We start from the raw sequence: 57,671 nt of genomic DNA, 5'->3' as shown, positions 1-57,671 counted from the left end.
GTTGTCCCCCGATATGCTGAAAGCTCCTGATCTCTTTTTCTACCACCTGAACCTGGCTTAACGTTAAAAACTGCTCCAGCCTGGAGTTAGAGATAATAGATTTTCCATTGGTAAAAATGGTGAGCTGACTGGTCCAGTTCTCTATAAGCTCTGCCATATCTATCGCCATATCACCATTCATCAGGATTCCCGTAGGCTGACTTTTATATTCATAACCATGGCAGTAAGGACAGTGAATGACAGAGATTCCCCAGCAGGCAGCAAAACCCTCAATAGCTGGCATAATATCTTTCACACCTGTGGCGAATAATAGCTTTTTGGCATGTATGGTCAGTCCGGCGCTGGTGCTAACGCTAAAATTGGAATTTTCTCCAGTCACCGCAACAGCGGTATCGTTTAAAAACTGAACAGTGGGATACTGCATTACCTGTTCTTTTGCTTTGGCAGCTATCGCAGCCGGCGCTTCCCCATCCTGAGTGATGAAATTATGTGAATGCGGTGTTTGCGCGTTGCAAGGTTTACCACTGTCTATCACCAGCACATTTCTGAGGGCACGACCCAAGGCCATTGCAGCGGATAAGCCTGCATAACTACCGCCAATAATGACTACGTCGAATGTTGTATTTTCTTTATTCATGTTTATGCTCCTATTCCTTTACTAAATGAAAACCAGGCGAATTTTTTGATACTGGCACTGGCGACAGTACCGGATGTTAAAGCATCGATTGTTGAACGTATGATACCTGTAAAAAGGGAGGTCATCCATTCCACGGTCAATTGTCGACTCACTAAACCTTCCTCCTGCAAGCCGGATATGACAGTAGTAATCAGTCCAAATGAATGATCATATTTTACACACTCCTCATTTTCATGATCGTGTATATGCCCCTGCTGGTTGTGCAGTTTATTCAAAAAAGAATACTTGGAACCACAGTCTATACAGGCATAGAGCATCTGTTCCAGCTTTACGAGTAGATCGGGAGAGCTTTCAAAAGCGGTTAACATTCCCGCCCTGCAGGTTTTCTGCATTTCGAGCTGACAGGCCAAAAGTAAATCTTTGCGTTCGCCAAAGTAACGGTGTAACGTGCGGCGGGTAACTTCTGCCCTATCTGCTACCTTCTCTATTGGTGCGGAGAAATCATCATTAAAAATGATAATGGCGCTGTCTATAATCTTCTGCTGCGTGTCTTGTAACATATTCACAAAACTATGAACAATTTCTCATATTTGAGACATTTAAATATAGAAGATTGCTCACAGCGGTTTTACGAAGGGGATACTGAATCTTTGTATAGATATAAAAACATATTGATACCTTTAATTAAAGATACCTGTATCACTATAAATCTATGCCTGCTGATGGGTTAAGCGATAGGCAGAAACGCTCATTCCCCAATATCTTTTAAAGCTTTTATTAAAATGACTGGCATCAGTAAAACCAAATCCGGCTACCAGTTCTGCAATCGTCACATCGCTGCTAAGGAGTTTTCTTCCAATAATAGTTTGCCTGCACTGGTTTACATATGCCTGAAGATTCATTCCGATCTTATTCTTAAAATATAAACCTATATAGTTTACAGAGCATCCGTGATGGGCGGCGATTTTAGCGGCGGTCAGCATCTCCGGTCGGGATATATGCCTGTGGATATAAGCCAGTAATGATTCAGATTTTTCACGTACGGTCGGTGGTTGCAGTTGTGTAACGGTATCATTTCCATAAGAAAGATTTCTTTCGATCAGGGATACCAGGGCAATCAACTGCAAATAAATAATGGCCTCATTACTGAGAATATCATTTTTAAGCGTGCTGAGCAGATTGAAAATAGCTGCGGCCACCTGCACATCTTTTTCAGAGAAACTGACTTTAATGTTCAACTGCGACCTTCCCTTTTTCAAGCTGGAGAACTCACCTTTCCATTTCTTCTGCAATGCTTTTATTCTCCCCTTCGCATATTCATTAAACCTGATGCTGATGAGGGTAGCGGGCTCATCTATTTCTAAAGAATGTCTGTCACGCGGACTAATAAAAAACAGGTTGCCGGCAGTAAACGTAGTCAGCTCATCGTTTAAATAATGATTGCCTGCGCCCGATTTAATAAATATAAATTCATAGTAATTGTGCAGGTGAATGATTTTCTCGAGCTTTTCTACACGATGTTCTACAACTACAAGGGATTCAAACTGTTTATCCTGCCGCATAATTAAATTATACTCAAAAATAGTGAAAATATACCTGTTTCATACCTGTCTGATTGTGAACCTTTGCAATTATTAAATAACAATACAAATGGAAGAGACAAATAATAAACCAGCAGTAATCCGAGGGAGATTCAGTGTAAAACGAAAAGAATATTTAACACCGCACTATATCAGGGTAGTGCTGGAAGGGGAAGCATTGCAGGAGTTTGCACATGTTACGATAGGGATGAACAACAAAATTTTTATTCCCGGGCAAGATCCTGATGCACCGATGATCAGAAGAACCTATACGCTCAGGGCGCTGGATCTGGATGCGGGTGAAATGTGGGTTGATTTTGTTGCGCATGGCGATGAAGGACCAGCTTCTGCCTGGGCCATCAATGCCGTAAAAGGAGATGTGATTGAAATTGGGATGAAAGATAAAAGCGCAGCATTATATCCTGCAGTGGATTGGTATCTTTTAGCGGGCGATCATACGGCCTTACCTGTAATCAGTGTCATACTGGAAACACTTCCTGCGACAGCAGAGGGCACAGCAATCATACAGGTGACCGGGGAAGAAGATATTTTACCGTTGCAAACACCTTCTAAAGTTCAAATCAAGTGGATCTATGGTGAAGGACATACAGACCGGATGCTGGAAGCTGTAGCGAATGTGATTTTGCCGGCAACTAAAAGCAGGTATGTGTTCACGGCAGCAGAAGCCAGCGTAATTAAAAATTTAAGAACCTATTTTACTGAAACGGGTATTCAACGAGAAGAACTTGCTGCTTATGCCTATTGGAAAAAAGGAACAGCGGAAGGTAATTAAAGATAGCCGGATTGAATTCAGGCTATCTTTAAATCATATCTTTTTGATACCGATCCCGGGCAAGTCATTCAGGGTGACTTTGCCCTTCACAATCTGCATCCCTTTGTACACGTCATTTTTAATCAGCAAGGCACCATCCAGATCCGCCCAGTCGGTCATAGGCGCCAGCTGTGCGGCAGCAGAAATGGCACATGAAGTCTCTGTCATACAGCCAATCATCACTTTCATATCCAGCGCTCTGGCAAGGGTCAGCATTTTATGTGCCTCACGCATACCTGTAGACTTCATCAGTTTAATATTAATACCATTATAGACCTTATAAGCTTTCAATACATCACCCAGGCGCTGTACAGCTTCATCACCTATGGTAGGCAGCGGACTATGTTCCGTTAACCATGCATTGTCATCCACCTGCTCTTTGGGCATCGGCTGTTCTAAAAAGATCACACCTTTCTCTTTTAGCCAGAAGGCCATATCGAGCGCAAACTGTTTGTCTTTCCAGCCCTGGTTAATATCCACGCAGATCGGTTTATCAGTTACCTGTCTGATGGTATTGATCATCATCTTATCCGTATCCCTTCCTAATTTCACCTTTAACAATAAATAGGGATCTGCTTCTTTCACTTTCTGACGGATCATCTCCTCGGTATCAATACCTATGGTGAAAGAAGTATCCGGCGTTTTAGTGGGATCGTAACCCCATATTTTATACCATGGCTGTTTCATGATCTTGCCTACCAGATCATGCAGGGCAATGTCTACCGAGGCTTTCGCCGCGCGATTATCCGGAGCTATTGAGTCTATATAATTCAGGATATTTTCCATGTCGAAAGGATCATCAAACTTTGACAGGTCTACTTTCGACAAAAACCGCTGCACTGTTTCGTGAGATTCTCCCAAATAAGGTGGCATGGATGCCTCTCCGTATCCAGTTATGCCCTCATATTCTATTTCAGTTAATACTACCGGTGTAGTGGTCCTTGAGCTAGTAGATAAAGTAAAGGCGTGTTTAAGATCAAGTGTATAGGGTTTATAACGCAATACCAGTCGCCCTTTGCCGGATAACTTACTCCTCTCCGCAGCAAATAAGTTCTCTCCTCCTATCAGGGCAGCGCCCGCTATTAAACCAGTTGTCTTTATAAAATCTCTTCTGTTATTCATTAGAACCTAATTAAATAAATGCTTATTGATATCCCTGTTATTCTTTTGCTACCAGCTCATCGCTGATTTCCTCCAGCGTGCGCCCTTTAGTTTCCGGGAAGTATTTCCATACCACAATGGCCTGAACGATCATCATCACGGCAAAAAAAGTAAATGCATATCCGCCGCCTATTGGTGAATCTCCAACTACAACCGGAAACAGGAAAGTGATGATTGTTGCAAAAAACCAGTGTGTGAAACTCCCCAGCGATTGCCCCTGTCCCCTGACGCTGTTCGGGAAAACCTCAGAGATGAGTACCCAGATCACAGCACCTGTAGAAAAAGCAAAGAACATAATATAACCCATCAGAAAGATCAGTAATCCATATCCTTCAAAATCCTGCATATAAAAGGAACGGGCGACCAGTCCTAGGCAAACCGTCATGCCAACAGAGCCGGCAATGAGCAGTTTTTTTCTCCCTACCTTATCGATAATCACCAGCCCGACCATGGTAAAAATACCATTCGTAATTCCGATCAGTATGGGCTGAAGATAGGCATCGGCAGCAGAAACACCAGAAAGTTCAAATATTCGTGGCGCATAATAGAGTATGGCATTGATACCAGAGAACTGGTTGAACATCGCAACGAGGAACGCAATCGAAATTGGCTTGATAAAACGCATAGAGAAAAGGTTCTCTTTTTTTTGCTGCATACTGCGTTCTATTTCCTCAATTTCCTTGTCCACAAAGGGTACACCAGACCTTTCCAGCACATTTTTAGCTTCAGCTGTTTTACCGGATTTGATTAAAAATCTCGGACTTTCGGGTACCAGGAAAAGCAGGAAGAAGAAAACCACGGAAGGCACACTTCCTACGCCGAGCATATACCTCCAGGAATCCTCTCCGGCTATGTCACGCAGGAAGTAGTTCGATACATAGGCGAGTAAAATACCGGTGATGACATTAAACTGAAAAAGAGCAGTCATTCTGCCCCTTACACTGGCCGGCGAAATTTCAGAGATATACATGGGTGCAATGACAGATGAAGCGCCGATGGCCAGACCTCCGATAAAACGAAAGATAATAAACAGCGGCAGGTTGGTAACCAGTGCACTCGCTATCGCAGAAAGTCCGAATAGTGCTCCTGTAAGGAATAACATTGGCTTCCTACCATATTTATCTGCCGGGCTACCAGAGAATAAGGCCCCGATTACCGTTCCAATTAAGGCAGAAGAGATGGTGAACCCTTGCCAGAAGGGCGACAATTGGAAGAGTTGCTGAATGGTTTTCTCTACCCCCGATATGACGGCAGTATCAAAACCGAATAGCAGTCCCCCGAGGGCGACAATAATAGACCATAAAAATACCGTTGAATATTGCTTCTGCATACCATAAAAATTACGTTTTAACAATATACAAACAATCTGCCACGATATTGACCTGATGAGGTACACAGGTAAAGGAATTCTTGTAAATTTGCTGCAATCAGAGAGGTAAAAGCGCTTAAACGGATAAAAATCATGAATCAGTTGTTAATAAAAAGGGAAAGAATTGTGGTGGCTTTATTGATGCTGACGCTGTTATATTCGGGATGTACTACAAATGCGGTAAAGAACGAAAAGTCAGATATTACAGCGGTGGTTCCCAAAGAAAAACCTGCTGCTGCTTTTATCAATGACGAGGAGGATTTTACTGCTTTTTTTGAGCATTTCAAACAACAGGTAAAGAACAATCAGGCTGCGCAGCTGCCAGGCCTGTTAAACTTTCCTTTTTACACCGGTAATGAAGAGACGGAGACCAGCATGGGCAAACCCTCGGGTGAAATTGAGCAGTCAGCATTCGGTCAATACCGCAGCGCGGTATTTAATGCCGATGTATTACGCCTGATTCCTGGATTTCCTGCAGACAGCCTCGTAGAGATCAACAAACATCCGGATGAGTTATATTATCAGACCCTACAGAAGGTAACTGATCCCGGCAGCACATTGTATGAAGCTTATTTACAATATCAGGAAACTGGTACCCAGGCAGAAAGTTTTTTTGGCTTTGTGTTTGGACGCGTAAACGGAAATTATAAGGCAATTGCTTATTATGGAAAGTGGCCGGTAAAATAATCAGTCGATAACTAATAATAACTAGAAATATTAAGGTATCTCTATAACATTTATTATTTCATATCAGTCTAAAGATTTCCGAAAAAATCATATATTGTCTTAATCAAAATACTGCTGTTATGAAACTGTCTCACCTCTTATTTCTCTTATTTTTATTGCCATTAGCAAGCTTTGCACAGGATGATGCAGCTACCTTAACTAAAATCGGTGATCAGGTTCCACAGTTTTCATTTGAGACTGAAAAAGGGAAAACTGTAAATATCAGCGACTACAAAGGAAAACTCATATTGATCAACTTGTTTGCTACCTGGTGCCCTCCTTGTAACATTGAACTTCCGGTGATGCAGAAACAGATCTGGGACAAACACAAGAACAACCCTGACTTTGCCCTCTTTGTATTTGGAAGAGAAGAAGGCTGGGATAAATTAACTCCATTTAAAGCTAAAAAAGGATTCACTTTTCCTATATTGCCAGACCTGAACCGTGGTATTTTCAGCAAGTTTGCCACCCAGTCTATCCCCAGAAACGTATTGATTGACCAAAACGGTAAAATCATCTATCAATCAATAGGTTACAGCGAAAAGGAATTTGCCGCACTTACGGAGCTGATTGATACAAAACTCAAAGCAGCACGTAAAGCAAAATAGATTCGGCGTTTAAAGCAGCCTTAGCCGTGAATGGCTTCTTTGTTTCCAAAACTCTGAATCAGTTCACCTTCAAACTCCAGCCATTCTTTCCATCGTTTATCTACATCGATATCGATCGTATATTTACGTGCAAAGTTTAGAAAGGTAGTGTAATGGCCAGCTTCAGAAACCATCAGGTCATGATAAAATTTAGCCAGTTCCTCATCTTTGATGTTCTGCGATAATACGCGGAAACGTTCACAGCTTCTGGCCTCGATCATTGCAGCGAATAAAAGACGGTCTATAAAAGCAGAGTTCCTGCTGCCGTCTCTACGGCTGAACTTAACCAGACGTCCCACATAATCATCTTTACGCTCACGCCCTAAAGTATAACCACGTTGTTTGATAATTTCTACCACCATTTGAAAATGCTGCATTTCCTCAATGGCAATAGCAGTTAACTCTTCCACCAGGTCCATGTGCTCGGAATTATTGGTGATCAGCGTAATGGCGTTTGTTGCTGCTTTTTGCTCACACCAGGCATGGTCGGTTAAGATCTCTTCTAAATTTGATTCAGCAATATTTGCCCAACGCGGGTCTGTCAGTAATTTTAATCCAAGCATGTGATGATGTAATTCTTATCGCCAAATTTAAGCATAATCAGCTTGTTAACCAGCAATAATCATCGCGATTGGAGATTCTGACTTAAAAACCTCTATTTTGCGTAAATTTAAGGAGCATGGACAAAGGAAAAGTATTGATTATCGGATTAGTGTGGCCGGAGCCATTGTCATCGGCAGCGGGCACAAGAGTTATCCAGCTGATCAATTTGTTCCTTAGTGCAGGATATGAGGTTTGTTTTGCTTCTGCTGCCGCGAAAGGCGAATACAGTTATAACCTGCAGCGCTTAGGAGTAACAGCACAACAAATCAGGCTAAACGATAGCAGCTTCAACCTATTTTTACAAGAAATCAATCCTCAAATAGTCATGTTTGACCGCTATATGGTGGAAGAACAGTACGGATGGAGGGTACAGCAGGAATGCCCGGATGCACTACGTATTTTGGATACGGAGGACCTCCATTGTTTACGTCATGCAAGACAAATAGCCATCAAGTCGGGCGACACGTTAAAAGCTGCTGATCTTTTTACTGATATGGCAAAGAGGGAAATCGCCTCCATATTAAGATGTGATTTATCATTGATTATTTCGGAAATAGAAATGGAAATCCTGCAAAATCAGTTCCGCGTAGATACATCGCTAATCTATTACCTTCCCTTCCTGGAAAACGAAATCACAGAAGAAAATAGACTGAATTGGAGAAGTTTTGATGAGCGTGAAGGTTTCGTATTTATTGGTAACTTTTTGCATGAACCGAACTGGGATACCGTCAAAAGATTAAAAGCAGAAATATGGCCTGTATTAAGAAAGCGGCTACCTGATGTTCAACTTTATATTTACGGTGCATATACCACACAAAAGGTAACGCAATTACACAATAGTAAAGAGGGGTTTCTTGTGCTTGGACGTGCTGAAGATGCAAAGGAAAAAATTGCAAAGCATAGAATATTACTTGCACCTATCAGATTTGGCGCAGGTGTAAAAGGGAAGTTTATAGATGCGATGCAAACAGGCACCCCTGCAGTTACTACAGCTATAGGTGCAGAAGCCATGCACGGGCAGCTGAACTGGAACGGTGCAATTGAGGATGACACAGCATCTTTTATCGCTCAGGCGGTGAAACTGTACAAGGACAAGGATTTATGGTTGAAAGCGCAGGAAAATGGTATAAAAATCAATAATGAGCGCTATGGACAATCTGGATTTGGCCGTCAGTTTATTGAAAAACTGACAACTTTTTCGCTGAATTTAACTGCCCACCGGCAACACAACTTTTTCGGACAGATTTTGCAGCACCATACGGCGAATAGTACAAAATATATGTCGCTCTGGATTGAAGAGAAGAAAAAAGGAAACGCCCCTTCACCTTTATAAAGACGTGTTTTTTCTTCCTGGAAAATTTATTTTACGCTTCTCGTAACAACTGAGAATAGCGACGCTCCAATAGAAAACCAAAGAACATGCATAAACTACTATTATTCATACTCTTATGCGGATTATCTGCTAAAACTACCTTTGCGCAAGGTAATACCGACAAAACTTTCAATAAGGCAAAAATGGACAGTCTGTTTGATGTGCTGCAAGCCAACAACAAGGCGATGATGAGTATTGCCATTTCTAAAAATGGGCAGCTGATCTATAGTAAAGCGATTGGATACAGTGAAATAGGTGCAACACAAAAGACAGCTGCCAATCCTCAAACCCGCTACCGGGTGGGATCAATCACCAAGATATTTACAGGTGCTATGATCTTTCAGTTAATTGAAGAAGGAAAGTTAAAATTGACTACCTCACTGGCTGATTATTTCCCCACTGTACCTAATGCTGATAAAATTAATATCGGACAAATGCTGAACCACAGCAGTGGCATTTTCAATTTCACGAATGATACTACTTATACATCGAAACTGAGCAGGAAAACATCTCAGGCAGAGATGCTGGCTAGTTTTAAAGCTGCAAAACCGGTATTTGAACCAGGTGCTAAACATGAATACAGCAACACCAACTTCATTTTGTTAGGTTTTATTATCGAGAAGTTAGACAAGAAGCCTTATGCCGCGGCGCTGAAAAGCAGAATCACGGATAAAATAGGTTTGAAAGATACCTACTATGGTGGCAAAATAAATCCTTCAGCTAATGAGGCGATGTCATACAACTGGCAGGGAAGCTGGCAACCAGATACAGAAACGGATATGAGTATTCCGGGTGGTGCAGGTGCTGTTGTTTCCACCGCGGCCGACCTGACCAGCTTTATGAATGCCCTGTTTGCGGGTAAACTGGTAAAAGAAACCAGCCTGAATACAATGAAAACAATCAATGGTGGCTATGGAATGCCTTTATTCTCTTTCCCGTTTTATGAAAGAACTACCTATGGTCATAATGGAGGAATCGACGGCTTCAGATCACAAACGGCTTATTTCCCGGAAGACAAAGTAGCCTTCGCCTATTTAGCAAATGGCGTAAATACGAATCTTAACGACGTTGCAATAGGCTTTTTGAGTATTCTCTTCAACAAACCTTACGTGATCTCCACTAGTCCATTTACGTCCAGCTCCTTAACACTCAAAACAGAAGACCTGGATCCTTATCTGGGAACATATGCTACTGCTCAGCTGCCGGTTAAAATCACGATTACCAAAAAAGACGCTGTATTAATGGGACAGGCAACCGGTCAGCCTGCCTTTCCACTGGAAGCGGTTAAAGTGAATGAGTTTAAATTTGCAGCAGCTGGTGTAGTATTGATTTTTGATCCTGCAAAAAAAGAAATGACCTTACAGCAAGGTGGTGGTACTTTTGTAATGAAGAAAGAATAATATCCTATGGTTGATCAATGTAGCATTGCTGGTATAAGATCATATGCTATTGAAACAAACATAAACGATTTGCGTTACAATACCATGGTTTCACAGCCTTTTTCATCTCAGAACTTAACCCTATGAAGGATAATTTTTCAACACAGTCAGCCGCATATGCCCAGTTCAGACCTACCTATCCACAAGAATTATATGATTTCCTCCTGTCACTGGTCGCAGAAAAAAACACAGCCTGGGACTGCGCAACAGGAAACGGACAGGTAGCCCGGGAGCTGGCAAACCATTTCAAACAGGTTTTCGGAACTGACATCAGCGAAAATCAATTGAAACATGCAGTGCAACAGGATAATATTTCATACCTGGTAGAACCTTCAGAGCGAAGCTCTTTTGGCGATCATGTTTTCGATCTGATTACCGTTGCACAGGCCATCCATTGGTTCCAGTTTGATGCTTTTTACCTGGAAGTGAAAAGGACATTAAAACCGGGAGGAATTTTTGCCGCAATTGGTTACGGTATTATGCAGGTAGATGAGAAAGTAGATCAGGTAATCGATGTGCTTTATGAAGAGATTTTAGGGGAATACTGGGATAAAGAAAGGGTGTATATTGAAGAAGAATATGAGACCATCCCCTTCCCTTTTGAAGAAATAACTACGCCTGACTTCGCTATAAAAACGACCTGGAATTTTGATGAGCTGATTGGTTACCTGAATACATGGTCTTCTTTGCAGCATTATATCAAAGCGAATGGTAAAAATCCTTTGGAACTGGTTATGCCCGACTTAAAAACGGCCTGGGGAGCAGATGTTAAAAAAGAAATTACCTTCCCTGTTTTATTGAGAGTGGGAAAATAATAGAGAAAGCCGCTCCAGATCTGGAAACGGCTTTCTTAAGCATACATCAGCATATTTTATTAAAGAGCGCTGCGAACCTATCTTGCCTCTTCAATTTGGAGCACAACACTTGTCCTGCTTAGACTCAATTGCGGATTAAATCCGATTTTCATCAGGAAGTCGCCCGAGTACACAGCTCCCTCATCAATAGACGAACTTGTGCCAGGATAAACATTCACCTCCTTAAATTTGTATTTTTTTGAAGGATCAAGTCCCTTTAATTTTATAGGCAATTTGCTCCCCTCATCATATCGGCTGCTGACCAGGTAATTGAATAGTACACCCTTAGCTTTTTCCTTGTCCACATATAACATAGCAGCAACATTGCCCTCTTTAGGGTTGGCCAGTCGGTACTGATCTCCCTGATAGATGACAGGTTTCAGTTTGTTATAAGTTGATATGGCATCTTTACAAAATTGAAGCTCATGCTCTCCGAGTTTACTGACCACAATATCAAATCCTAATTTACCCATCATGGCCACATCCGTGCGGAATTTAATAGGCTGTTTACCCCAATCTGTTACGTGATTGGAACTGCTGATAGCTGGATAAAAATAAGAATACTCCCATTGTATAAAAATACGCTCCACAGGATCTGTATTATCACTTGGCCAGTATTCCGTAAAATACTGCAAAGCTGCATAATCTACCCTGCCACCGCCGCCCGAGCATAACATCATTGGGACAGTGGGATATTTTTTACGGATGCGTTCTAAGACCTTATAGAGACCGCGCATGTATTCGATATAGAAATGGGATTGATTTTTCAGCGTTGCAGAATGTGCATTGTAAATCACTGCATTGCAATCCCATTTGATATAAGCAAGATCAGGATTTTTAGTAAACAAACCATCCACTACACCATATACAAAGTCCTGCACTTTTGCATTACTCAAATCCAGCACCAGCTGGTTTCTGAAATAATACTCTTCTCTTTTATCTTCTTTAACTACCCAGTCAGGATGTTTTTCATACAGTTCACTTTTCGGACTCACCATTTCGGGTTCAATCCAGATACCGAATTTTACTTCATTGTTTTTTGCTTCTTTAACCAGTGAAGAAATCCCGTTTGGTAGTTTCTGTTTGTTTTCTGCCCAGTCGCCCAAGCCCTGTGTATCACCATTTCTTGGATATTTATTGGCGAACCAGCCATCATCCAGCAGGAATAAATCTACACCAAGCCTTTTGGTATCTTTCAACAGTTCTGCAAGCTTGCTCTCATTGAAGTCGAAGTAAGTCGCCTCCCAGTTATTCAGTAAGGTTAGCCTGTTTCCTTTACCATCCAGCAATTTGTAATCCCTTGCCCAGTTTTGCAATTTACGACTGGCCGCACCTTTTCCCTGATCGGAAAAAGTATATAAAAATGCAGGTGTGGTAAACACTTCATTTGCCTTCAGCGTATAAGGAGAAGCATAATTATTGATTCCGGCAATGATGCGCAGGTTATCCTGGTAGTCTACCTCCAGGTCTACACGGAAATTGCCGCTATATTCAAGTGCACCATATAATACGCTGCCTTCATCCTCTGTAGCGGGTTTATCCATGGAGATCATAAATACAGAGGGCTGGAACAGGTTCGCGCGTGTACCCAATTTACTGTCAAGCGTTTTGATACCATGTGTCAGTTTAGCTTCCTCTGGCTGCATCTCTTTTGCCCAGTCGCCATGATATTGTTTTAACCAGAATTCCTTTCCTTTCAAATGCAGATTGGCAGAAGCGAATTTGTGTAATACCACATTTCCTTTCTCCTGGTGGCGGATCTCACTCCATTGTTCTATCACATCTTCATTGGTAAACACCTGATAATAAAGCGTTACTTCAAATGGATAAGCAGGATCCTTAAGCTGCACTTTTAACAATTTCACACCGGCTTTAACATCAGTCAGCGTATGGTTCACATATTTAAGGGCCAGTGAATTATCTCCATCTGCATGGGTGACAGTAATTGCAGGTTCTACCAGGTTCCTTGATCCCGATGAGGAATAGGCAGCGTTGAGCTCTCCGGTATAGTCGCTCGTTTGTTTATAAGCACCCGGCACTGCTGCGTACTCGTTTACATCAGCTAACTTTTTCCCAAAGTAGATCATTGCCAGATCTCCGTTTGCATTTACCTGTAAGGCAAGTGCATTATTTTTAGATTCCAATGGAATGACCAAAGGCTTTTTATCCTTCGCTTTTAATACCCATGAGGATCCGGAGACCAGGGCAATTAAGAGCAGCAACCTGAATAAAGTGGAGCGTAGATTGTATTTCATAGTTTAGAAATTGAAGTGTAATATATTTTATTTTCCTGACAGATCAAACCGCAGTATGCGTGCATCCGCTGCCGGAATAGTTAGTTGTATCAAATCGCCGGCAACACCTTTTTCACCGGTCCAAAGTTCCGTATAAGCACCGTTCTTTAACTCCGCAGCTCTTATCGCAGCAACCGGAAGCTGAAATTGCTGTGCAGCACTGCCATAATTGAATAAGGCAACATACAGATACTGCTCATCTTTCCTGAAAAAGGCATCTGCGGCTTTACCACCACTGGCAGCATAGACAGGCTCGAAAGATTTACCGGAACGGGCAATATCATTGATAGCAGCATTGGTTAAAAACTTAATTCCTTTTGCTTTCGCCTCAGCAGTACCGGCAGCACTGAAATCATCACCAGCAATAAAGATTCCAGTGGTTACTGAGGAGCTTACCCGCGACCTGTTTTCGGCTTCTGAATGTCCTTCCAGAACCACGTGATCGGCATCATTGTATAAATATACGTCCGTAAGCCACCAGCCATAGGTCAATGCATTCATGGCGTATTCAATCTTTTCGGTATCGCCAAACACATCACATGCAATGCGGCGCGACTGTGCATAATCGGCCGGAAATACAGGGGAGATCGCCTGATTCAGATAAATGCTATCGCCCAAAGTCTCCCGCAAATACTTCATCCCTTCATTATAGGCCTGTATACCTGTGGTTACTTTTGGATTATAATAATGGTCTGATTCCAGTGCAGCATGTGCAAGGAAATCTACTTTCATAAATTTGAACCCTAACCTCTTAAACCTTTCCAGCGATTTTTTCATTCGCGCCTGCGTACCGGGATGGGTAGGGTCGATTGCCGCAGCACCATCTATATACTGTTTATTGCCATTGGCACGCAGATAAAGTTCTTTATAAGTATAGGGAGTTCCTTCAATCACCTTTGTGCTATCACCGCCCCAATCTGCAAAAGGTCCGTAATATCCACCCGGAATCTGATTGTTCTTTTTACAGGCATTTACAAATGCGGTCAATTCTTCGTCAGTCTTGTTTTCCGCACCTGCATCCATCCCGATATAACTCACCCCATCATTTTCAAAAGATTTGGGTTGCAGTTCTTTTGCGAAAAAGTCGGACACTTCCACTGCTTTTTGCCCTGTAAGGTTAAACTGAATTTTACCCCAGCTGTTCCAGCCGAAAGGTGCACCGCCTGGCCATTTCATCCGGTGATGTAATCCGGCATTCACCTTAGCAAAGTCGTTCATGCCCATCCGCCAGTCGGCATAATTACCGATAAACATCCTGGGCGATTGCACCCGGTTACCAGAGATTTTACCATGGGCTAAGATATCCCGGGAAGTAGCATAGGTAAAACCACCATATGCTTCGAGCCGGTTTAAGGTATGACCAGATGTAGCCGTCACCACACCCGTTTTCCAGGTATCATGGTCTACAGATCCGATCACTAAACCCTGATTTGTTTTTTTATTGAACAACACGGAGACTTCATGACTGGACACTACTTTATCAAAAGGAAAAGCTACATAGCGTACCCATTTGTCATTGTCGAACGGGACAAATAAGGAATAATTCTCACCGGCAGGCAATACCTGCAGGGATGTTTCAGACTTTAAAGGCGACATATACCTGGTCTCAAGCTGTTTTTCTCCTTTTGCAGAAACGCGGGTCAGCATAAAACGCTGGTTAGTATACAACCAGTATTCCTGTACCATTTCAGGTAATCCGGCACCGGCAGATGTTACAGTGAACAATTTCCCCCGACCAAGCTGGTCGGAAAAGTCCTCCTCTTTCACGATATGCTGTGCATAATCCATACTTGACAAAACCTGAGGCACATGTACTTCCGCATAGGCATTCACCAGGATCAGCTTGTCGTTATTATAAAAATCCGCAGTTCCCGTTTTGATGTTATAATCTATCCTGTTCCCGCCATTACTCAGCTTTTTTACATCCGCAGCACTCTTCCTAAAGTTTTGGGCAGTGAAGTTCAGTGCAGCCGGTACTTCATTTTTCGCGACAGACCTGGCATGGGGTGAAAACAACTTTCCATTGGCAAAAGCAGAGATCAGGTATTCCCCTGCAGGCACATCATTGATCGTATATGCACCAGCAGCATTAGTGGTGACCATCCTTTCGGCATTCCCTCTCAGCTGTACCGATACGCCCGGTACAGGCTGACCACTTTTATCTTTTATCAGTCCTTTAAAACTCAATGCTTTTACAGGAGTAGCGATCAAACCAATCCGGTCTAATTCTGGTCCTCCTTCTACAGGGTTATCAAAAGATATAGTGTTCTTCCCTGCTTTTAAAGCCATAAAAACCTGTTGCACGCTGGATTGCTCTACCGGGGCAACACGACGGAAAACGACTTTCTGTGCTACAGCCTCCTGGTTTACCCAGATGTTAAGGCTGCGGTCGTCAGATACCCTGAAATAAACATTCAGTGGATACAAACCCCTGCGGGGCACATTCAGCACAAATTGCAGTTTTCCATTTGCCAGATCGCCCAGCGCAGCTACTTTATGTCCTCCCGAGCAAGTAGCACAATCCTCTATTCGCGCGCCATTACTCAGCGTTGCAGCTTCTGCCTCTATGAATTTTTCCTGTGCCCGGGCAGACTGATAAAGACCAACCGAAATACTGACCATCGTAATGATCAGTATTCGCGCCAGTTTATATTTTGTTGAGTTCTCCATTATCCGTAAGTATTAATTCAGTCATTGCATGACCTGTTTCAATTTTAAAAACCTGGGTTTTGTTTCAACACGCCTTTCGACAGGTCTATATCCTGCTGAGGAATCGGGAACAAGTTATGCTTTTCTGCAACATCTGCCCCTTTAGGATTTCCTTTATCATAAGGATCTGTGCTGGTGGTATTGTTATAAGTATAAAAATCTTTAATTACCTGTACCAAACGGTGTTGTCTGACCAGGTCATAGTACCTGTGACCCTCCATCGCGAGCTCCAGTCTGCGCTCCAGCCAGATATCATTTAATAAAGCGACACCGGAAGAAGTTCTCGGCAATACTGTTCCGGGATTTAGCCGGTTAGCTCTTTCTCTTACTAAGTTGAGGCTTGCCAGCGCTACCCCCGTATTCCCATTATGATAGGCCGCTTCAGCATCAATCAGCAGCAGATCGGCATAACGCATCTGGATAATGTTCAATGCCGAATGTGAGGTTTCATTTGCGGGACGGTCTTCTGGTGCCAGGTAAAACTTCCTTGTGTTACGGCCGGACTCATTTTCGGACAATTTAGTATCGTATTTGGTATAATCAAAGTTGGCAGTAGCCGGACCAACATTATCGCCCTGTTTAATGATCGTCCATTTTTCCCTTGGATCATTTTCCCTTACAAAAGCCTGTTCCAAATTGCTGGAAGGTGTATCAAAGCCCCAGCCTCCATCGGCCCTGCTGCGGGTAATTGAAGTTAAGGCCGTGCCTAAATTGAAAGTCTGATCTGCATTGTACTGGAATTCAAAGATAGATTCTACACCATTTCTGTTTTTTATGCTCCATACATTACTGAAGCTGGTCTCCAGACGATACTGGTTGGACGCAATGACCAGATCTGCATATTTCTGCGCTTCTACCCAGTTCTCTGTATATAAATAAGCCTTAGCCAGGTAAGCATTCGCCGCGCCTTTAGTCGCCCGCCCAATTTCAGCAGCACCCTGAGCCGAACGTTCAGGAAGACCCGCAGCGGCATCTGATAAATCCTTAACAATCTGCGCGAAACATTCTTCTCTGCTGGATCTTGGTACCGAAAGCACTGCCTGCGCATCAGGCACGTTAAGCACTAATGGTACGCCACCGAAACTTTTTACCAGTTCAAAATAACAATAGGCACGCAGGAACTTGGCCTGTGCAATTAAACCTGATTTAACAGCATCGCTGATGGGAGCTGTAGTAATGCCCTCAATCGCGAAATTACAGTTTCCAATGCCTTTCCATAACAATGACCACCTGAAGCCGAACCATTCGTTGGTGGCATCAAAATGATAACGGGCAATATCGCCGAACAGCGACTGATCTCCGGGAATAGAGTTTCCTTTAAAAGCATCGTCACTTAATGCATCTCCCATCATCTGGCTCCTGTCCAGCTCATACCACTGGTCGGAATGTGCCCCAAAATAACAGGCGATAACAGCTGCCTGGCAATCTGCTTCAGTTTTAAAATAGTTTTCTGTGTTCTGGCGACCAATAATGGGTTCGTCAAGAAACTTTTTGCATCCTGCTGCGAGGCTGGCTACAGCAAACAGCATTATAATATATCTTTTCATAAAGAATAGTTTAGATTTTAGAAGGTATAGTTCAGGCCAAAAAGAAAGGTTCTCGATGTAGGATAATTACCCCAATCCACACCTCTGTTCAGTGCAGACGGACCATCTGTCCATTGTGTACCATAACCAATTTCAGGATCCAGGCCTTTATACTTGGTGATCGTCAGCAGATTTTGCGCACTTGCAAATACCCTGATCTTACCCGCATTGATGTTATTAATGGTATAACCCAGCTGCAGATTTCTCAGTCGTGCAAATGAACCGCTTTCTACATAAAAATCATTAAACTGGGAGAAGTTTCCGTTCGTATCAAAAGCAGCAAGTCGCGGTATCTCATTAGAAGTCCCCTCACCTCTCCAGGCCATGTTCTCCAGGCCGCTCACCTTATTGTAGTTGTTACTTCCTGAATTGGTAAATCCTTTAAGCACATTGACCAGATCACCACCCAGGTTACCGGTAAAGAACAGTGTCATATCGAAATTCTTGTACCCTGCCGTAAGGTTGAGTCCGAAGGTCATTTTTGGTGTAGGATTACCAATAAAAGTACGGTCAGACGAATTAATCACCCCATCACCATTCAGATCTTTAAAGCGGAAATCTCCTGCTACTGCATTCGGCTGAATTACTGTGCCGGCACCATTTTTATACGCGCTCACTTCACCTGCATTCTGGAAAATACCGTCTGTCTGCAAGCCGAAAAATGACCCCACAGGGAATCCTTCACGGGTTAAACTTGTTCTTCCGAAAATAGAAGTATTACCAGAAAAGATATCATTTCCCTGTGCCAGTTTTTGTGCCGTAGCCGTATAATGCGTGGCATTTACATTAATCCCGTAAGAGAAATCTCCGGCCTTATCCTGGTAACCGATACTGAACTCATACCCTTTGGTCTGCATGGTACCTACATTGGTCCATGGAGAATTTCCGCCATATCCGGCATAGGCCACAATCGTCTGCGTAGCGATCATGTCTTTCACATTACGCACGAAATAATCACCCGATACGGTTAACCTGTTTTTCAGGAAAGCGGCATCCAGACCGAGATCGATATCTTCTACTGTTTCCCATTTAAGATCGGGATTGGAAACTGAAGTTCTGATTACCCCCACCTGAGATTCACCAGTACTGCCCATAGCACTGTAAATAGTACCTAAGTTAGAAACGTACTGTCCCAGGGGTACAGCACCCTGGTTACCTACCTGACCGTATCCGGCCCTGAGTTTCAGGTTATCTACCCATGTGGCATTTTTCATGAATCCTTCTTTAGAAAGTACCCATCCGCCGGAAAAGGCCGGGAAGGTTCCCCACCTGTTTTTAGGCGCAAAAATTGAAGACCCATCTGCCCTTACACTCACAGAAAGCAGATATTTTTCTTTATAACTATAGTTGATCCTTCCCAGGTAGGATTGTAAGGTGCGGACATTATCAAATCTTCCGCCATCACCTACACCGATGTTAAAACCGCCCGTAGACGCTACAGGATATTGTAAGGACGGATCATTGGAGGGGATTCCCTGTCCGCTTGCAAACAATCTGGTATCTATGAATTTCTCATTTGTGAAACCAGCCAATACTGTGAAATTATGATTGCCCAACTGCTTTTTATAGGTCAGCGTATTGGTATTGTTCCAGTATTTTGAAATATCATGCTGTCTGCTTGCCGAATTGATCAGGCTGTACTCCCCGGCATCAATATTATACGTGGGTGAGAAGTTATTGTATTCATATAAATCTCCGTTGATACTAAAACGGGGCTCAAATGTTAGTCCGGGTATAATTTCATACTTCGCATAGATACTTCCAATCAGGTAAGTATGTTTGGCATTCTGGAAGTTCCTTTCAATTACAGCCAGTGAATTGGGAATGTCCGTTGGTGAACCGCCATAGTTGTCATAGGGATTAGCCGAACGCTGAACTCTGGCAGCCGTAATAGGATCTGCAAGAATTGCATTCTGGAAAATGGAATTACTTCCTCCCGGATTTGGCGAAGGTGTCCTGCCCGTTCCCGAGATATTGATATCCTGCCCTATTTTAATTTTTGAACTTACCTTATATTCTGTTTTTAAACGGAAGTTGATACGGTTGAAATCTGTTGATCTCACCAAACCTTTTTCCTTATAATAGCCTATACTGCTGGAATAGTTTAATTTTTCTGATCCGCCGGTAAGGCTTAAATTATAGTCCTGGGTAATTCCTCTTTGTGTCACTTGATTCCACCAGTCGGTAGAATTGGTCAGTGCATTCAGATCAGGATAAACCGGCTGATTACCTGAATTCCTGGCGGCAGTATTCATGACCGAAGCATATTCCTGAGATCCTGCCATGTCGGGTTTACGCAATGCATTGGAAAATCCAGTGGCTGCATCCAGCGAGATAATCGTTTTACCCATAGTACCAGAAGTCGTGGTAATGATAATTACACCATTAGAAGCCCGTGATCCGTAGATTGCAGAAGCTGATGCATCTTTCAACACATCTAATGTGGCAATGTTCTTGGGATTAAGAAAGCTTATATCGGTTACCGGTACCCCATCCACCACATACAGTGGTGCATTTGAACCGAAAGTACTGATACCACGAATGAAAACCTGCGGATTTGCGCCTGGCCCACTGCCTGAAGCCACCACAGATACGCCCGAAACTTTTCCCTGCAGCGCAGATCCGATCGTTCCAACAGTCATTTTGGAAAGCTCTTCTCCTTTTACAGAGGAAATTGCACCCGTTACCTCCCCTTTTTTCTGACTTCCGTAACCTACCACCACGACGTCGTTGAGTTGCCGGCCTGCCTCGTTTGGCTTCAACTGCACGTTTACTGATGCCTGGTTTGCTACTACAACTTCCTGCTGAGTATAACCGACAAAAGAAAAAACAAGTACTGCGCCCACACCGGGAACCTTGATACTGAATTGTCCGTCATTATTACTTACCGTAGTGATCGTTGTGCCTTTAACCTTGATGGTTGTTCCCGGTAATACCCCGCCGGTTTCATCTGTTGTTTTACCTGTAACAATTTTATCTGCTACCTGAGCCTGTAGGAAGTTGGGGTTAAACATTAAAATCGAAGTACAGACAAGCATTATTCTGAGTAGAAATGCTGTTCTCATAATTGACTATTTAAGATTAGAATTTGATGATTTGTGATTGTTGAAATCAAAGAAGGCGGGATAAGAATGCCGTGCGGAATTCCCCCATCCAGTTCATGAATTACTGTCATTTTATAACGGTTTAAATTTGGTTAAGGAGTACGAATGAGCTATACTATTCTATACTATAATTTAAAGGTGTGAAAGTTTACTTGTATTTGCAAATAAAAATGGTGTTCCCTGCAAAAAAAGCGAATCAGCCCTTTGCAAGTACCAGTGGAGAGAAGATCAGGAAGACCAGCACCATCAATATCATCAGCACGGCTGCCGCAAAATAACGGTACTTCCAGGGATGGACCACCTTCAGCATATTTTTCGCTCGCTCATAGGGCTGTGCCATCGGATACAATTTGCCAATGAGTAACATGATTCCCATCGTTACTATAAATAAAATAGCCATCAGATGCAGGAAGTGCATTTTTACCGGAGAGAGGAAATGCAGGAGGACATAACATAAGATATAAAACACAATCGCCGCTTTCGCGGCAATTGCGGGTACTTTTTTAGTGATCATCCCAACCAGAATAATGGTGAAGATAGGAATGCTAAAAATGCCGGAAACCTCCTGCAGATACATATAAAAGCCTTTATCGGCAAAAATGAAGAAGGGGGCGATAAACATGGCCAGCAGCGAAATGACGACTTCAAAAAGTTTGGCCGTTTTGACAAGTTCGCGCTCAGGTACATTTATCCCCTGTTTACTTTTCCAGGGTTTATAAATATTCAATACAAAAAGTGTACTGCTGCTATTGAGGCCCGCATTATAAACGGTAATAGCCGAGCCAAAGATCACACTACCCGTCAGCCCGATAAATACGGCCGGCAAAACATCTTTTATCAGCAAAGGGAACACCTGCGCAGTATTGACCAGATCAGGATAAAGGTGGACAGCAATTAGTCCGGGCACATTGATTAATAAAGGACTTAACAACTTCGCTACACAGGCCAGAGCAATACCTTTTTGGGATTCACTGAGGTTTTTGGCCGACAAGGACTGCTGAACAATGTATTGCTCCATACCCCAGTAATAGATATTTACTATCAGCATCCCGGTAAAAATGGTAGAAAATGGTACGGCGTCCGCAGCTGTTCCGATGGCATTGAGATGAGCTGTTTTGCTGGAGACAATGATGCTGATACCTTCAGTAATACTTCCCTCTCCCAGGTATCTCAATCCATATAATGGCAAAATAACAGCAATGATCAGCATCCCAAAACTCAGGATACTATCAGAAACTGATATGGCCTTTAAGCCACCCATGATACAGTAACCACAGCCAATAATGCCCATTCCCCATACCAGTATCCATATACCCTGCCAGTAACCTACATGTAATACCTCATTGATATTGAACATTCCATTGAATGCCACCGCACCGGTATAAAGCACTGTCGGCAGCATATTTACAATATAACTCAGTAAGAAGACGGTCGACACCAATCGTTTAGTCCCTTGGTCATAACGTGCTTCCAGAAAATCGGGCGTAGTAATGACACCACTCCTGAAATAGACCGGCATTAAAAATTCCGATACCACTAACATGGCCAGCACAGAACTTACTCCCCAGCCTATGATAGTCATATTATTTAGATATACCGATTCATTCTCGCCGATAAACTGATTAGCGCTCAGGTTGCTGAGGAAAAGTGATCCTGCAACGAGCCAGAAACTATTGTTACGGTTTGCTAAAAACAGAGAAGTCGTATTGGTGATTTTGATCTTGCGGCTTTTCAGCCATGAAAAAAAACCTACCAAAACGGTACATAACAGCAGACTGATTATGGCGATGGTGTTCAACTGATAAGCTTATAAAGAATTTCTTCTGAGCAACAATGTAGGAAGAACTTCCTGGGTTTTACGCCTGCTCAGTACAAATTCTGCTGCCAGTTTACCCATCAATCCAAAATCTACAGAGAATGTGGTAATTCCATCAGAAATGATTTCTTTAACAGTGTCGTCATTATGTGATAAAATACCTACGTCTTTACCAGGTTTAAATTTCTTTGTCATTGTGTCTTTGATGATGACCCATAACTCCGAATTATTGATGGTGAAATAAACCTTTCCGGCTTTAACAGATCCCGGAACATAGGCAGTTTTTACTGTACCATTCACCTTAAAATCTTTCACAAAGCGCTTAAAAGCCCTGAGCACATCTATAGGCTCTGCAGAGGAAGCCTTGAAAAAGAAAACAAATTCATCAAATTCCTTTATCCTGCCGGCCAGTTGCGCGAAAGCCTGGTAGGCCGATTCTTCAAATTCCTGAACGATATAGGACACCTCTTCATCGATCTGTACAAACCTGTCGATGATCAGCAATTTATTTAGCGGAAGTGACTTTACCAGTTCAGGGGTTTTGGGATGAGGTATAGGCGCAATGACGTACATCCCATATTTTCCCTTGATACTGGAGATGATACTTTGGAAGGTTTCTATGTTATTGTGGTGAAAAAAGATATCCAGGTGCACATTCTCACCTAGTCCTTCCTTAAAATTTCTGTACAGGTTTTCCTGGAAGAAATCGAAATTAAACAATACCAGCGCTACTTTAAGCAGCTGCTCGGTATCTTCAATGGCGACAAAATAACCCAGGCGGTTGGTGGACTTAATGATACCACGACTAATCAGTTCCTTATATGCTTTGACGATGGTTTCTCTGGCAAAACCAAATTCACGCATCATGGCATTAACCGAGGGGAGCATCTCGCCTTCTGATACCAGTTTTTCATCAATTGCATTGAGTATACCCTGAATAAGCTGTTCATGTTTGGACACTGAACTGATCTCAATTAATTCCCTGATCTTTTGAAAGATAAAATTCATTGCAGCGCGCTGGTTTAATTTCCCTGTACTATTCTGTACTACATCCAAATATGATAAAGAAAAACAGATCATGCAAGTAAATGACATAATTTCAATTTGTTTTCCGGTTACGGGTATTTCTTTTTCAGGACAGGCAGATCATATCCGCTAATTTTTATGAAAGCGGGTTATGGAATCGCCGGCAATCCTGCATCCCTCTTCCAAATAAACAACCATGGAAGATAAAATCACTAATGCCAGCCTTAGTTTTACCTGTAACCAGAATTGGGAAGATATGCAACCTGCAGCAGAAGGCAGATTCTGCGCTAACTGCCAGAAAAAAGTATATGACCTGACAGATCAGAAAGCTGCCTATTTCCTTCAGATTATGGAAGAAAACAACAACAGTATCTGCGGTAGATTCTCCGCAACTCAATTAACTGTTCCAGCACCTGCGATTAACTCCACATGGAAAAAATGGGCTGTCGCAGCAATGGTATTTATCGGGATAGGTGCAGCGGGAGAAAAAGCGAATGCACAAACAACGCTTGGCAAAGTGGCTCCTAAAGCTGTTATTCCGGATATTAACCAGGGAATGCTGCTTGGAGAAATCAGTATGGTTGTGGTGGACCCTGAGTTGTTGTCACTTCATCACTACATGGTTAAAAACTGTAAGGTTCCTGCTTCTACCAATGGTCGCCTCATTGCCTCTTTTAAAGTAAAAAAAGATGGCACCCTGACCAACTTTGCCCTTAGTGAACATCTTTCAAAAGCTGTCCGCCAGGAAGTGCTCAATACACTAAAACGTGCACCAAAATGGAACAAGCAAAAAGTTGAAAATAATGCAACACATGCTTTATATCTGGATTTCGTCAAAGGCAGCATCACACCTAACTAATTTTTCAAGCTGAATTCAAGGCAGTTAATCTTTTATCAAGGCGATATCGGTATAAAGATATCTAAATATAAAAAAACCTGAGTATCATTGCCTCTTTATATATAGATACATTAAGATGAAGATTATAGCTGTTATTAACCATAAAGGGGGAACCGGAAAAACAACATCTACACTGAACATTGGCGCAGGATTAGCGCGGCTGAAGAAAAAAACATTATTGATTGATATTGATCCTCAGTCTAACTTAACAGAAGGTTTGGGATTAAGAGATGTTAAAGTGTCTATCTACGACAGTATCAAAGATGATATTGCCCTTCCTGTAGAAACTATTTCAGAATACCTGGATATTGTACCCTCCTCTCTTGATTTATTGGGTGCGGAAATAGAACTCGTTTCCAGATTGGGAAGAGAGACTATTCTTAAAAGATTGCTGAAAGCCGTTGCCGGAAAATATGATTATGTATTAATTGATTGCGCACCGGCACTGGGTATGTTAACGGTAAATGCACTGGTGGCAGCCGATACGGTAATGATTCCTTTAGAAGCAGAATACTTCGCCTACAGAGGAATAGACAGACTGGTATCTATCATCTCTGATGTACGCACACACTACAATGAAAACCTGACCATAGGTGGGGTATTTATCACCAAGATCAATCCGAGAAGGGTAATTACTGAACAAATCACCAGCAGTATTAAAAAATACTTCAATGATAAGTTATTCGATACTTCGGTAAGGATCAATGTGGCATTGGTAGAGGCGCAGCTGAAAGGTGTAGATGTTTTTGAGTATGCCCCGGAATCAAACGGTGCGGTAGATTATTCAAATCTGGTAGATGAAATTTTAGTTAAAATATAAGTTATGGCAAAGAAGAATTTAGGCGACATAGAGGATAACAATAAAAACCTGGGCGGAGTATCTGCCTTGTTTAATTCTCCATTAAAAGAGAATGTTACAAATGCTGCCAAACCGGCCGCCACCGCTGCTGAGGAGGAAATTGTAACTTATCCGCTGAGGCTTAAAAAAAGTGCCCTGAAAGCGCTGAAAATACTCGGTGCGCAGAAAGGTGTTACTGTAAAAGAGCTGATTATGACACTTGTAGAAAAGGAATACGATTTGTAATCGTACATAGAACATAAAAAAGGGTTTTCATTTTAAAGCGAAAACCCTTTTTTATATACCTGGCAATCTGATGCTACACCAGCTGCTTTGCCCCTGTAGCTTTTCTCACTGCAGGAGCAATTTCTTTTCCGAATACCTCGATAGACTTCATCATCGTTGCATGTGAAGGATCACCTACATCCATATGACCGATAAAACGGGTAATGCCAAATAATTCGTGCATGTACAGGATTTTATCAGTTACTTCAGCCGCGTCACCTATAAACAGCGCTCCTTCTTTTGAACGGCCTGCGTTATATTGCATTTTAGAATATGGAGGCCAGCCGCGACTAGCACCAACTCTGTTCATTTGTGCAGCGTAATTCACGTAATAATCGTTTGTAACGGCAGCATCATTGCTGACAAAGCTATGCGAATGGATACCAATCTGCATTTTAGCTACATCATGGCCTGCTTTCGCATATTCGTCTTTATAAAATTCAATCAAAGGCTGAAACTGTTCGGGCATGCCACCAATAATGGCGACAATCAGTGGCATTCCTAACCTGGCAGCGCGTAAAACAGATGCAGGTGTTCCACCTACCGCAATCCAGATAGGTAGCTGACCGTTGTTGGTTGCTCTTGGTAATACGGTCTGATTAACTAAAGGCGCACGCAGCTCACCTTTCCAGTTCACTATTTCATTGTTATTGATGTTCAATAACAAATCCAGCTTCTCTTCAAATAATTTATCGTAATCTTTCAGATTGTATCCAAATAAGGGGAACGACTCGATAAAACTTCCGCGACCAACTGCTATTTCGGCACGTCCGTCAGAAATCAGATCGATAGTTGCAAAATCCTGATATACTTTTACTGGTTCCGCTGAACTTAAAACGGTCACAGTACTGGTTAACTTTATATTTTTAGTGATACTCGCTGCCGCTGCCAGAACAATCTCCGGACTGGAAACTGCATAGTCAGGCCTGTGGTGTTCACCAAGACCAAAAACATCCAGTCCAACTTCATCTGCCAGTTTAATCTGTTCCAGAATTTCATGTAGTTTGAGTTTTGCTGCTCTTGGTTTCCCTGTTGCAGGGTCAAAAGATAAATCACCAAACATGCCTATACCTAATTCCATAATTCTATTTTTATATATAACAAAATTACTCATCCCTGCCGGAACCCACATTGATGTATGGTAATAAATAGCTCAGCCCTTTCATTCCCGACAAAAAACTGTAAATTTAATTAATCGATTTAACATACAATTCATGAAACAATCTACCACTAAGAAGGCTCCGGCAATCTGTGTCGCGCTGCTCACCTCGGTCTTTGCCTTTAACAGCAGTTATGCGCAAGCTGTAAACAGTGCCCCAGTAGAAACCAAGCCGGCCAATACCAATTATAAACCTGCTGTTGCCGGGCAGACAAGGATAGCTGGCGTCAGGACAAAAACACCAATTACGGCTACCCTGCTGAATAAATCTTTAGAACACCCATGGGGCATTTCACTGCTTCCGGACGGGCGATTTTTAGTTACCGAGAAGATGGGTACCATGTGTATCATCACACCTGCCGGGAAAATAGTAAAGAAGATAACAGGTCTCCCAGCAGTAGTGGCTGACGGACAGGGCGGTCTGCTTGATGTAGCTGTCGACCCGCAATTCGCGACCAACAGGATGGTCTACTGGGATTACTCAGAGCAGACTCCTGAAGGCACATTGCTTGCCATCGCAAAAGGTAAACTGTCAGCCAGCGAAGATAAAATAGAAAACATTCAGGTCATTTATCGCGCTACGCCGGCTTATAAAGGAAGTCTGCAGTTCGGTTCCCGCATTGTATTTGATAAAAGCGGAAACCTTTTTGTAAGCACCGGCGAACGCTCAGGATCGGATATCCGAATGCAGGCACAGTCGCTCAGCTCTGCGCTTGGCAAGATCATCCACATTACAAAAACCGGGAAAGCCGTTCCTGGCGGACCCTTTGCCAAAACGGCTAAGGCAAGACCTGAAATTTATGCCTACGGCTTACGTAGTCCGGAAGGATTGGCTATTCATCCCCAGACTGGCGAATTATGGGAATCAGAATTTGGTCCCCGTGGAGGAGATGAAATCAATATCATACGTTCCGGAAGAAATTATGGATGGCCTGTAATCACTTATGGGTTAGAATACAGTGGAGAAAAAGTAGGAGATGGTATCCAGCAAAAGGCGGGTATGCAGCAGCCTGCTTATTACTGGGATCCTGTAGTTTCTCCTTCGGGAATTGCATTTTACAACAGTAATGTCATATCAGAATGGAAAGGTAACCTGTTTGTAGGCGGATTGAGCAGTACCCACATTGCCCGGCTGATCATCAAAAATAACAAAATCGTGGGCGAAGAAAGACTCCTGAAAGATGAGGGTGAGCGTTTCAGAGCTTTGGCTGTAGGTAAAAATGGCGCATTATATGCCGTAACAGACAGCGGAAAATTTTACAGGATTGCCAGGAAATAGCAAAATAAAAACCTTTTTCTCCTGAATGTCTTTATATCTGGTAAGAGACTTATAATTTTATCTAATCAATAAAAGAATGAAATTCAAACTATTAACAATCTTAGCGCTAACCGGGATGGTTTTTGCGGGATGCAATTCAGACAAAAAGAGTGGAGATCAAACGGATAGTTCAGCTGTAAGGACAGATTCATCTGTGGCTGATACTTCCGCTGGTGTTATTAGTACAACTGACCCTGGAAATAATGCAACAAGTACAGGTACCGGCACAACAGGTGGCAATGGTAACGGAAGTACTGGTACTGACGGTACGGTTGCTAGTGGTCCAGCTACTAATGCAAATATTGATACCGCAAAAAAACACTAAACATGTACGCTTTTGGATCATCGCGGTTATATTGCTAAAGCAGCTTAACAATAAGAAGCCGTCTCCTGAAATTCCAATTTAAACAAATCAGAATTTCAGGAGACGGCTTCTTCACACCTAAAGAAAAAACTTTATAGCTTAAAGAGTTCGGCCAGTTTTTTATCCAGCTCTTCCCCTCTCAGGTATTTTGCAATGATTTTACCATTAGGATCAATCAGGAAATTCATTGGGATAGCTTTCACCTCATATAACATACCCGCAGCATTATCCCAGCCTTTCATGTCGCCCACTTGTTTCCAGGTCAGCTTATCGTCTTGAATGGCTTTCAGCCATTTTACCTTATCGGCTGCTTTATCCAGTGACACGCCAAGGATTTCAAAACCTTTACCCTTATATTTTGCATAAGCTTTAATCAGGTTTGGGTTCTCTCTTCTGCAGGGAGCACACCATGATGCCCAGAAGTCAAGTAAAACATACTTTCCACGGTAATCAGACAATTTTATCATCTTACCGTCAATATCCGGCTGTGAAAAATCGGCCGCCTCCACCCCTTCCTGGGTTTTCATCACAATTTTGATCTTTTCCTCCGTTTGTTTCCCCAGGTATGAATTTCTCAGGTTCTCATTTAAAGTCATAAACACTTTTTGCATCGCTATGGCATCAAATTCTGGTCCGAGTGTTGAATTAAAAGCCATCAAAGCCATATGCTGATCCGGGTTTTTTGCCACATAATCCATCTTTGCATTAAATATCTCCTTTTCAATTAGTTTTGCACGCTCTTCGAGTGTCTGCACATAACTGCGGTCTTGTTTTTTCGCTTCAGGTTGCGCTTTGAACTCTTCATTTAATGCCTCATACTTATCATAAATAGGTTTAAGAAATGCCGTTACCTTTTCGTTTTCTGCATTGACAGGGGAACCTGTTATGGCAGCATTTTTAATCGAATCTTTGGCTGTGATACTGAAATTTTCATTCGCCAACAGTAAAGGTTTCACATCATAAGAACTCCTTTTGGCAGGATTATCAGGTGTTGCATCATGTTTTACCCTGATATGTGCTTCTGTTGTGGATGTTACTGTTCCCTTAAATTCAAATTTTCCGTTCACGAGATAGACCGAATCCATTGTCTTCTGCCCATCTCTGTTGACCAGCAGAAATGCCATCGCTGGTTTATTTAGTTTACCAAGTTGCCCTTTGATGGTATATCCACCTTGTGCAGCGACATAAAAGGGAGCTATACCTGCAAGTATACCTAGAATTGTTCTTTTCATTTTTTTAGTTTATAGTTATGCTGGATTATTTACTATTTTTTGTGGTAGTCGTTTTTATTGTTCCGCTGAGCAGCTTTTTGTACATTGTTTCATCTCTCAGAATGTTCAATGCGGTGTGAAAGCTTTCACTGTCTTCATTGCGTACACGCAATGGAAAACTATTCCCGATGTATAATAGCGCGGCAATCTCAGATTTAAGTTCCATCGCAATGCTCTTTCTCGCTCCTGCATCTGTTTTTGCGGGTATCCCTTTAATCTTAGCCGCAGCCTGGGTTAATACTTCATCTATCAGCAAATCGTCCGATTTAAAAGCGGCATTGAATGCCGGGAACTCAGGATATTTTTTCATGAGTGATGCTCTGTTCTGCTGCACATAGTTAAATCCTGTCCTGGTCAGCACACCGCTGTTCATCACATTTCCCAGCCATACACTGTATACATTGGTATCAATAGGAATAAACTTATCCGGCATGATGCCACCACCTCCGTAAACTGTGCGCTTATTGACCAGTGTTTTATATTTCAGGGAATCAGGCCACTGGAAATGTCCTTCTTCTTTCAGTTCTCCCGAAGCCATCCTCCGGTTGAAATCGCCAAAATAATCTGCCTTACCTTTTTCGTAGGACTTCTGAATAGATCTTCCGGAAGGGGTATAATAACGTGCACCGGTAATGCGCAGCACAGATCCGTCTGTAAGCACTAATGATTTTTGCATCAGACCTTTGCCAAAACTCCGGCGACCTACAATTACTGCCCGGTCATGGTCCTGAAGGGCACCCGTCACAATTTCACTCGATGAGGCGGTAGACTCGTCAATGAGTACGACCAGGTTACCGGACATAAACTGACCAAAACCACCTGTTCCGTAATAGTTTTTATCACCTTTATTGTTGACCGAGTAAAACACCTCAGATTCTTTCGGCAAAAATTCGTCTGCCACGCCTATGGCCGCCTCTACATAACCGCCACCATTATTCTGCAGGTCCAGGATCAGCTTTTTCATGCCCTCTGCCTTCAGTTTTTTCAGTGCCGCGTCCATTTCTCTACGGGTTGATTCGCCAAAAATCGAAAGGGCAATATAACCGACCTCTTTATCCACCATATAACTGGCCAGAATAGATAGTTCTGCAATCTGCTCACGCATGATGTTGAATACCATCGTTTTTTCAACGCCCTCACGCGTCACATCAAGTTTGACCGCTTTCCCTTTCTCACCACGCAGCAGCAGCATGATATCCTGATTTTTCAGTCCTTTACCGATAACAGTTTTACCATCTACTGCAATGATACGGTCGCCCTGCCTTAATCCGCCACGTGCCGCCGGTCCGTCAGGATTAACTCCTGTTACAATAGTACTGTCGTTCACCTTCAGAAATTTAATACCTATTCCTGCAAAACTCCCGCTCATTACCTGGTTCATCGCTTCTGCTTCTTCTCTGCTGATATAAGCAGAATGCGGATCAAGATCGCCTACCATGGCCTTTATGGCGGCATCAACCAGCTGCTCGTCTTTCACTTCATCCACATAATTCTCCTGAATCACCTTCAATGCTTCGTCAAATTTCAATTTGGGATTCATCTGTGCCTGCGCAGACAAAGCTATTGCCGAGGCAAAAATCGATAAGGTAATTTTATCTATGTTCTTCATATGTTTATTTTTCTGCTCTTAATAATTCTATTGCCATTGACAACTCATCCATCAATAAACTGGGACTGCCGGAATATCCTTCTGAGCTATACCTTACTACGCCATTTTTTACAATAATTTTGCGTGGAATACCTGAAGAATTAAACAGTGGCACCAGACTTCTGAACACCTTGTTCTGCTCCCCGTTTTCACTGACTGCATCATGCAGCAGGTTGAAACGGAAACCAGATTCACGTACATAATTCACAGATTTTGTTTTGTAGTCGCCATTTTGCATAGTCCCGATCATATAGATACCTACTGAAGGGTCTTTTGCATATTTGTCTACCAGCAATTGCATACCCGGAAAGGCCATAATGCAGGGTCTGCACCATGTTGCCCAGAAATCGATTACAACAATCTTGTCTTTCCAGCTGGAAGAACTAACCATGTTGCCATCAGCATCTTCCAGTGTGAATGGAATCAGCGGATGGTTCACCATATTCTCTTGTACATGTTTTAACAGCGTTGCCATTTCTTCCGGCGATTTTAGTGAGGCCAGGTATTTGTCATAGCCCTTTTCACTGCTGTTATTTCCTTTGCTGTATTCGGCTTTAAGTTTTGCAAACATAACCGGTGTTACGGCATTGCTTTTTACACTCATTTCCAGTAAGGGTACAATGTTCTTCTCATCATTGAGCTTTTCAAGGATGTGGAGATGGATTTCATTCAATTCAGCATTGCCATACAAACCTTTGGCTGATAATTTCGGAAAGTAATCTTTCCCCTCCTGGTCAGCACCAACTACATCAGCCAGGAAGATGTGTGTGAACAATCTGTTGTCCATTTGTTCATCCGCATTCTTCTGTGCTTCATCTTTAATGTTGAAATCCTCATGATAAGAGCCATCCTGCTGACGTTCCAGTAATTGAGGAATGATCTTCTGACTCAGTTTAAAAAGAATTTCAGGCGCTGCTAATTTCATCATCGCTGCTTTCATCACATTCCAGCGATAGACTTCATTCGCCGTTTTGAAATCCAGATCGGAAAACATTGCTCCAAAATTTTCGTAATCTTTTGCATCAAAATAATAAGCACCTATTCCGCGATAAATAGCGTAATACATAAATCCCCTGCCATCTGGTTTTTTACGCCATTCGCTGATAGGAAAATCTTTCAGAAACTGTAGCGCAGCCTTTTGATGCGCGGCAGGATTTTGTACCGCGCTAGCCTGTTGAAAAGCCATGAATCTGGCCTGACCGCCATTGGGATAAGTTGCTTTTAAACGGGCAGCTACTTTAGCTGCATTGTCTTTATCCTGCAGGTATACTTCATAAGCGCGGTTGATAGCGGCAAACTCGTCCTCTGTCAGGTCTTTATTTTGCAAAACCTTGTTCAGGATACTGCTGGCCAGCACTTTAAATTCTGCGTCCGGAAGATTCCTTTTTTCAAGATCAAGATAAATCGCCAGATAATTGCGCAAGTTAGACCCCTGAATCTGCTGTTCTTTTTTAAGCAGTTCAACTACTTTTATAGCATTATTTGCAGGCTGAGTAAATAATCTCAGCCTGTTACCTCCATATTCCGGCGTAAGTATCGCAGCTTCTGCCAGTGCAGATCCGGGAACCTTTTTACCTTTGGCCGATACCACCTGTGCATAAAAACCCTGACCTTCCTGATTGTCCTGTGCTTCTGGCTGCCCCAGATTTCCCTGGAATAACTTAACTGCCATAAAAGCCGAACCGCCTGGTAATGTATATTTTCCACTCCAGCTACCTTTAACCTGCTGAAGTGTAATTGAATCGATCTGCCACTCAAAATCTCTGTAGATCAGCAATGCCGCTTTCACAGCATCACTAAATTCCAGATCGCTGCCAGCAGCCTGATAGTTTAGCGTAATTTCTCTGCCTGCAACGGGTAGTGCCGGACTTAATTTGAGCCTCGATTGCTGTTGTCCGTAACTTAAGGCGGACAGCAGGATGAACAAGGCGGTAAAAAACTGTTTCCTCATTATCTTGGGCTTTGTTGTATTTCTGGATTGAGGTCTAATATGGTTTGATTTACAGGAAAGATATAGCGGTTACTACCAATTGGCAGCGTATAATCCTGACCAGCGAAGGTTCTGGTCTGCACCTTTGCCAGGCCAGCATCCAGATTCAGTCTGCGCTGATCAAACCAGCGTAAACCAGTTCCCATAAACTCTCTTCTTCTTTCATTAATTACTGCTGGTAAAAGAGCAGCCGGATCAGTAATAACCAGATCCTGATAAGCAGCAGCAGTGTAACGGGCTTTTCTTAATTTGTTCAGTAATGATAAAGTGTTGGTTACATCCCCAGCACGGGCATAAACTTCCGCTCTGTTGAGTAATACCTCCGGTACATTCAAGCCGGTATAGATACCTTCAAAAGTGAAGTTTCCCCGGATATAAGCTCTGCCCGGAATTCCCGAATAGTTCAGTGAAGTAAATAATGTAAGTCTCAAATCTCCTGTACCAAAAAGTGCAATCAGCTCCGGATTAATTTCTGAACGGAACTGCCCCGCTGAAGTTTTTGACAACAACACTTCAGGATCTTTAAGTTTTGTAGGAAATGTGGACGTTTTACCTACGTAATCTGCCAGGTTGTTCAGTGAACTCTGGATCAGCAATGCCTGATCTGCATATTCCCCGGCCTTTTGAAAATTACGCATATACAGGTAGCAGCGTGAGAGTAAAGCATAGGCAGATACTTTAGCGACGTGCCCATTATTGGCACCAACATTTGGCAGATTGGGAATGGCTTCTTCTACATCTTTAATGATCTGGCTGTACACTACTTGCAGATTACTTCTGTTCATTGGCTGGTACAAATCCGGTGTGGTAGGCATTGGTATACCTATCTGTGTAGCAGCAGTTGCAGGGTTATATATCTCGCCGTACTGGTTGACTAAAGATAGGTATGCGTAAGCGCGTTGTACAAGAGCCTCTGCGTATACGGAAAGTTTAGCCGCTGTTGTACCACTTTCACTTCCCATCACTCCATAAAGAACCTCATTACAAACATATATCTGGTTATAAAGATTATTCCATCCTACATCAGATTGCGTTCCGGAATAGTATTCCGCTGCCCATACATAAGCGGCCTTTTGTTCAGATCCCAGAGAATTCTGATGGCCAACCGTTACTGTGGCCATATCATCATTGGTGATCATAGGCAAGATATAACTGCTTTCAAAAGTGGAGCGATTATTCATGAGCAACTGATAGTCGGAGGTATACCGCAGGGTCCTTGAACTGAACTGGTCTACCTCTACATATTTTCTGCAGGATGTGCCCATTATAATTAACAGTACACAAGCCCAGGTAGTATATTTTATTTGTTTCATTTGAACATCTTTTTAATATGGTATCGTATCAGCAGATACCATTGTTGCTAATTCTAAATTCCTTCTGCTTAAAATGAGGCATTAATACTAAGAAAGAATGCTTTTGCAGGCGGCAGGTTATTGTAGTTGTTTGTAAATACATAACTTGGATCTACACCATCTTTATTCTTACGCCAGATCAATCCCAGATTTCTGACACTTCCACTAACATTCGCTGATTTGAAAGGTGTACCTTTTAGGATGTCAGCAGGTGCGTTATAACCCAGGGAAATTTGCTGTAACCTAATATAGCTGCCACTGATGGTAAGGAGGTCGGAGTTGATATACCTGTTCAAACTGTTGTCTGTGATATACTGCAGGCCCGGAACGTTTGTGATAGCTTCATCACCTGGTTGTCTCCAGCGATTTGCAAGATCGGATTGGGATCCGATTGTACCACTATAAGGTGTGTAAGTCGGATAATTCTGCACTGACGGACGGCGCAGTACATTTCCCATTGAATAAGAGATACGCACACCCAAATTGAAATTCCTGTACCTGAAATCGTTATTAAAAGCCCCAAAATACGGTGCTGTGGTTCTGCCCTGATAAACCAGATCATCTGCCGTAATCATATTATTACCTGTGGCAGCACTAACGATCTCTCCGGCTTTATTATAGATCTGTGACTGCCCCTTTGCATCTAATCCTGCCCAACGATAGGCGTACATATAGTCTGTCGGCAAACCAACAGTAGGTGTTGAAGAACTCACAAGATTAAAAGTGGTCACCTTTTTGAACCTGTCATCAGTTACTTCATTGGTGTTGTAAGAGAAATTGAATAAGGTAGTCCACGAATAATCACGCTGTTTAATTAGCTCTGCCTTCACACCAAGGTCAATACCATGACTTTTCATACTCGCACTATTAAACTGAAGATACGTCCAGCCATAAGTCGGATTATAAGGCAGGCTATATAATATGTCTGCCGTTTTTTTATTGTATACATCAAAATTGAAAGACAACCGGTTTCTGAAAACTGAAATGTCTGTTCCAAGATTAAACGTTTTCACCTTCTCCCAGGAAATCTGGTTATTTGCCGGACTTGAGATATAAGCCGTCTGCTCGTTGGTCAGGTTATCTGTACTGGTATTGAGCACAACTACATTGCCACTGGATTGCGGAAGTGTTCCACCCACACCATAAGTAACCCTGAACGCAAGTCCGCTGAGCCAGTTCACATTTTGCATGAATTTCTCGGAAAGTGTATTCCATTTAAAACCTGTAGACCACAGTGGTTTAGCCCGCTGGTTACGTGCTGCGCCTGTCAGGGTAAAATCGTCAAATCGCACACTTCCCGAAAGCACATACTTACTACCTGCAAAAGACAATGCAGCATTAGAATAATAAGACAGCGCCCGGTTAATATTCTTCCTCAACACATCACTATTACCCAAACTAGAAGAGTAACCATCTACCGTAGCATAGTTGACAGTAGGATTAACAGTCAGATTTGAATAGGTATCAGCATTAAATCCGTAACGGGTCTGTGTAGAAGAATGATATTTGGTCTGGCGCATCTCGGTACCGGCCAGAAAAGTCAGGTTAGCAAACCGGCCTATATTTTTATTGACGTTTACCTGTCCCCTGATATTATATTCCCAGCCATCGTAATTACTCAATCCCAGTACTCCACCATTAGGCACACCGTAAATCAGTTTTCCTGTAGTGCCTGACACAGTTGTACCATAGTTGACAAGATTCCTTACATAATAACTGTTTGGATCACTTACGTTTTCTGTATCTTCCAGATTGCGCTGCAGGGCACCTGAAATGGCAAAAGTAATACCATCTACAATCTTCGTATCAATGTTCATATTAAAGCGAAGGCGGTTGGATCGCGAAACATTATCCGTGGCATTTAAATCATCCAGTGCTGAATAAGTCCATGGCAGGTATCCTTTACTTGCAAAATCTGCTGCCACTTCATCCCGGAAACGAATGGAGCGGGAAATGTTATTCCCGTTCTCATCCTGCAACAATTCATATGGCCTTAACCCCATATTATTCCCGCCGATAGCATTTACGCCTGCCTGGTTATTCACACTCGAAGAATAATTATAATTCATTCCCAGAGAGAGGTTAATCCGGTCATTAAACAATTTATTGGTAATGCTGGTATTAATGAAAAAGCTTTCACCCAGATTCTTTTTAAAAACGGGAATGTCTTTTGTATAATTGGTAGACAGGTAATATGTACTTTTATTAGACCCGCCCGATATGGAAAGGTTATACTGCTGTGAAACCGCCTGCTGCATAAGCAAATCGCGAATCTGACTTTTATTATCTATAGCAGATAACCTGGCTAATGCCGCATCACGCTGTTCAGCCGTAGCAGTACCACGGTCAACCCTAAACATCCATTCCAGTGCTTCGCCAAAAGGAGCATTACTATTAAACGGAGACCAGCTCGGCTTTGTCGCATTGTCCGTCACAAAACCTAAAGCTTTAAGTTCACGCTCCAGGTCTATATATTGTGCACTGTTCATTGTTTTCAGCTGATTAAGATCTGCTGGCGCTGAAACACTTAAATTGGCACCCACGTTTATTGTCGGCGGACCATTTCGTCCTTTTTTGGTTTCGATGACGATCACTCCATTTGCCGCTTTAGCCCCCCAGATAGAAGTGGCAGCCCCATCTTTCAATACGGTAATGCTTTCTATATCTTCGGGATTGTATCTGTTCAAAACTGAGCTGCCGCTGCTACTGAAAGTCATATCGGATAGATTAGCACGCTTATCATCTGTCTCCATGACCGGAAAACCATCGATTACGATCAACGGCGATTGCGGTGTGTTAGCGCCGAAGCTGTTTACACCACGAATTCTAATGGTATTTTTCCGTAAATCCACTTGCATACCAGGAGTTATCCCCTCCAGCTTTTCGAGGATATTGATCGCCGGCACTTCCTTAATATCTTCAGCAGTGATCAGGGAAGCGGCACCAGTCAGACGATCTTTCGGTAATTTGGTATAACCATTGGAAAGTACAGCTACTTCCTCCAGCATATTCTGCTCCTGATCGAGGCTTACATTTACTACATTGTTACTGCCCAAAGGAATTTTTCTGGGAACCATACCTACATAACTGACCACCAGCGCATCTGCTTTTTGCAGCAAACGAAGCGTAAAACGGCCGTCGCTACTCGTAAACACAGCCTGACGTTGTCCGGCCCCTTCCGGCATCACCGTTGCCCCGGCAACAGGTTTTCGTTTATCATCAGTAATGATCCCGGTAATAGTCCGGTAATTAGGTTCAGGTATATTCCTGGTATCTTCACTACTATTGCCTTCTTTAACCCTGTTGTCGCGGACAAGCGTGAAATAGTTTTCCTGAACGTACAGGAATAAAAATCCATTGGGATAGAGTATTTTCTTTAATACACTCTCTACGGGTTCAGTTTTACTCAGTGGTGTTTTTAACGTTACCTGTATACCGTCAACAAGTTCCGTCTGATAGGAAAACTTGGTGCCGTACACTTTACGAATCTCCGTCAGCGCTTGCTGGAGACTGATTTTTTGTTGTGCTATCGCATGATGGCTAAAGCCGATACAATACAACAGCGTAAATAATAAAAGTAGTTTTTTCTTCATTTAGTTGGTTTTATGGTTGATTAGGAGTTGATTTTTATTTTTGATGATGCTCACATTGAACACCTTTTCAATCACAAACAGAATGTCATCGGCACTGCCCAGCGGGATTGTACCGGATAATTTTCTGGCCGACAAATCAGCGGCATTTAAGGTTACCTTATACCCGTAAGTATCTTCCAGTATCTGCGCAATATCACCCAGGGTGTAACCGTCAAGATCAAGTTCTTTTCTGGTCCACGACTGGCTGGCCCTGGCTGTTCTCTGCTGAAGTCCTTTATGCAGCACATTACCGTCATAGACAAAAACATCTCCTGGTCTCATCATCCGGGAGAAAGCGTTGATACCACTTTTATCGATCCGCAGACTTCCCTGCACCAGTGAAATTTCAGTTTTCCCTCGTCTGTTCTTCACATTGAATTGTGTACCAAGAACGGTGAGGTCAATCCCGTTCACATGGACACGAAATGAATCTGCTTGTTGTACTCGGTTAAGGATAGCTACATGTTTCACCTTAAAAGAAGCTTCACCTTCCATCCATAACTCTCTTGGTTTATCAGACCGCCAATTGCGGACATAATAAATACGGCTGTTTCCGTTAAGCGTGGCAATTGATTCATCTGGTAAAGTCACTGTACGTAACTGTCCGTAAGCAGAGTGAAAGACCTGTTGCCCCTGCTGCATGAGTTCGCTGATTCCCAAATAGAGCAGGAAAAGTGCTGCAACAGCGCCACTCCATTTTGCAAATTGCTGCAGGGGAATAATATACGTTCGTTTTCTGCGATCAAGATGCTGCATCCTGGTCTGTATCTTATCCCAGGCTTGTTCGCTATTAAGGGCAGGCGGTGTATATACGGCCTGAGTATTGAGCATCATGATCCAGCCTTCCGCTTCTTCTATTGCATTTTTCTGCGCAGGATAGCGGACAAGTACTTCTGTCCAGTAAGCGATATCCGCTGGCTGAGGCTGTAGTACATATCTGATAAAGTTTTCATCACTGAAAAAATCCAGTGTATCAAAACTACTGTAATCGGCTAGTTCTATGTTATTCATGATTTCTTAATGTTATATACACACGCAGTTCACATTTTACCCCAATCTTTTTTCGATTTTTTTGAGATAACAGGAATAGGTGAAAAGAATTATTTTCTCTGGAGGTCCAGCAGATAAAGAATGACCAGATAGTCAAATCTTGGGAGATGTTTTTTCAGGGTATCAATTGCTCTGTAGAGCAGTTTATATGTGTCTTTGGTCGATAATTGCATGACTTCAGCGATGTCATTGAATTCCATTTCTTCAAAGTAACGCAGATGTATCACTTCTCTTTGGCGGGAAGTCATCTTTTCCAGTGCTATAGCCAGATTATGCTGTATTTTTTTTGTTCTTTCCGCGCTGATCATACGATGATCATGACCAGGTTCTATATCAAAATGTATTTTTTCTTCCGTAGCCGGGAAAGCCATAATCAATGGTGCGTAATCAAGCTTACGAATTAACCGGCGTCTGAAAGCTTTATAGATATAGTTTTTAACAGCAGCTGTTGCATTGATCTTGTCACGATCTACCCAAAGTTTTACAAACAGATCCTGAATCACATCTTCTATGACATGATCATCTGGTGTAAACTTATGCCCATAATTGAAAAGAAGGGTATAATAGCTGTCGAAAATGAATTTTAAAGCGGTTTCACTTCCATATCTGAATTCATCCCAAGCCTTTTGTTCATCGGAAATCATAATCTATTTATTTGCAAAACCTTAGATCGCATCGCCAAATATGAAAAATTGTTAGGAATTCGAAGCAGATGTTTCAAAAATTAGCCACTTTAAACAGATTATAAATTCATTCGACTAGTATATTTCCATTTTCTGTAATTTCAGGAAGTAATGCCGCCTAAAATCCTATTAAACAAATACATTAAACCCCTAAACAATAGTTTTTCAAAATCTTAGACGGATTTTGAAATAAAAAAAGTGCTGAGGCATCCACTATCTGCGTTTTTATTAGTAACTATTCCTAAACATCAACCTCTTAATGTAAAAGCTCCTTTAATTTCTCCTGCAATGCGGTTCCACGAAGGTCCTTTAATCTTTCCATCGGATCCTACTAAAAAGTTTGCCGGCAGACTTTTCACGCGTAGTGCAATTGACGCAATCGTGACCAATAAGGTCAAAGATCACGGTAATGACCCTTATTTTGTAAGAGAGGCAGAAGAAGCTCAGGAGATTTACGGAGACTGGGAATTCCAGGTAAAAAGAAATTAGATTTCAAATAATAAGACAGCCATTATTCAAGCATTAAACTTAGCTCTTGAATAATGAAATAACCTTTTTTACACCTGTTACAACCCCTACTACAATAAATCCTGCCACCAATCCAAGGGCAAACTCCTTCACCATTGACGGAATATTTGGCAGTAAATGATGAAAATAATCTATGTTATGTACAAATATGCCTCCGGAAACGAGAATCAATGCGATGGTTCCGACAACAGCTAATACCCTAATAATAATTGGAAGCGACTTAACCAGTAAATGTCCCAGACTCGCCAAAACACCTTTATCATCAGCACGCTTAATTAATTTATAACCCGTATCATCCATTCTGACAATAATGGCAACGATACCATAAACACCGATTGTAGCCAGTAATGCAACTACTGAAACAGTTATGATCTGAATGGTCAGGCTGCTTTCTAAAGCTGTTCCCAATGCGATAATTACAATCTCTACAGACAGAATGAAATCCGTTGTTACGGCCGATTTGATCTTTGCTTTTTCTGCATCACTATCAGACTGTTTAATTTCTTCAACTACTTCATGACCTTCCGTGGGCCGGTGAAACAAATATTCAACGATCTTTTCAACCCCCTCGTAGGCAAGGTAAAACCCTCCCAAAATCAATATAAATTTAATAGCTATCGGAAAAAAAGCATTTAGCAATAATGCGATAGGAACAATAATCACCTTATTCAATAAAGACCCTTTGGTAATTGCCCAAAGTACCGGCAATTCACGGGAAGAAAGAAAGCCGGTAGCTTTTTCCGCATTCACCGCCAGATCATCCCCCAGTATACCAGCAGTTTTTCTTGTTGCCACTTTTGCTGCTACTGCAACATCATCCATCAAAGCAGCTATATCATCTAAAATCGCAAAAAAACCTGAAGCCATATTTATTTCATTAGTAGGCTTGCAAAATATGAATACGATTTCGAATTATAAACTAAACAGCCGTATATATCTATATAAATAGACAAAGAAGACTACTTTTATACAATCCGCGGTTACTTCACTTTTAAGTAGCGATGAAAAAAATCAATCAGTATCACTAAATTAAAAGAAAAAATTACCCTGAACATGAAAAATATACTCCTGGTCCTTTTACTTTTGATTCAATTCAGTACTTACGCGCAAAACAAAAAGTTAAAGGATAATTTTAGTGAACAAGTGAGGGAAGAGGAAGGCGACTTAAATAAAGACGGACGAGCTGACCGGGTAGTGGTAATGATGGATACAAGTGATGCGACGGTTCCATTGAGATTACAGATTTTCTTTGCGCAACCAAATAAGAAATTCAGGTTAGTAGTCTCATCTACCCGACTAATTGAGCCACAGTATCCCGCTCATAAAAAAGGAAAACATAATGGCTATCAGATTCCTGATTTCTCTATAGAAAAAGGCATCTTAATTATGAGATCCGAGGTCAGGGACGGTCATGCTGAACATCATTTCAAATTGCGAAATGGCAATTTCGAGCTAATCTTTGTGTCAATATTCAACTACAATGGTAAAAACACCACGATGGTAAAAAACTTCAACCTGATCACAGGTGAAAGGTATGAGAAAAGCCAATTATTGGGTTCTGATAAATTTTTGATAAAAAACAAATTTAACACTATGATCAGGCCTCTGCCGAAGCTGCAAAATTTCAAACCGTTTGAAAAAGAGTTCTATTAGGATCCGAAAGCCAATCGCGCTATTTCAAACTTGAATTTGTCCGCTTCAGCTATTAATAATGATGTGATAACAGCACAATCATTATATTTACTCATGCCAGAAAAATTACCCTTAAAACGTCTGAGTCGCCTGACCTGGTTACAAACGATCATCATTGGTTTTATTTTTTATCTTGTTGCATCCCATACGGACAGGCCGTCCCATATTATATCATTCACCTTGCTGACTATGTCTGGTATTCTTCTGGTAGGCTTTTCAGATATCAGTATAATGATCATACTGGCCAGGAAACTTTCCATCAGGTCAAATAAATTTTCATTCTTAAGGCGCCTGTTCACCTATCTGGTTAGTATATTTATCTATCTGCTGTTACGACCGGCCTTTGGTTACGTCAGTGGTAAACAATGGTCCTTCTGGGAGATGGGTTCTCTCCTGGCCTTTATCGGATCAGGCATTGTCATCAATACACTCATTACCCTGCTGCATGATTCAGTATTGCTGTATGAACACAAGATGAACAGCGAGCTTGAACTTTCCCGCTTAAAAACTGCTAACGCAGAAGCCATGAACCTGGCGTTGAAACAACAAATTCACCCTCATTTTTTGTTCAATGCACTGAATACACTCAAAGCACTGTACCATAAAGACACGCAGGTTGCAGATGACTATATCGTGCATATGGCCAACTTCTTAAGAGCTTCTATTTATCACCAAAGTGCTAATGTTTCAAAATTGAAAGATGAAATCAACTTATCATACGATTATCTGGAAATGCAGCGCATCAGATTTGGTGCTGCGCTGGACTGCATAATTGAGGTAACAGATGAAGCTCAGGATAGCTACTATCTGCCTGCCTTCTCCTTGCAACCCCTATTGGAAAATGCAATCAAGCACAATTACTTCACTCTTGAAGATCCCTTAAGGGTTGTTATTACTCAGCAGCAGGATTATCTGGTTGTAACCAATAATATTCAGCGTAAAACGCTGAAAGTCCGGTCTACCAATTACGGATTAGCCAATCTTGCTGAAAGGTATAGATTGTGGTCTGGAGATCACATCGTGATCAAAGAAGATGAAAACACATTTTCTGTAAGTATTAAATTATTAAATAATGAACATAGTAATCATTGAAGATGAAGCAATTGTGGCTGATGAGATGGAGAGAAATATCAGAAAACTGATAGAACAGCCTGTAGAAATCGTGCAAATCAGGTCGGTTAAAACGGGTATAGCTTATTTTAAGAACAATGAGGAGCCTGATCTTATTTTCAGTGATATACAATTGGGTGATGGGCTCAGCTTTGAGATATTTATCAGTTGCCCTATGGCAGTCCCTGTAATCTTTTGCACTGCCTATGACGAATATGCTTTGGATGCCTTCAAAGCTAATGGTATAGACTATATTTTGAAGCCCTTTACGACTAAAACCCTGCAGCTTGCGCTACAAAAGTATCAGCAGCTAAAGAAGATATTCTCTGTAGATCAGACTCCCCAATATGATGCCCTGCTTAAATTACTTGCCGGTAAGGATGTTGAAAAAGCTGCATCTATACTCGTCTATCACCGTGATAAGATCATTCCCGTAAACCTGGACGATATCGCCATGTTCTATCTTGAAAATGAAACTATCCATCTGCTGACTTTTTCCGGAAAAACCTTCTATCCAAACAAAAACCTGGATGAACTGGAACGTTTGTCCGGAAGTTCCTTTTTTCGCGTAAACCGACAAAATCTGGTATGCAGAAAGGCAATTGTTGACGTTTCCAGTTTCTTTTCCAGGAAGCTGTCTGTCAACCTAACATTTCCCTTCTCTGAAAAAGTTATTGTAAGTAAGGCAAAAGCACCTCAATTCCTGAAATGGTTATCTGCTGGCTAATGTTCAGGAAATTTGCTTTCTCCTATTATAGGTCAGTCCAGCTTTGGTTTTGCCCGCTTCGGGTGAATTTTGCTTAAAAGCCTTTCTGCAGTAATGCACCTTTGACTTAAATAAACGCTGATTACCAAAAAGCAGCGCGTACAGTCAAATAAAAAAGAAAACATGAGAAAGTTAGTATTTACATTAATCGTATTGGTTGCTGTGTCAATCAAAGGTTTTGGTCAGGAAGCACCAGAAAACCAAAGTTTCGGAAAAAAAATCCTCAGTAAACTGGAATTCGGTATCACCGCAGGTGGTAATGCCAGTAATTTTAACAAAGCAAATTTTGCAACCGACCCACTTCCGGGATTTCAGGCCGGACTAACTATCGCCTACAAGTTTAGTCCTAATTTTATGGTTCAGGAAGAATTCCTGTATGTGATGCAGGGTGCTAAAGTGAAGAATGGCCTACCAGGCGGACAAGAGATTAAACTTTCCTACGCTGCTGTGCCCATCCTTTTTAAATACCGTACCAATTCCGGATTTTTTGTAGAAGCAGGCCCTCAGGCAGGTTTTAAAGTCAAAGAAGATATAGGGGGACTAACCGATACCAAGTTTGCAAAGAAAATTGACTTCGGTATGGCTGGCGGTTTGGGATATAAATCCAGTATAGGTTTAGGCTTCGATGCCCGATATGTTTACGGATTTCAGAAAGTTCAGGAGGTACCCAATCCGGTTTTGGGCGACATCACTAATAACAGTATACAAGCCAGTATCTTTTATACTTTTTAGATCCATATCAAGCTATAACGATCACCCCGTAGTTAACGGCTAATGCAATATTCATTTAGCTTCTACCACTTCAAAACACATCATATCATGATTAAAAGAAATCTTTATACAAACATCTGCCTGCTCATAGGTACGCTGATGATCATTCTTAGTTCTTTTACATTAATTCCGCAGAAAACAGAAATAACCATTACAGGATTAAAGTCTGTTAAAGGAAAAGTCATCATCCAGGTTTTCAAAGACGATAAGGGCTATCAGGATCAAAAACCTTTTAAAAATTTCATTTTTGATAAAAAGGGAATGGCAAACGGAGCACTCCAAGTTCAGCTTGAACTTGAACCGGGCATTTACGGGTTTACCATGGTAGATGATGAAAATGGCAACGGGCATATCGACAAAAATTTTATCGGTATACCAAAAGAAGGTTTTGGATTCTCTAATTTCTTCATGGAAAAAATGAAGAAACCACTATTCAATGAATTCAAAACGGATCTTAAAACACAATCTAAGATCATCATAAAAGTAAAATACATGTAGGCCTTCCTGCAGCCAGAGATGCCTGCAATAAAACCATAAACAGCTAATAACAATTTTAAACAATTACCATGAAAGTACCATCAATGCACATCAATATGCTCGCAGGCCTTGCCCTGATCGTAGCAGCAACATTTTCATCTTGTGAGAAGAATGACGTCGATAATTCCGGACAATTCCGCCTTAAGGTGGTGAACGCGTCACCCACCTCAGGCCCGCAAACCTTTACCCTTGCAGGTACCTTATTGGTGAGCAATGGACTAAACTACAAAGAATCCTCAGATTATATCACCAGTCCATCCGGAACAAGGCTTGTGGGTGAATTCAAAAACTCAACTACAAACAGTATTTTCGCATCCGGAGAAATATGGACAGCAAACAACATTATCCAAACCGTATATCTGGCAGGTCAGGGTTCAAAAGCAAGGGTCAAAGTATTCACAGACGATCTTGGAACACCAAATAACAACCAGGTAAAAGTAAAATTCATCGACTTCAGTGACAACGGTCCCTCTGTAGTGAAGATCAGAAATGGATCGGGAGATGATCTGGTGAGCAGTCTGCCCAGGAATGAAGACAGCGGATATAAATTCATCGCCCCTGGTACTTTTACAGTCCAGATCAGCAGCCTCACCGGAAATAATAATTCGGCTACCTTTAACTTACCCGATTTACAGGCAGGAAAAATCTACACCATTTATTTTACGGATGCAGCAGATGGCAGTATGGTGGCCAATACCGTTCTCCACAACTAAATCAATTTCAACCGTGCAGTTAAACGTGATTTACCTGCATGGTTGAAATTAACATCTGAACAGTTGTTTTTGTCATTAAAACCGTCAACCGGATCAATAATTTTGACAAAAACAAAAACATTATGTCAGTAAATACATTCAAGAAAATAGCCGGGATTACCATTCCTGATAGTAGCATTGCAAGTCAGGCCACAGCGCTTTTGCTGGAGCATGGAACAGAATTCATTTATAACCATTCCCTGAGGGTATTTCTTTTTGCTTCCCTTAACGGACAGCGTCAGCAGCTGAAGTATGACCCGGAATTACTTTATGTAAGCTCGGTATTTCACGATCTGGGTCTTACTAAAAAATACAGCAGTGCAGATTTAAGATTTGAGGTTGACGGCGCAAATGCCGCCCGCGACTTCCTGAAGAGTCATGGTTTACCTAAGGAATCAATACAATTGGTATGGGATACGATTGCATTGCATACTACTATCGGCGTTGCTGAGCATAAAGAACCGGAGGTAGCGATGATGTATTCCGGAGTAGGTCTTGATGTGATGGGTGATGGATATGATCAGCTTACTGAAGCAAACAGACTGGAAATTATCGGTGCATTTCCCCGGACTGATTTTAAGGAAAATATTATTCCAACTTTCTTTAGTGGCTTTGAACATAAAACGGAGACTACATTTGGCAATATTAAAGCAGATGTATGCGCCTACATGATACCTAATTTTCACAGAAAGAATTTCTGTGATTGTATTTTACATTCACCCTGGAGCGAATAACTCAGATATAAACGCAGACGGACAAAATCCTGTCTGCGTTTATCAAATAAAAAAATCATTCCTTTCTAAGGTATTGAAGAGGGGGCAATGCTTGTCACAAACCGCATTCTGTAATCCTGAGGCGACACCATTACATTCTTTTTAAAGAAATGGCTGAACTGATCGGGTGTCGAAAAATTTAGTTCATAAGCTATTTCCTTTACAGGTCTGGAAGAAAACTGAAGAGACCTTTTTGCTTCTGCTATCAGCTGTCCATTGATCAGTTCTTTCGCACCTCTTCCACTGCATCTTTTGGAAAGCGCAGTGAGTTTCCTTGAAGGGATTCCCATCTGTCGCGCATAATCTGAAACTTCATGTGACTGATGGTAATTTACACTGATTAATGCTAAAAACTGCCTGTACAACTGTTTTTCAAAACTGTCAATCCCCTTTGTAAGGGAGGCATTGACATTTGCAACCTTAATCATGATGATCTTGAGGTAGGCTGCCAAAGCATCCAGCTTATTTATATACCCGGCCTTTTCAAACTCCCTGTATAAAGACTGAAAGAAAAATTTAAGTTCTGCACAATCATCAGCTTCCAATGGCAGCAACTGATTGTCTGCAGCATTATTAAACAACACCGCCTTGCAGTTATTGGCACTTGAAGGGGTTCTTTGCCAGAAACAGTCGCCAAAAACAAGGTTGAAACCTTCGAAAACGCTCCCTTCGCCAAATGCTAATATTTGTCCTTTCGAGATCAGAAAAAGCTGATCATCAGCCACTGCATAAGCTACATCATCTATATATACGGAGCCCGTTCCCTTGTTGACCAGCATCATCCTGTTATACCGCAAACGATTTGCCGTATGAATTCCAAAAAGCTCACTGCCATCTTTAAAGGTTATAGAAAAGGAGTCTGAAACTTCCTTTTCCAGGGGTACTGCTATCGATGAATCCATATAAACAGAATCTGATTATTGTGTATCAACAAAAATAACAAAATATAGTGCCCGCATCAGCATTTTCAGGTAAAGCTGGTATCATCTTATTGTTGAAACTATTTCCGCAACCATTTATACGCCAGACAGTAATTTATCCCTCCGGAATTCCGGTATGCTAATCAACATTTTATAGAATCTTTGTATCTTTGAATTCCGTAATTATACCAATGACCGATCGTAACTACCTATTCACTGCAGATCAGTATCTGAAGATATTTGCTCAATCAAGAGAAGCAACTGTTATCTACAGCAGTGAGGAAATGCATATTGGGTTTATCAATAACGCTATGCTGAACCTTTGGAATAAGCAGGACGACATCATTGGTCACGCTCTTTTAGCCGTTGCTCCCGAATTTGAACCTTTTATACCTATCTTAAAAGAAGTATGGATAAGCGGAGAACCTTATATCGCTAAAGATACACCCGCAAATATTGATATTAATGGTAATCTGATCCAGAGATACTTTGATTTTGAGTACCGCCCTGTACTGGATGACACCGGTAAAACCTATGCAATTATCAACACGGCAATAGATGTAACCGATCGGATGAGGGCATGGGAACTGGTTCAGGAAAAAGAGATTTACGAACAAAGGTTAAATGAAGACCTCTCTGCAATTAATGAGGCGCAGGAAACCATGATTGAGGAAATGCGTTCCACCAATGAAGAACTGGCCGAAACGCAATCAAAACTCAGGCTATCGAACGACAGACTGATAGAAAGTGAAGATCGTATCCGGAGTATCTTTGAGCAGGCACCTGTAGGTATAGGTATATTTAGCGGGCCTGAGCATACCATTGAAATGGCCAACAAAAGTATCCTTAGTATATGGGGACGAAGGGAAGAGGATGTAGTAGGCAAACCTCACCATATTGCCAGACCGGAACTGAAAGGTCAGCCTGTTTATCAATGGCTTGATGACGTTTTCAATACAGGTATCACCCGTACCAACAATGAATTCAGGGTGATGCTTTATGATCAGGGCCAACTGCGTGAGGCCTACGTTAATTCGATTTATCAACCCATCAGGAATGCCAGTGGTGAAGTGAATGGCGTGATGGTGATTCTGGATGAAATTACAGATAAGATCAGAACGCAGCATGAAGTGATGCGTGCGCAGGACATGCTCAACCTGGCTATTGAAGCTGGAGAGCTGGGTACTTTTTACTATGATCCGGTGACTAACTTGTTTTCAGGGAATAATTTACTGAAGTCATGGTTCGGATTACAACCGGATGAGAAGATTAATCTTAAACTAGCGATTGACGTTATAGCCGAAACTGATCGGCAACGGGTTGTTTCTGCTATTGGCACGGCCCTCACCTACTCATCAGGAAGTAATTATGATATCGTATATACCATTGTTAATCCCAAAACCAAAATCTCACGCATTGTAAGAGCCAAAGGTAAAGCAACATTTGACCAGGAGCAGCAACCTGTTAGTCTGAACGGAACTTTACAGGACATCACAGAGGGCAAACAGGATGAACAAAGGAAGAATGACTTTATAGGTATGGTAAGCCACGAGCTGAAAACTCCGCTTACCTCGCTGAAGGGATATATACAATTGCTCCAGGGCAAAATGGTTCAAGATAGCTTTGCTGCACTGGCCCTTGATAAAGCCGGGAATCAGGTAAATAAAATGACGACCATGATCAACGGATTCCTGAATTTATCAAGTCTGGAAGCAGGTAAAATTCAGTTAGCTATTCAAAGTTTCGATATAGAAGAACTCATCGCAGAAGTAACATCCGAACTCAGAATTACGACCTCTTCTCATCCTATCATATTTGAGCAAAAAGCACCTGTTTTCATTAATGGAGACCGCAATAAGATAGGTCAGGTAGTGAATAATCTGCTGACTAATGCGCTGAAGTATTCTGCCATAGGGCAACAGATTGAGCTCTCGTCTGCATTAATGAAAGATACAATTGTAATTAGTATCAAAGATAACGGGATCGGTATCAGGCCGGACGATAAGGAGCGGCTTTTTGAACGTTACTATAGAGTAGACAACTCAGCAATGCCGAACATCTCTGGTTTCGGCATCGGACTATATCTTAGTGCAGAGATTATTCATCGCCACAATGGTAAAATTTGGGCAGAAAGCAGTTATGGTCATGGTTCTACATTCTATTTTAGCCTGCCAGTATAAGTTTGTTCCACGCTAATCGTGACATTTAATTCATACTGACCACAGACAATCAGATTTTATCAAACTTTGCTTTTGTGTCTTTTGTTATATTCATAAAAATAAGGTTATGATACTGAAATATTTGATTGAAGAATTCGAACATGAAGTAAGTAGCACACGCAAACTACTGCAGATGGTACCAGAAAAAGATCTGGGCTACCAACCCTCAGAAATTTCCTGGACAATGGGTCAGCTTGCGCAGCACATTGCCACCATTTACTACTGGTATGTGGGGACACTGACTCAAGAGGTGTACGATATGGCTGCTGATCAGCTTAAAGTGGGTGATCCCGGTGACATCAATGCTACTCTGGCTCATTTTGAAAGTAATGTGGAGAAAGCTAGAGTTGCCTTGAAATCTCTCACAGAGGATAAATTAGAAGATGAATGGACAATGAAAATGGGTGATCAGGTAGTGTTGGGTCCCATGAAAAGAAGTAGAGTGACCCGCGGATTTTTATTTAATCATATTTACCACCATCGCGGTGAGCTGATTGTTTACCTCCGCGCTACAGGCAATAAAGTACCTGGTTTGTACGGCCCTACATTTGAGGAAAGTCAAAATCCTTAATGCCGGAGTCTCAATAGCTATTTAGCGTGAAGACCTACCTTGTTTAGCTATTTTTTTTGAATTTCTAAAGTCCGGTCTGGCATCGTGTTCAGCGCCTCATTCTCACTCCTTAGAGCAAGATAAATCGTTTTTATGCTATTTAAATTACCACATATCATTGATAAGTACCTGCTATTATTGTACGGAGGGCGGTGGTGTAGTCGTTCCCCAATTTTTATTGGGCTGATTCCCCATGGTGAAGACAAGCTCGCCACCTTTCATTAACTCCTCACGATATAACCAGCAGTTACTTAATGTCTTTCCATTAAAAGATGCTGATTGTACATAGAAGCTCGAGGCGGAGTTATTTTTGGTGACTATTGTTAAGTTTTTCTTGTTACCTAGAGTGATTACAGCTTTATCAAATAGCGGGCTGCCCAACTGAATGATCGGTTTGGCATCGGTAAGGCCCTTGACATCGAATAAACCAAGTGCGTTCATCACATACCATGAACCCAATTGTCCCTGGTCCTCGTCTTGTCCATAGCCATAACCATGAATAGGCTCCGTGCCGTAAAAGTCCTGCGCAATTAACCGGGTCCATTTCTGTGTTAACCAGGGCTGACCTGAGAAGTTAAATAACCAGCTGATGTGCAGGTTGGGCTGGTTCCCATGGTTGTAAATCGCATTAATCCCCGCAAAGGCATCAATTGTTTTGCCGCCACCAAAGCCAAGTTTTTCTGATACGGTAAAGATGCTATCAAGCTTTTTATTGAAATTATCCTTACCAAGTGCCTGCACCAGGCCAGCGGGATTTTGCGGCACATAGAAAGTATACTGAACGGCATTTCCTTCCTGAAAACCGCGCCAGGGCTGATATGGATCAAATTTTTCCACAAAACTCCCGTCTGCACGTTTTGGCTGGATCAATTTATTCTTTGGGTTCAATAAAGCACGCCAACCGTTTGAATATTTAATGAGCCGTTGATAGTCCTCCGTTTTACCCATCGCTTTAGCCATCTGCGCAGTAGCAAAAGCACTAAAGCTATATTCCAGTGTATGAGAGCCTGAAAAGTTAGAACCTGTAGAATCAGTTACGAAATCGCGGCCTTTTTGCTCCAGATGCGGGACATAGCCGTATTGCAAGAAAGCTTTAGTATCTAATTTACCCGCACCCACTATCCGGTTTTTATAATTCAGGTCGTTAGCTTTAACAGCTTCGTAAGCCAGGTTTACATTGTAATTGCGGATTCCAGAATTATATGCGGCAGCAATGGCAAGGCCAACAAAATTGGTTCCTACTCCGGAAACATATTGGCTATTGGCAATTCCGTCTCCAAACCATCCCCGGTCTTTGTACAATTGTAATTGAGTATTCACAAAGCTGCCATACCATTCCGGATAACTCAATGCCCAAAGCTGGGTAAGGTTCCAGTATCCTCCCCATATCGCATCGGTATTGATAAATTCCGCTTTAAGATGCTCTTCTTTTTGTTCAGGCAGGTGCCCAATGGCCCCCGCATGTTTGGGATAGCTGCCATCTGCATCGCTGGCAATACCTCTGCCGAGCAATGCATGAAAAAGACCCGTATAGAATTTTATTTTATCCTGATCATTAGGGCCTTCTACGCTGATCCTGGTCAACTCCCGCTGCCAGGTTCGCTGTGCATTGAATTTGGCTTGTTCAAAAGTTAAGTCCCGCGCCTCTGCCACAAAATTAGCTCTTGCATTGGCAGTTGAGGTATAAGACAAACCTGTTTTTACTTCGATAGATTCATTATCCCCCGTCTGATAATTGAGCACTAAGCCAGCTCCTGGCCCACGGGCATTTTTTGTATTTGTTAGAATGGTCCTGGCGGTAAATGCGGTAACGCCGGAAGGTTTTTTACTGAGTTCGCCGTAAAAGTATAAGGCTACTTTACCTGCGGGATCATATATTTTCACATATTTCGGGTAGGTAAATATAAAACCTTCAAAGTGGGTATCATCGATCATCCGGATATTGGCGTCGGTTACTTCCCCGCTCTCGCCCTGGGTATTACCAATATCCAGTATAATATGCGATTGCTCGTTTTTTGGAAAGTGGTAACGCTGAAAGCCTACCCGTTTAGTGGCTGTAAGTTCGGCCGTAATACCATAATCATCCAGCAAAACTTTATAGTAACCCGGTTCAGCAAGTTCATTTTTACGGTCGAATGCCGACCGGTAACCGCTGCCCGCTTTATCCAGCTCGCCGGGCTTAACTTTCAGTTCGCCGGTAGTCGGCATATAACTCAGCCCTCCAACCTGCCATTCATGGAAATGCACAAAACCCTCTATAGAGTTTTGACGCGTATCATAGCCTACAGCTTCCCAACCTGAAGGGTTGCCATAATGCCCATTCGTTGAAGGAGCTAATTTTGCCATACCGTAGGGTACAGCTGCAGGAGTATAAAAAAACCAGCGACTATGTGCAGTACCTATATTTGGGTCTACATAACGCAGCACATCTTGATTTTGCGCCTTACAGGAAGTTGCCGCTGCTGCCAGCAGGACAAAAGCGATACTAAACTTTAATTTCATGTTGGTTATTTTTATAGTCATTTTTCCAGTGTGCTTCAATATCTTCTAGCGAGCGTCCTTTGGTTTCGGGTATTACTTTCCAGGTGAGCCACAGTGCAGGAGAACAGCAGAGCGCAAAAAGCCAGAAGGTCCAGGATGAGCCAATGCCATCTAACATCAGCGGCGTCAGTTGTCCCACCAAAAAATTGCCCACCCATAAAGACAAAGTAGCCAGGGCCACTGCTTTACCCCGGATGGCGTTTGGAAAAATCTCTCCCACCACTACCCAGCATACAGGACCGAAAGAAAAGGCAAAACAAGCGATAAACACAAGGATAAAAAGTAAGATCCAGGGGCCTGAAGTGATACCTAAAGCAAATAAAGCACCAATGGTCAGGAGGGAAATGACAGCACCGGAGATCCCCACCAGCAAGAGTGGTCTTCTGCCCCATTTATCCACTGTAAAGATCGCTACAAATGTAAAAACTACATTTACAAGGCCAATCGTCACTTGTCCGCCCATTGCGCTGCTTAAGGTAAAACCGGCCTGTTCCAGTATACGGGGACCGTAATAGATCACTGCATTGATACCACACACCTGGGAAAGGAAAGGCAATAACATACCTATCCACAAAGCTTTACGGTAAACAGGCTTAAACAATTCCTTCACAGAAGTCATATCCTGATCGTCCTGTTTACGGAATCCCTCAATTTCATGTTGTGCAGCTTCAGGTCCGTCTATTTTAATCAGGATGGCCAGTGCCTGTTGCACTTTCCCTTTGAGCAGCAACCATCTTGGCGACTCTGGCACCAGCAGCAGGCTCAATAAAAATATAGCAGAAGGCAAAGCACCAAGCCCCAGCATGGCCCGCCATACCTCAGTAGTAAATATCCTCTTCATCCCCTCAGCAGTATAATGCACGGCGGTATGATCAACCAGCCAGGCATTTGTAAAATAAGCTACCACAATACCGATCGTAAGTGCCAACTGATAAAGAGAAACCATCATACCTCTCAGGCGCGAGGGCGCAAACTCAGAAATATATAAAGGTGATACCATAGAGGCCACGCCGATCCCCAGTCCGCCGATCAGACGGAAGATAATCAGGATGATAAAAGATCCTGAAAACATACAGCCAATAGCAGAGGCCAGGAATAAGATTGCGGAAATGATCAAGACAATCTTACGGCCATAATAGTCGCTCAGTTTTCCTGAGCAACTTACACCGATGATGCAACCCAGGAGTGCACAACTAACGAACCATCCCTCGCTGACAGCATTCAGGCCGTAATCGTTTTTTACCAGACCAATCGTACCAGAGATAACAGCGGTGTCAAAACCAAAAAGGAATCCGCCCAGGGCTGCGACTAAACAGACCAGGTAGAGGTAAACCGTACTTTTACGGACAGGTTGTAGAGGGTTTATTTCAGTATACATCAGCTTATTTTAAGAATGCTTTAATCACCCTGGCACGACCTGTACCCAGGTTAGTTAACTGGTAAGAATTGGCGGCTGCGGGCACCACGAAAGTCTCAGCATAGGCGTATTCGTGGCAGGTACCATCAGCAGTTTCAATACGCAGGGACTCACCCTCAACCAACATGAGTACATGACAGCACTGCCGGGTATCTACTTCGATTTTCCCGTCAAATTCCAGCCGGTGTATCGCATAGAAATGTGCTTCATGTGTAGGAAGATGAACAATCTGCCAGTCATCTCCCTCCTCAATAACAGCGGGCTTAGCAATCAGCTCCTCCTTTACTACCGCACCCTTGCGTGTAAAATCTAGATTATGAAAGGCATGATCAATATTAATAGGTCTCGGATGACCATCCAGGTCGAGCCTTAACCAATCGTACATTTTAAACGTAAAAATATAAGGTGTAGCACTAATTTCAAGTACGAGATTACCTTTGCCTGCGCTATGTACTGTACCATTGGGTATCAGAAACAGATCATGTTTTTGTGCAGGGAGTTCCTGTACATAATCAGTGATCTTCACTTCCTTCCCTTGCAACTGACTTTGTTCCAGGGCAGCTTTAAATTCTGCCGGATCAATGTTATCCTGAAAGCCCAGATAAACAGTAGCCTCCGGTTCACAATCCAGGATATAATAAGTTTCATCCTGTGTGATCGTTTCCCCGAAGTTTTCCTGGATATACTTTAATTGCGGATGGCATTGGATAGAAAGGTTTCCTCCGTCAAAAGTATCCAGAAAGTCGAAGCGGATAGGAAATTCATCCCCATAAATGCAGGCATGTTTACCCAGCACCTGCTGCTGGTTATGAAACATCAGTGTATCAAAAGAAACTTCCAGCAGGTTGCCATCACTTTCAAACACTAAACCATTCTCTGGAACAATCAATTCAAATGACCAGGCATAATTGACCACCTCGGTATTCAATTGTTTAATCTTGTTTTTGATCCATTGTCCGCCCCATGCTCCCGGCTCAAACCAGGGTCTTACGCGAATTACCGAAGTGCTGATTTGATTTAACCCTTTAACCAGATCAGCATTGAACATCCAGTTGATCTGGTCTGGCCACTGACCGTCAGCAATGACAGCAATCTGATTTAATATTGTTTTTTTGTGCTTATTGAGCAGTGCCCAATCTACAAAATAAAAGCGTTTATACATTCGGGAATGTGCGGCCAGCGTTTTAGCGCCTAAGTTATTGATCACCCCTGCCCTCATCCTGAACTGGAGTTCATTCTTTGGGAGATCCACATACAATAAAGCTGCCTGCCAGTTTGCAAGTGCTGCGCCAGTGCCAATGATGATATTTATGGTTGCATTTTGGTCAGGAACTGCAGCAGTTAACTGATCAGTCCGATATAAATCTGCGAGTGTCAGCGTACATTTGGTTCCCCAAACAGCATTTTCTTCCCCAAGAAATGGTTCGATCAGCTGATCAATCACTACGCTTTCCAATAAAAAGTCTGCTGTATAAATCCAATTTGCAGTCAGACCTCTTTCTGTGAGACAATCACTTATCCCTTGCCGTATTTTCTCCCAGAACACCCCCACATAGCCATCTATCACTACATTTTTTTCTGAAATAATCCAGTCAGTAAGGGAGCAATAACCATTAAAAATTTTGTGCTCGTCCAGAGCGCATACCGGATAGATATCATAACCATCGTCTTTTACTAACGGTTTATTGAGTTGGGGAGGCATTAAGTACTGGGAAGTTTTGCGCAGCCTGCTTTCCATATCAAAGGAATAAGATGATAATTTTTCGCTCATATAATTCATTAATGCATCAGCTGATGATTTGGTGTAGCTCATTATAAACAATTGACAGCTAACGGTAAATATTCGGTTATTATGTACAAACATATGAAATAAATAATAGAATTAAAATTAAATAATTCAAGCTAACAATACATATACAGCCTAAAAACACTAAAAACCTACTTAATCATATATTAATGTATATACATATAAGGATTAAACAAATTTCATTATGTTTGTAGCAAACAATATCATGCACTATAGTATAGACCACGAAAGCACTGTTCCCCTGCACACACAGGCAGAAAATCTGCTGCGGCAATTGATTGCAGAAGAACAATATCAAAACGGAAAAAACATTCCTAATGAAGTTGATCTGGCTAACATGCTGTCTATATCCCGTACTACCCTGAGAATTGCGATTAATAAACTGGTACTCGAGGGCTTACTTATCCGAAAGAAAAAGGCCGGCACCAAGGTTGTACAGGGAGCCGTCAGTTCGAAATCTAATAACTGGCTAAGCTTTTCGCAGGAGATGAAGTTAAGGGGGATCCCCATCAAAAACTTTGAATTGCATGTTTCATGGGAACTGCCTGATATGAAACTGGCTGCCTTTTTCAACATTGCTCAAGATCAGCCTGTATTAAAAATGGAAAGGGTTAGAGGTCGGCCTGAAGAACCCTTTGTTTTTTTCGTTTCCTACTTTCATCCATGCGTGGGACTAACACCGGATGATGATTTTAAGAGGCCATTATATGAGCTTTTAGAACAGGAACATGACATTATTGCCACCTTATCGAAAGAAGAAATAATGGCTACTGCGGCAGTTGAACTGGTCGCAAAAAAACTATTGATAGCTGTAGGGAGCCCTATATTGTTTCGAAAACGATTTGTTTATGATCAGAATGAACGTCCGATAGAGTATAATATTGGTTATTACAAAGCGGATAGTTTTATTTATACGCTGGAAAGCACAAGATAAGAAACAAAAAAGACCTGCCATTTGACAGGTCTTTTTAATTTAGCCTCGCCC

47 protein-coding genes (1 of these 47 cut by a window edge) are annotated in these 57,671 nt (G+C 42.1%); 22 read left to right on the top strand and 25 right to left on the bottom strand.

Annotation, left to right across the window (positions count from 1 at the left end; translation table 11 throughout):
• The 3 genes from OQX62_RS06440 to OQX62_RS06430 form a co-directional block, all read right to left on the bottom strand.
• A protein-coding gene (locus OQX62_RS06440; protein ID WP_265830603.1) for an NAD(P)/FAD-dependent oxidoreductase crosses the window boundary here: on the bottom strand, positions 1-637 show its 5' portion. It extends 287 nt beyond the left edge of the window; only the first 637 of its 924 coding nucleotides appear in the window; the start codon lies at positions 635-637; its stop codon lies beyond the left edge, outside the window.
• A gap of 2 nt (positions 638-639) precedes the next feature.
• Positions 640-1,197: a TetR/AcrR family transcriptional regulator gene (locus OQX62_RS06435; protein ID WP_265830601.1), complete on the bottom strand. Its 558-nt coding sequence runs from the start codon at positions 1,195-1,197 to the stop codon at positions 640-642.
• A 150-nt stretch (positions 1,198-1,347) separates the two neighbouring features.
• A complete protein-coding gene (locus OQX62_RS06430) occupies positions 1,348-2,199 on the bottom strand; it encodes an AraC family transcriptional regulator (RefSeq protein WP_265830600.1) in 852 nt (283 codons plus the stop codon).
• A gap of 88 nt (positions 2,200-2,287) precedes the next feature.
• Here OQX62_RS06430 and OQX62_RS06425 point away from each other — a divergent pair, with 88 nt between their 5' ends.
• Positions 2,288-3,010: a siderophore-interacting protein gene (locus OQX62_RS06425; RefSeq protein WP_265830599.1), complete on the top strand. Its 723-nt coding sequence runs from the start codon at positions 2,288-2,290 to the stop codon at positions 3,008-3,010.
• A gap of 33 nt (positions 3,011-3,043) precedes the next feature.
• Here OQX62_RS06425 and OQX62_RS06420 read toward each other — a convergent pair whose 3' ends face one another.
• Both OQX62_RS06420 and OQX62_RS06415 read right to left on the bottom strand, forming a co-directional pair.
• A complete protein-coding gene (locus OQX62_RS06420) occupies positions 3,044-4,171 on the bottom strand; it encodes a dipeptide epimerase (protein ID WP_265830598.1) in 1,128 nt (375 codons plus the stop codon).
• 37 nt (positions 4,172-4,208) lie between these two features.
• Positions 4,209-5,540: a sugar porter family MFS transporter gene (locus OQX62_RS06415; RefSeq protein WP_265830597.1), complete on the bottom strand. Its 1,332-nt coding sequence runs from the start codon at positions 5,538-5,540 to the stop codon at positions 4,209-4,211.
• Positions 5,541-5,672: 132 nt separating this feature from the next.
• Here OQX62_RS06415 and OQX62_RS06410 point away from each other — a divergent pair, with 132 nt between their 5' ends.
• On the top strand, positions 5,673-6,266 hold the full coding sequence (locus OQX62_RS06410) for a hypothetical protein (RefSeq protein WP_265830595.1): 594 nt from the start codon (positions 5,673-5,675) through the stop codon (positions 6,264-6,266).
• Between the two features lie 119 nt (positions 6,267-6,385).
• Positions 6,386-6,913 carry a TlpA family protein disulfide reductase gene (locus OQX62_RS06405; RefSeq protein WP_265830594.1) on the top strand — a complete coding sequence of 176 codons (528 nt, stop codon included), beginning with the start codon at positions 6,386-6,388 and terminating at the stop codon, positions 6,911-6,913.
• A 20-nt stretch (positions 6,914-6,933) separates the two neighbouring features.
• Here OQX62_RS06405 and OQX62_RS06400 read toward each other — a convergent pair whose 3' ends face one another.
• The gene (locus OQX62_RS06400) at positions 6,934-7,515 is read right to left on the bottom strand and encodes a tRNA-(ms[2]io[6]A)-hydroxylase (RefSeq protein WP_265830592.1); all 582 of its coding nucleotides are present in this window, start codon (positions 7,513-7,515) and stop codon (positions 6,934-6,936) included.
• A 116-nt stretch (positions 7,516-7,631) separates the two neighbouring features.
• Here OQX62_RS06400 and OQX62_RS06395 point away from each other — a divergent pair, with 116 nt between their 5' ends.
• From OQX62_RS06395 to OQX62_RS06385, 3 genes are all read left to right on the top strand, one after another.
• Positions 7,632-8,888: a glycosyltransferase gene (locus OQX62_RS06395; protein WP_265830591.1), complete on the top strand. Its 1,257-nt coding sequence runs from the start codon at positions 7,632-7,634 to the stop codon at positions 8,886-8,888.
• An 86-nt stretch (positions 8,889-8,974) separates the two neighbouring features.
• A complete protein-coding gene (locus OQX62_RS06390; protein ID WP_265830590.1) occupies positions 8,975-10,327 on the top strand; it encodes a serine hydrolase domain-containing protein in 1,353 nt (450 codons plus the stop codon).
• 122 nt (positions 10,328-10,449) lie between these two features.
• Entirely contained in the window at positions 10,450-11,181 is a 732-nt protein-coding gene (locus OQX62_RS06385; RefSeq protein ID WP_265830589.1) for a class I SAM-dependent methyltransferase, read from the top strand.
• A 77-nt stretch (positions 11,182-11,258) separates the two neighbouring features.
• On the opposite strand, the gene OQX62_RS06380 is transcribed toward OQX62_RS06385, so the two are convergent.
• The 6 genes from OQX62_RS06380 to OQX62_RS06355 all read right to left on the bottom strand — a co-directional run bounded on the left by OQX62_RS06380 (position 11,259) and on the right by OQX62_RS06355 (position 23,737).
• On the bottom strand, positions 11,259-13,475 hold the full coding sequence (locus OQX62_RS06380; RefSeq protein ID WP_265830588.1) for an alpha-galactosidase: 2,217 nt from the start codon (positions 13,473-13,475) through the stop codon (positions 11,259-11,261).
• 27 nt (positions 13,476-13,502) lie between these two features.
• The gene (locus OQX62_RS06375) at positions 13,503-16,184 is read right to left on the bottom strand and encodes a carboxypeptidase regulatory-like domain-containing protein (RefSeq protein WP_265830587.1); all 2,682 of its coding nucleotides are present in this window, start codon (positions 16,182-16,184) and stop codon (positions 13,503-13,505) included.
• Between the two features lie 44 nt (positions 16,185-16,228).
• Positions 16,229-17,770: a RagB/SusD family nutrient uptake outer membrane protein gene (locus OQX62_RS06370; protein WP_265830586.1), complete on the bottom strand. Its 1,542-nt coding sequence runs from the start codon at positions 17,768-17,770 to the stop codon at positions 16,229-16,231.
• A 17-nt stretch (positions 17,771-17,787) separates the two neighbouring features.
• Positions 17,788-20,874: a SusC/RagA family TonB-linked outer membrane protein gene (locus OQX62_RS06365; RefSeq protein ID WP_265830585.1), complete on the bottom strand. Its 3,087-nt coding sequence runs from the start codon at positions 20,872-20,874 to the stop codon at positions 17,788-17,790.
• Positions 20,875-21,109: 235 nt separating this feature from the next.
• Complete coding sequence (locus tag OQX62_RS06360) at positions 21,110-22,711, bottom strand: solute:sodium symporter family transporter (protein WP_265830584.1); 1,602 nt, start codon at positions 22,709-22,711, stop codon at positions 21,110-21,112.
• Positions 22,712-22,720: 9 nt separating this feature from the next.
• Positions 22,721-23,737: a GntR family transcriptional regulator gene (locus OQX62_RS06355; protein WP_265830583.1), complete on the bottom strand. Its 1,017-nt coding sequence runs from the start codon at positions 23,735-23,737 to the stop codon at positions 22,721-22,723.
• Positions 23,738-23,951: 214 nt separating this feature from the next.
• Between OQX62_RS06355 and OQX62_RS06350 the strand changes: the two genes are divergently transcribed.
• The 3 genes from OQX62_RS06350 to OQX62_RS06340 all read left to right on the top strand — a co-directional run bounded on the left by OQX62_RS06350 (position 23,952) and on the right by OQX62_RS06340 (position 25,737).
• Positions 23,952-24,614, top strand: coding sequence for a hypothetical protein (locus tag OQX62_RS06350; RefSeq protein WP_265830582.1), 663 nt, complete (start codon positions 23,952-23,954; stop codon positions 24,612-24,614).
• 115 nt (positions 24,615-24,729) lie between these two features.
• A complete protein-coding gene (locus OQX62_RS06345) occupies positions 24,730-25,473 on the top strand; it encodes a ParA family protein (RefSeq protein ID WP_265830581.1) in 744 nt (247 codons plus the stop codon).
• Positions 25,474-25,476: 3 nt separating this feature from the next.
• Entirely contained in the window at positions 25,477-25,737 is a 261-nt protein-coding gene (locus OQX62_RS06340) for a hypothetical protein (protein WP_265830580.1), read from the top strand.
• A 73-nt stretch (positions 25,738-25,810) separates the two neighbouring features.
• On the opposite strand, the gene OQX62_RS06335 is transcribed toward OQX62_RS06340, so the two are convergent.
• On the bottom strand, positions 25,811-26,857 hold the full coding sequence (locus tag OQX62_RS06335) for an Atu2307/SP_0267 family LLM class monooxygenase (protein ID WP_265830579.1): 1,047 nt from the start codon (positions 26,855-26,857) through the stop codon (positions 25,811-25,813).
• A gap of 133 nt (positions 26,858-26,990) precedes the next feature.
• Between OQX62_RS06335 and OQX62_RS06330 the strand changes: the two genes are divergently transcribed.
• A complete protein-coding gene (locus OQX62_RS06330) occupies positions 26,991-28,214 on the top strand; it encodes a PQQ-dependent sugar dehydrogenase (protein ID WP_265830578.1) in 1,224 nt (407 codons plus the stop codon).
• A gap of 76 nt (positions 28,215-28,290) precedes the next feature.
• Positions 28,291-28,578, top strand: coding sequence for a hypothetical protein (locus OQX62_RS06325; protein WP_265830577.1), 288 nt, complete (start codon positions 28,291-28,293; stop codon positions 28,576-28,578).
• A gap of 131 nt (positions 28,579-28,709) precedes the next feature.
• Here OQX62_RS06325 and OQX62_RS06320 read toward each other — a convergent pair whose 3' ends face one another.
• The 7 genes from OQX62_RS06320 to OQX62_RS06290 all read right to left on the bottom strand — a co-directional run bounded on the left by OQX62_RS06320 (position 28,710) and on the right by OQX62_RS06290 (position 40,204).
• Positions 28,710-29,849 (bottom strand): TlpA disulfide reductase family protein, encoded by a 1,140-nt coding sequence (locus OQX62_RS06320; protein ID WP_265830576.1) that lies wholly within the window; start codon positions 29,847-29,849, stop codon positions 28,710-28,712.
• A gap of 25 nt (positions 29,850-29,874) precedes the next feature.
• Positions 29,875-31,497 (bottom strand): S41 family peptidase, encoded by a 1,623-nt coding sequence (locus OQX62_RS06315; RefSeq protein ID WP_265830575.1) that lies wholly within the window; start codon positions 31,495-31,497, stop codon positions 29,875-29,877.
• 4 nt (positions 31,498-31,501) lie between these two features.
• Complete coding sequence (locus tag OQX62_RS06310) at positions 31,502-33,487, bottom strand: TlpA family protein disulfide reductase (RefSeq protein WP_265830574.1); 1,986 nt, start codon at positions 33,485-33,487, stop codon at positions 31,502-31,504.
• Positions 33,487-34,839: a RagB/SusD family nutrient uptake outer membrane protein gene (locus OQX62_RS06305; protein WP_265830573.1), complete on the bottom strand. Its 1,353-nt coding sequence runs from the start codon at positions 34,837-34,839 to the stop codon at positions 33,487-33,489. Before OQX62_RS06305 ends, OQX62_RS06310 begins: the two co-directional genes overlap by 1 nt.
• 68 nt (positions 34,840-34,907) lie before the next feature.
• Positions 34,908-38,471: a SusC/RagA family TonB-linked outer membrane protein gene (locus OQX62_RS06300; protein WP_265830572.1), complete on the bottom strand. Its 3,564-nt coding sequence runs from the start codon at positions 38,469-38,471 to the stop codon at positions 34,908-34,910.
• A complete protein-coding gene (locus OQX62_RS06295; RefSeq protein WP_265830571.1) occupies positions 38,472-39,521 on the bottom strand; it encodes a FecR family protein in 1,050 nt (349 codons plus the stop codon).
• 89 nt (positions 39,522-39,610) lie between these two features.
• Entirely contained in the window at positions 39,611-40,204 is a 594-nt protein-coding gene (locus OQX62_RS06290; RefSeq protein WP_265830570.1) for an RNA polymerase sigma factor, read from the bottom strand.
• Between the two features lie 327 nt (positions 40,205-40,531).
• Between OQX62_RS06290 and OQX62_RS06285 the strand changes: the two genes are divergently transcribed.
• Positions 40,532-40,732 (top strand): hypothetical protein, encoded by a 201-nt coding sequence (locus tag OQX62_RS06285; RefSeq protein ID WP_265830569.1) that lies wholly within the window; start codon positions 40,532-40,534, stop codon positions 40,730-40,732.
• 39 nt (positions 40,733-40,771) lie between these two features.
• Here OQX62_RS06285 and OQX62_RS06280 read toward each other — a convergent pair whose 3' ends face one another.
• Positions 40,772-41,638, bottom strand: a complete 867-nt coding sequence (locus tag OQX62_RS06280; protein WP_265830568.1) for a DUF808 domain-containing protein — start codon at positions 41,636-41,638, stop codon at positions 40,772-40,774.
• Between the two features lie 186 nt (positions 41,639-41,824).
• On the opposite strand from OQX62_RS06280, the gene OQX62_RS06275 reads away from it, so the two are divergent.
• From OQX62_RS06275 to OQX62_RS06245, 7 genes are all read left to right on the top strand, one after another.
• Positions 41,825-42,424, top strand: a complete 600-nt coding sequence (locus OQX62_RS06275) for a hypothetical protein (RefSeq protein WP_265830567.1) — start codon at positions 41,825-41,827, stop codon at positions 42,422-42,424.
• Positions 42,425-42,517: 93 nt separating this feature from the next.
• Positions 42,518-43,555 carry a sensor histidine kinase gene (locus OQX62_RS06270; RefSeq protein ID WP_265830566.1) on the top strand — a complete coding sequence of 346 codons (1,038 nt, stop codon included), beginning with the start codon at positions 42,518-42,520 and terminating at the stop codon, positions 43,553-43,555.
• A complete protein-coding gene (locus tag OQX62_RS06265) occupies positions 43,536-44,300 on the top strand; it encodes a LytR/AlgR family response regulator transcription factor (RefSeq protein ID WP_265830565.1) in 765 nt (254 codons plus the stop codon). The genes OQX62_RS06270 and OQX62_RS06265 overlap by 20 nt, the downstream gene beginning before the upstream one ends.
• A gap of 162 nt (positions 44,301-44,462) precedes the next feature.
• Positions 44,463-45,071 (top strand): porin family protein, encoded by a 609-nt coding sequence (locus tag OQX62_RS06260; protein WP_265830564.1) that lies wholly within the window; start codon positions 44,463-44,465, stop codon positions 45,069-45,071.
• A gap of 87 nt (positions 45,072-45,158) precedes the next feature.
• Positions 45,159-45,608 carry a DUF2141 domain-containing protein gene (locus OQX62_RS06255; RefSeq protein ID WP_265830563.1) on the top strand — a complete coding sequence of 150 codons (450 nt, stop codon included), beginning with the start codon at positions 45,159-45,161 and terminating at the stop codon, positions 45,606-45,608.
• A gap of 68 nt (positions 45,609-45,676) precedes the next feature.
• The gene (locus OQX62_RS06250; protein ID WP_265830562.1) at positions 45,677-46,360 is read left to right on the top strand and encodes a DUF4397 domain-containing protein; all 684 of its coding nucleotides are present in this window, start codon (positions 45,677-45,679) and stop codon (positions 46,358-46,360) included.
• Positions 46,361-46,482: 122 nt separating this feature from the next.
• On the top strand, positions 46,483-47,133 hold the full coding sequence (locus tag OQX62_RS06245) for an HD domain-containing protein (protein ID WP_265830561.1): 651 nt from the start codon (positions 46,483-46,485) through the stop codon (positions 47,131-47,133).
• Between the two features lie 65 nt (positions 47,134-47,198).
• Here the strand turns inward: OQX62_RS06245 and OQX62_RS06240 are convergent, their stop codons facing one another.
• Positions 47,199-48,074, bottom strand: a complete 876-nt coding sequence (locus tag OQX62_RS06240; RefSeq protein ID WP_265830560.1) for a helix-turn-helix domain-containing protein — start codon at positions 48,072-48,074, stop codon at positions 47,199-47,201.
• Positions 48,075-48,283: 209 nt separating this feature from the next.
• On the opposite strand from OQX62_RS06240, the gene OQX62_RS06235 reads away from it, so the two are divergent.
• Positions 48,284-50,272: an ATP-binding protein gene (locus tag OQX62_RS06235; RefSeq protein WP_265830558.1), complete on the top strand. Its 1,989-nt coding sequence runs from the start codon at positions 48,284-48,286 to the stop codon at positions 50,270-50,272.
• A 106-nt stretch (positions 50,273-50,378) separates the two neighbouring features.
• A complete protein-coding gene (locus OQX62_RS06230) occupies positions 50,379-50,882 on the top strand; it encodes a DinB family protein (protein ID WP_265830557.1) in 504 nt (167 codons plus the stop codon).
• Positions 50,883-51,056: 174 nt separating this feature from the next.
• Here OQX62_RS06230 and OQX62_RS06225 read toward each other — a convergent pair whose 3' ends face one another.
• The 3 genes from OQX62_RS06225 to OQX62_RS06215 are packed head-to-tail and all read right to left on the bottom strand — an operon-like array spanning position 51,057 to position 56,650.
• Positions 51,057-53,423 (bottom strand): GH92 family glycosyl hydrolase, encoded by a 2,367-nt coding sequence (locus OQX62_RS06225; RefSeq protein WP_265830556.1) that lies wholly within the window; start codon positions 53,421-53,423, stop codon positions 51,057-51,059.
• Positions 53,407-54,840, bottom strand: a complete 1,434-nt coding sequence (locus OQX62_RS06220; RefSeq protein WP_265830555.1) for a sugar porter family MFS transporter — start codon at positions 54,838-54,840, stop codon at positions 53,407-53,409. The genes OQX62_RS06225 and OQX62_RS06220 overlap by 17 nt, the downstream gene beginning before the upstream one ends.
• Before the next feature lie 4 nt (positions 54,841-54,844).
• The gene (locus tag OQX62_RS06215) at positions 54,845-56,650 is read right to left on the bottom strand and encodes a class I mannose-6-phosphate isomerase (protein WP_265830554.1); all 1,806 of its coding nucleotides are present in this window, start codon (positions 56,648-56,650) and stop codon (positions 54,845-54,847) included.
• 220 nt (positions 56,651-56,870) lie between these two features.
• Here OQX62_RS06215 and OQX62_RS06210 point away from each other — a divergent pair, with 220 nt between their 5' ends.
• Positions 56,871-57,620 carry a GntR family transcriptional regulator gene (locus OQX62_RS06210; protein ID WP_265830553.1) on the top strand — a complete coding sequence of 250 codons (750 nt, stop codon included), beginning with the start codon at positions 56,871-56,873 and terminating at the stop codon, positions 57,618-57,620.
• The last annotated feature ends 51 nt before the right edge of the window (positions 57,621-57,671 follow it).

The organism is Pedobacter sp. MR2016-24 (assembly GCF_026239655.1).
Lineage (GTDB): Bacteria > Bacteroidota > Bacteroidia > Sphingobacteriales > Sphingobacteriaceae > Pedobacter.
This window is presented reverse-complemented; position numbering and strand designations above follow the sequence as displayed.

What these genes read in the sequence shown, in the direction of transcription:
- OQX62_RS06420 (WP_265830598.1), bottom strand. Translation starts at nt 4,171, where the DNA reads ATGAATAACAGAAGAGATTTTATAAAGACAACTGGTTTAATAGCGGGC.
- OQX62_RS06415 (WP_265830597.1), bottom strand. Translation starts at nt 5,540, where the DNA reads ATGCAGAAGCAATATTCAACGGTATTTTTATGGTCTATTATTGTCGCC.
- OQX62_RS06215 (WP_265830554.1), bottom strand. Translation starts at nt 56,650, where the DNA reads ATGAGCGAAAAATTATCATCTTATTCCTTTGATATGGAAAGCAGGCTG.
- OQX62_RS06390 (WP_265830590.1), top strand. Translation starts at nt 8,975, where the DNA reads ATGCATAAACTACTATTATTCATACTCTTATGCGGATTATCTGCTAAA.
- OQX62_RS06355 (WP_265830583.1), bottom strand. Translation starts at nt 23,737, where the DNA reads ATGAATTTTATCTTTCAAAAGATCAGGGAATTAATTGAGATCAGTTCA.
- OQX62_RS06305 (WP_265830573.1), bottom strand. Translation starts at nt 34,839, where the DNA reads ATGAAACAAATAAAATATACTACCTGGGCTTGTGTACTGTTAATTATA.
- OQX62_RS06250 (WP_265830562.1), top strand. Translation starts at nt 45,677, where the DNA reads ATGAAAGTACCATCAATGCACATCAATATGCTCGCAGGCCTTGCCCTG.
- OQX62_RS06405 (WP_265830594.1), top strand. Translation starts at nt 6,386, where the DNA reads ATGAAACTGTCTCACCTCTTATTTCTCTTATTTTTATTGCCATTAGCA.
- OQX62_RS06275 (WP_265830567.1), top strand. Translation starts at nt 41,825, where the DNA reads ATGAAAAATATACTCCTGGTCCTTTTACTTTTGATTCAATTCAGTACT.
- OQX62_RS06280 (WP_265830568.1), bottom strand. Translation starts at nt 41,638, where the DNA reads ATGGCTTCAGGTTTTTTTGCGATTTTAGATGATATAGCTGCTTTGATG.
- OQX62_RS06335 (WP_265830579.1), bottom strand. Translation starts at nt 26,857, where the DNA reads ATGGAATTAGGTATAGGCATGTTTGGTGATTTATCTTTTGACCCTGCA.
- OQX62_RS06235 (WP_265830558.1), top strand. Translation starts at nt 48,284, where the DNA reads ATGACCGATCGTAACTACCTATTCACTGCAGATCAGTATCTGAAGATA.
- OQX62_RS06370 (WP_265830586.1), bottom strand. Translation starts at nt 17,770, where the DNA reads ATGAAAAGATATATTATAATGCTGTTTGCTGTAGCCAGCCTCGCAGCA.
- OQX62_RS06265 (WP_265830565.1), top strand. Translation starts at nt 43,536, where the DNA reads ATGAACATAGTAATCATTGAAGATGAAGCAATTGTGGCTGATGAGATG.
- OQX62_RS06210 (WP_265830553.1), top strand. Translation starts at nt 56,871, where the DNA reads ATGTTTGTAGCAAACAATATCATGCACTATAGTATAGACCACGAAAGC.
- OQX62_RS06315 (WP_265830575.1), bottom strand. Translation starts at nt 31,497, where the DNA reads ATGAAGAACATAGATAAAATTACCTTATCGATTTTTGCCTCGGCAATA.
- OQX62_RS06255 (WP_265830563.1), top strand. Translation starts at nt 45,159, where the DNA reads ATGATTAAAAGAAATCTTTATACAAACATCTGCCTGCTCATAGGTACG.
- OQX62_RS06330 (WP_265830578.1), top strand. Translation starts at nt 26,991, where the DNA reads ATGAAACAATCTACCACTAAGAAGGCTCCGGCAATCTGTGTCGCGCTG.
- OQX62_RS06245 (WP_265830561.1), top strand. Translation starts at nt 46,483, where the DNA reads ATGTCAGTAAATACATTCAAGAAAATAGCCGGGATTACCATTCCTGAT.
- OQX62_RS06350 (WP_265830582.1), top strand. Translation starts at nt 23,952, where the DNA reads ATGGAAGATAAAATCACTAATGCCAGCCTTAGTTTTACCTGTAACCAG.
- OQX62_RS06375 (WP_265830587.1), bottom strand. Translation starts at nt 16,184, where the DNA reads ATGGAGAACTCAACAAAATATAAACTGGCGCGAATACTGATCATTACG.
- OQX62_RS06325 (WP_265830577.1), top strand. Translation starts at nt 28,291, where the DNA reads ATGAAATTCAAACTATTAACAATCTTAGCGCTAACCGGGATGGTTTTT.
- OQX62_RS06400 (WP_265830592.1), bottom strand. Translation starts at nt 7,515, where the DNA reads ATGCTTGGATTAAAATTACTGACAGACCCGCGTTGGGCAAATATTGCT.
- OQX62_RS06385 (WP_265830589.1), top strand. Translation starts at nt 10,450, where the DNA reads ATGAAGGATAATTTTTCAACACAGTCAGCCGCATATGCCCAGTTCAGA.
- OQX62_RS06380 (WP_265830588.1), bottom strand. Translation starts at nt 13,475, where the DNA reads ATGAAATACAATCTACGCTCCACTTTATTCAGGTTGCTGCTCTTAATT.
- OQX62_RS06220 (WP_265830555.1), bottom strand. Translation starts at nt 54,840, where the DNA reads ATGTATACTGAAATAAACCCTCTACAACCTGTCCGTAAAAGTACGGTT.
- OQX62_RS06340 (WP_265830580.1), top strand. Translation starts at nt 25,477, where the DNA reads ATGGCAAAGAAGAATTTAGGCGACATAGAGGATAACAATAAAAACCTG.
- OQX62_RS06345 (WP_265830581.1), top strand. Translation starts at nt 24,730, where the DNA reads ATGAAGATTATAGCTGTTATTAACCATAAAGGGGGAACCGGAAAAACA.
- OQX62_RS06295 (WP_265830571.1), bottom strand. Translation starts at nt 39,521, where the DNA reads ATGAATAACATAGAACTAGCCGATTACAGTAGTTTTGATACACTGGAT.
- OQX62_RS06310 (WP_265830574.1), bottom strand. Translation starts at nt 33,487, where the DNA reads ATGAGGAAACAGTTTTTTACCGCCTTGTTCATCCTGCTGTCCGCCTTA.
- OQX62_RS06260 (WP_265830564.1), top strand. Translation starts at nt 44,463, where the DNA reads ATGAGAAAGTTAGTATTTACATTAATCGTATTGGTTGCTGTGTCAATC.
- OQX62_RS06435 (WP_265830601.1), bottom strand. Translation starts at nt 1,197, where the DNA reads ATGTTACAAGACACGCAGCAGAAGATTATAGACAGCGCCATTATCATT.
- OQX62_RS06320 (WP_265830576.1), bottom strand. Translation starts at nt 29,849, where the DNA reads ATGAAAAGAACAATTCTAGGTATACTTGCAGGTATAGCTCCCTTTTAT.
- OQX62_RS06240 (WP_265830560.1), bottom strand. Translation starts at nt 48,074, where the DNA reads ATGGATTCATCGATAGCAGTACCCCTGGAAAAGGAAGTTTCAGACTCC.
- OQX62_RS06430 (WP_265830600.1), bottom strand. Translation starts at nt 2,199, where the DNA reads ATGCGGCAGGATAAACAGTTTGAATCCCTTGTAGTTGTAGAACATCGT.
- OQX62_RS06270 (WP_265830566.1), top strand. Translation starts at nt 42,518, where the DNA reads ATGCCAGAAAAATTACCCTTAAAACGTCTGAGTCGCCTGACCTGGTTA.
- OQX62_RS06285 (WP_265830569.1), top strand. Translation starts at nt 40,532, where the DNA reads ATGCGGTTCCACGAAGGTCCTTTAATCTTTCCATCGGATCCTACTAAA.
- OQX62_RS06425 (WP_265830599.1), top strand. Translation starts at nt 2,288, where the DNA reads ATGGAAGAGACAAATAATAAACCAGCAGTAATCCGAGGGAGATTCAGT.
- OQX62_RS06300 (WP_265830572.1), bottom strand. Translation starts at nt 38,471, where the DNA reads ATGAAGAAAAAACTACTTTTATTATTTACGCTGTTGTATTGTATCGGC.
- OQX62_RS06395 (WP_265830591.1), top strand. Translation starts at nt 7,632, where the DNA reads ATGGACAAAGGAAAAGTATTGATTATCGGATTAGTGTGGCCGGAGCCA.
- OQX62_RS06410 (WP_265830595.1), top strand. Translation starts at nt 5,673, where the DNA reads ATGAATCAGTTGTTAATAAAAAGGGAAAGAATTGTGGTGGCTTTATTG.
- OQX62_RS06365 (WP_265830585.1), bottom strand. Translation starts at nt 20,874, where the DNA reads ATGAGAACAGCATTTCTACTCAGAATAATGCTTGTCTGTACTTCGATT.
- OQX62_RS06290 (WP_265830570.1), bottom strand. Translation starts at nt 40,204, where the DNA reads ATGATTTCCGATGAACAAAAGGCTTGGGATGAATTCAGATATGGAAGT.
- OQX62_RS06225 (WP_265830556.1), bottom strand. Translation starts at nt 53,423, where the DNA reads ATGAAATTAAAGTTTAGTATCGCTTTTGTCCTGCTGGCAGCAGCGGCA.
- OQX62_RS06230 (WP_265830557.1), top strand. Translation starts at nt 50,379, where the DNA reads ATGATACTGAAATATTTGATTGAAGAATTCGAACATGAAGTAAGTAGC.